The 45,407-nt window shown below is 71.1% G+C and carries 38 protein-coding genes, 1 tRNA gene and 1 pseudogene; 15 read left to right on the forward strand and 25 right to left on the reverse strand.

The window, feature by feature from the left end; genetic code table 11:
- Positions 1-216: 216 nt before the first annotated feature.
- The 3 genes from M4J07_RS18860 to M4J07_RS18870 are packed head-to-tail and all read right to left on the reverse strand — an operon-like array spanning position 217 to position 3,463.
- A complete protein-coding gene (locus M4J07_RS18860; RefSeq protein ID WP_255973392.1) occupies positions 217-1,116 on the reverse strand; it encodes a carbohydrate ABC transporter permease in 900 nt (299 codons plus the stop codon).
- Positions 1,113-2,138: a carbohydrate ABC transporter permease gene (locus M4J07_RS18865; RefSeq protein ID WP_255973393.1), complete on the reverse strand. Its 1,026-nt coding sequence runs from the start codon at positions 2,136-2,138 to the stop codon at positions 1,113-1,115. The genes M4J07_RS18860 and M4J07_RS18865 overlap by 4 nt, the downstream gene beginning before the upstream one ends.
- Positions 2,135-3,463, reverse strand: coding sequence for an ABC transporter substrate-binding protein (locus tag M4J07_RS18870; RefSeq protein WP_255973395.1), 1,329 nt, complete (start codon positions 3,461-3,463; stop codon positions 2,135-2,137). Before M4J07_RS18870 ends, M4J07_RS18865 begins: the two co-directional genes overlap by 4 nt.
- A 254-nt stretch (positions 3,464-3,717) precedes the next feature.
- Here M4J07_RS18870 and M4J07_RS18875 point away from each other — a divergent pair, with 254 nt between their 5' ends.
- A complete protein-coding gene (locus M4J07_RS18875) occupies positions 3,718-4,773 on the forward strand; it encodes a LacI family DNA-binding transcriptional regulator (RefSeq protein ID WP_255973396.1) in 1,056 nt (351 codons plus the stop codon).
- Positions 4,774-4,832: 59 nt separating this feature from the next.
- On the opposite strand, the gene M4J07_RS18880 is transcribed toward M4J07_RS18875, so the two are convergent.
- From M4J07_RS18880 to M4J07_RS18895, 4 genes are all read right to left on the reverse strand, one after another.
- Positions 4,833-4,905 (reverse strand) — tRNA-His (locus M4J07_RS18880).
- A gap of 122 nt (positions 4,906-5,027) precedes the next feature.
- Positions 5,028-5,639 (reverse strand): oligoribonuclease, encoded by a 612-nt coding sequence (orn, locus tag M4J07_RS18885; protein ID WP_255973398.1) that lies wholly within the window; start codon positions 5,637-5,639, stop codon positions 5,028-5,030.
- A 202-nt stretch (positions 5,640-5,841) separates the two neighbouring features.
- On the reverse strand, positions 5,842-7,122 hold the full coding sequence (locus tag M4J07_RS18890; protein ID WP_255973399.1) for a helix-turn-helix domain-containing protein: 1,281 nt from the start codon (positions 7,120-7,122) through the stop codon (positions 5,842-5,844).
- A gap of 399 nt (positions 7,123-7,521) precedes the next feature.
- A complete protein-coding gene (locus M4J07_RS18895; protein ID WP_255973452.1) occupies positions 7,522-7,809 on the reverse strand; it encodes a hypothetical protein in 288 nt (95 codons plus the stop codon).
- 456 nt (positions 7,810-8,265) lie between these two features.
- Between M4J07_RS18895 and M4J07_RS18900 the strand changes: the two genes are divergently transcribed.
- Positions 8,266-8,790: a universal stress protein gene (locus M4J07_RS18900; protein WP_255973401.1), complete on the forward strand. Its 525-nt coding sequence runs from the start codon at positions 8,266-8,268 to the stop codon at positions 8,788-8,790.
- 141 nt (positions 8,791-8,931) lie between these two features.
- Entirely contained in the window at positions 8,932-9,504 is a 573-nt protein-coding gene (locus M4J07_RS18905; protein ID WP_255973402.1) for a GPR1/FUN34/YaaH family transporter, read from the forward strand.
- A gap of 166 nt (positions 9,505-9,670) precedes the next feature.
- On the opposite strand, the gene glmS is transcribed toward M4J07_RS18905, so the two are convergent.
- Both glmS and M4J07_RS18915 read right to left on the reverse strand, forming a co-directional pair.
- Positions 9,671-11,488, reverse strand: coding sequence for a glutamine--fructose-6-phosphate transaminase (isomerizing) (gene glmS, locus M4J07_RS18910; protein ID WP_255973404.1), 1,818 nt, complete (start codon positions 11,486-11,488; stop codon positions 9,671-9,673).
- A gap of 32 nt (positions 11,489-11,520) precedes the next feature.
- Positions 11,521-11,778 (reverse strand): hypothetical protein, encoded by a 258-nt coding sequence (locus M4J07_RS18915; protein WP_255973405.1) that lies wholly within the window; start codon positions 11,776-11,778, stop codon positions 11,521-11,523.
- A gap of 196 nt (positions 11,779-11,974) precedes the next feature.
- Between M4J07_RS18915 and M4J07_RS18920 the strand changes: the two genes are divergently transcribed.
- Complete coding sequence (locus M4J07_RS18920) at positions 11,975-13,558, forward strand: purple acid phosphatase family protein (RefSeq protein WP_255973407.1); 1,584 nt, start codon at positions 11,975-11,977, stop codon at positions 13,556-13,558.
- Between the two features lie 279 nt (positions 13,559-13,837).
- Here M4J07_RS18920 and M4J07_RS18925 read toward each other — a convergent pair whose 3' ends face one another.
- The gene (locus tag M4J07_RS18925; protein WP_255973409.1) at positions 13,838-14,737 is read right to left on the reverse strand and encodes a DUF4429 domain-containing protein; all 900 of its coding nucleotides are present in this window, start codon (positions 14,735-14,737) and stop codon (positions 13,838-13,840) included.
- A gap of 179 nt (positions 14,738-14,916) precedes the next feature.
- On the opposite strand from M4J07_RS18925, the gene M4J07_RS18930 reads away from it, so the two are divergent.
- Positions 14,917-16,497: a beta-N-acetylhexosaminidase gene (locus tag M4J07_RS18930; RefSeq protein ID WP_255973411.1), complete on the forward strand. Its 1,581-nt coding sequence runs from the start codon at positions 14,917-14,919 to the stop codon at positions 16,495-16,497.
- A gap of 95 nt (positions 16,498-16,592) precedes the next feature.
- Here the strand turns inward: M4J07_RS18930 and M4J07_RS18935 are convergent, their stop codons facing one another.
- The 10 genes from M4J07_RS18935 to M4J07_RS18980 form a co-directional block, all read right to left on the reverse strand.
- The gene (locus M4J07_RS18935; protein WP_255973413.1) at positions 16,593-18,371 is read right to left on the reverse strand and encodes an IucA/IucC family protein; all 1,779 of its coding nucleotides are present in this window, start codon (positions 18,369-18,371) and stop codon (positions 16,593-16,595) included.
- Complete coding sequence (locus M4J07_RS18940) at positions 18,368-18,928, reverse strand: GNAT family N-acetyltransferase (RefSeq protein WP_255973415.1); 561 nt, start codon at positions 18,926-18,928, stop codon at positions 18,368-18,370. The genes M4J07_RS18935 and M4J07_RS18940 overlap by 4 nt, the downstream gene beginning before the upstream one ends.
- A complete protein-coding gene (locus tag M4J07_RS18945) occupies positions 18,925-20,205 on the reverse strand; it encodes a lysine N(6)-hydroxylase/L-ornithine N(5)-oxygenase family protein (protein WP_255973417.1) in 1,281 nt (426 codons plus the stop codon). The genes M4J07_RS18940 and M4J07_RS18945 overlap by 4 nt, the downstream gene beginning before the upstream one ends.
- Complete coding sequence (gene desA / locus M4J07_RS18950) at positions 20,189-21,631, reverse strand: lysine decarboxylase DesA (RefSeq protein ID WP_255973419.1); 1,443 nt, start codon at positions 21,629-21,631, stop codon at positions 20,189-20,191. The genes M4J07_RS18945 and desA overlap by 17 nt, the downstream gene beginning before the upstream one ends.
- A 175-nt stretch (positions 21,632-21,806) precedes the next feature.
- Positions 21,807-22,685, reverse strand: a complete 879-nt coding sequence (locus M4J07_RS18955) for a siderophore-interacting protein (protein ID WP_255973421.1) — start codon at positions 22,683-22,685, stop codon at positions 21,807-21,809.
- Positions 22,686-22,689: 4 nt separating this feature from the next.
- On the reverse strand, positions 22,690-23,736 hold the full coding sequence (locus M4J07_RS18960) for an ABC transporter substrate-binding protein (protein ID WP_255973423.1): 1,047 nt from the start codon (positions 23,734-23,736) through the stop codon (positions 22,690-22,692).
- A 190-nt stretch (positions 23,737-23,926) separates the two neighbouring features.
- On the reverse strand, positions 23,927-25,087 hold the full coding sequence (locus M4J07_RS18965; RefSeq protein WP_255973425.1) for an acyl-CoA dehydrogenase family protein: 1,161 nt from the start codon (positions 25,085-25,087) through the stop codon (positions 23,927-23,929).
- A gap of 5 nt (positions 25,088-25,092) precedes the next feature.
- Positions 25,093-26,049: a hydroxymethylglutaryl-CoA lyase gene (locus M4J07_RS18970; RefSeq protein ID WP_255973427.1), complete on the reverse strand. Its 957-nt coding sequence runs from the start codon at positions 26,047-26,049 to the stop codon at positions 25,093-25,095.
- Positions 26,046-28,061, reverse strand: coding sequence for an acetyl/propionyl/methylcrotonyl-CoA carboxylase subunit alpha (locus M4J07_RS18975; protein ID WP_255973454.1), 2,016 nt, complete (start codon positions 28,059-28,061; stop codon positions 26,046-26,048). Before M4J07_RS18975 ends, M4J07_RS18970 begins: the two co-directional genes overlap by 4 nt.
- Positions 28,062-28,084: 23 nt before the next feature.
- Complete coding sequence (locus M4J07_RS18980; RefSeq protein ID WP_255973428.1) at positions 28,085-29,707, reverse strand: carboxyl transferase domain-containing protein; 1,623 nt, start codon at positions 29,705-29,707, stop codon at positions 28,085-28,087.
- Between the two features lie 109 nt (positions 29,708-29,816).
- Here M4J07_RS18980 and M4J07_RS18985 point away from each other — a divergent pair, with 109 nt between their 5' ends.
- From M4J07_RS18985 to M4J07_RS19000, 4 genes are all read left to right on the forward strand, one after another.
- On the forward strand, positions 29,817-30,407 hold the full coding sequence (locus tag M4J07_RS18985) for an SACE_7040 family transcriptional regulator (protein WP_255973430.1): 591 nt from the start codon (positions 29,817-29,819) through the stop codon (positions 30,405-30,407).
- A 105-nt stretch (positions 30,408-30,512) separates the two neighbouring features.
- A complete protein-coding gene (locus M4J07_RS18990) occupies positions 30,513-31,670 on the forward strand; it encodes an acyl-CoA dehydrogenase family protein (protein WP_255973431.1) in 1,158 nt (385 codons plus the stop codon).
- A gap of 35 nt (positions 31,671-31,705) precedes the next feature.
- Complete coding sequence (locus tag M4J07_RS18995; RefSeq protein ID WP_255973433.1) at positions 31,706-32,587, forward strand: acyl-CoA thioesterase; 882 nt, start codon at positions 31,706-31,708, stop codon at positions 32,585-32,587.
- Positions 32,588-32,607: 20 nt separating this feature from the next.
- Positions 32,608-33,597 (forward strand): cation diffusion facilitator family transporter, encoded by a 990-nt coding sequence (locus M4J07_RS19000; RefSeq protein WP_255973435.1) that lies wholly within the window; start codon positions 32,608-32,610, stop codon positions 33,595-33,597.
- A 168-nt stretch (positions 33,598-33,765) separates the two neighbouring features.
- Here M4J07_RS19000 and M4J07_RS19005 read toward each other — a convergent pair whose 3' ends face one another.
- Both M4J07_RS19005 and M4J07_RS19010 read right to left on the reverse strand, forming a co-directional pair.
- The gene (locus tag M4J07_RS19005; protein ID WP_255973436.1) at positions 33,766-34,569 is read right to left on the reverse strand and encodes a phosphatase; all 804 of its coding nucleotides are present in this window, start codon (positions 34,567-34,569) and stop codon (positions 33,766-33,768) included.
- A 63-nt stretch (positions 34,570-34,632) separates the two neighbouring features.
- Complete coding sequence (locus M4J07_RS19010) at positions 34,633-36,054, reverse strand: PucR family transcriptional regulator (protein WP_255973456.1); 1,422 nt, start codon at positions 36,052-36,054, stop codon at positions 34,633-34,635.
- A gap of 208 nt (positions 36,055-36,262) precedes the next feature.
- Between M4J07_RS19010 and M4J07_RS19015 the strand changes: the two genes are divergently transcribed.
- The 4 genes from M4J07_RS19015 to M4J07_RS19030 all read left to right on the forward strand — a co-directional run bounded on the left by M4J07_RS19015 (position 36,263) and on the right by M4J07_RS19030 (position 41,433).
- On the forward strand, positions 36,263-37,735 hold the full coding sequence (locus M4J07_RS19015) for a sodium:solute symporter (protein WP_255973438.1): 1,473 nt from the start codon (positions 36,263-36,265) through the stop codon (positions 37,733-37,735).
- 27 nt (positions 37,736-37,762) lie between these two features.
- Positions 37,763-38,758 carry an agmatinase gene (gene speB / locus M4J07_RS19020; RefSeq protein ID WP_255973458.1) on the forward strand — a complete coding sequence of 332 codons (996 nt, stop codon included), beginning with the start codon at positions 37,763-37,765 and terminating at the stop codon, positions 38,756-38,758.
- A gap of 157 nt (positions 38,759-38,915) precedes the next feature.
- Positions 38,916-40,589 (forward strand): thiamine pyrophosphate-binding protein, encoded by a 1,674-nt coding sequence (locus M4J07_RS19025; protein ID WP_255973440.1) that lies wholly within the window; start codon positions 38,916-38,918, stop codon positions 40,587-40,589.
- A gap of 13 nt (positions 40,590-40,602) precedes the next feature.
- Positions 40,603-41,433, forward strand: coding sequence for a nitrilase-related carbon-nitrogen hydrolase (locus tag M4J07_RS19030; protein ID WP_255973442.1), 831 nt, complete (start codon positions 40,603-40,605; stop codon positions 41,431-41,433).
- 58 nt (positions 41,434-41,491) lie between these two features.
- Here the strand turns inward: M4J07_RS19030 and M4J07_RS19035 are convergent, their stop codons facing one another.
- Both M4J07_RS19035 and M4J07_RS19040 read right to left on the reverse strand, forming a co-directional pair.
- Positions 41,492-42,286 (reverse strand): endonuclease I family protein, encoded by a 795-nt coding sequence (locus M4J07_RS19035; RefSeq protein WP_255973444.1) that lies wholly within the window; start codon positions 42,284-42,286, stop codon positions 41,492-41,494.
- Between the two features lie 206 nt (positions 42,287-42,492).
- The gene (locus M4J07_RS19040; RefSeq protein WP_255973446.1) at positions 42,493-42,912 is read right to left on the reverse strand and encodes a peptidoglycan-binding domain-containing protein; all 420 of its coding nucleotides are present in this window, start codon (positions 42,910-42,912) and stop codon (positions 42,493-42,495) included.
- 236 nt (positions 42,913-43,148) lie between these two features.
- Between M4J07_RS19040 and M4J07_RS19045 the strand changes: the two genes are divergently transcribed.
- On the forward strand, positions 43,149-43,928 hold the full coding sequence (locus tag M4J07_RS19045; protein ID WP_255973448.1) for a helix-turn-helix domain-containing protein: 780 nt from the start codon (positions 43,149-43,151) through the stop codon (positions 43,926-43,928).
- Positions 43,925-44,740 carry a helix-turn-helix domain-containing protein gene (locus tag M4J07_RS19050; protein ID WP_255973450.1) on the forward strand — a complete coding sequence of 272 codons (816 nt, stop codon included), beginning with the start codon at positions 43,925-43,927 and terminating at the stop codon, positions 44,738-44,740. The genes M4J07_RS19045 and M4J07_RS19050 overlap by 4 nt, the downstream gene beginning before the upstream one ends.
- Here the strand turns inward: M4J07_RS19050 and M4J07_RS19055 are convergent.
- A pseudogene (locus M4J07_RS19055) lies at positions 44,733-45,407 on the reverse strand (hypothetical protein); the annotation flags it as partial. The gene M4J07_RS19050 and the pseudogene M4J07_RS19055 overlap by 8 nt on opposite strands.

Raw genomic sequence — 45,407 nt, forward strand, 5'->3', positions numbered from 1 at the left:
TCTCCCCGGCGGGGGAAGGCTGCGCGTCAGCGCATGCCTTCAGGGGCGCGGGGCTGTGTCATCGGCGGCTCCGCCGCGGGGCGCGACCAGCCCCACCGGAGCCGCACCCGGCAGCGAGATCAGAACCCCCACGGCGGGATGCCGGGCGCGCGCCCCCCGTTGCACGCGCGCCCGGCAGCGGCCCGGCCGGGGCCGGGGCAGACCCGAACCGGACCGTCAGCCCTTCACGGCGCCCTGCATGATCCCGCCCACGATCTGCTTGCCGAACAGCAGGAACGCGATGAGCAGCGGCAGCGTGCCCAGCAGCGCGCCGGCCATGATGACGGAGTCGTCGGGGATGTAGCCGGTGCCCAGCTGGTTCAGGGCGACCTGGACCGTCGGGTTCTCACCGTTGAGCGCGATGATCGGCCACAGGAAGTCGTTCCAGGCCATGACGAACGTCAGCAGCCCGAGCACGGCCATCGCGGGACGCGCGGCCGGGAAGACGACGTGCCACACCACGCGCAGACTGCTCGCGCCGTCGACGCGGGCGGCCTCGATCAGTTCGGTCGGCAGCGCGCCCACCAGGTACTGCCGCATGAAGAACGTGCCGAAGGCGCTGACCAGGGTCGGCAGGATGACCGTCTGCAGCTGGTTGGCCCAGCCCAGGTCGGACATCCACAGGTACAGCGGGACGACCGCGAGCTGCGGCGGGACCATCATCGTGCCGATGGTGAGCAGGAGCAGCAGGCTGGAGAACCGGAACTTCAGCTTGGCGAAGGCGAACCCGGCGAGCGTCGAGAACAGTACGGTGCCGACCGTGATCGCGGAGGCCACGAGGATCGTGTTGAGCATGGCGGTCCCCATGCCCGCCTCGTTCCACGCCCGTTCGAGGTTCTTGAACAGGTTGCCGCCGATCCAGAACGGCGGCGGGGTCTGGGCGAGCCGGGCGTTGGTCCGCGAGGCCGCGACCACCGTCCACAGCAGTGGAGCGAGCGAGATCACGGCGAACAGGGCCAGGACGACGTAGGTGACAGGCCCGGCGTGCAGGTGCTTGCCCGCGCCCATCACCCGCCGCCGGCCACCCGGCGCGTCCGGCGCGGCCACCTGAGGCAGGGTCACATCAGTGGTGGTCATTGGGACTTCCTCAGCCGTCGGGTGATCAGCAGGTTGACCGCGGCGATGATCAGGAGGATCAGGAACATCGACCAGGCGATGGCGGACGCCTTGCCGAGGTTGCCGATCATCCAGCCCTGGTCGTACATGTACAGGCCGAGCGTCTGGTACTGGTGCTCGGACCCGCCCTTGGAGCCGCTGACGCCGCCGAACAGCAGCGGTTCACCGAACAGCTGGGTCGCGCCGATGGTGGAGACGACCACGGTGAACAGGATGGTCGGACGCAGCATCGGGATGGTCACGTGCCGGAACTGCTGCCAGCGGCTCGCTCCGTCCAGCGCCGCCGACTCGTACAGGTCGGCGGGGATGGCCTGCATGGCGGCGAGGTAGATCAGCGCGTTGTAGCCGGTCCACCGCCAGATCACGATCGAGGAGACCGCGAACTGCGAACCCCAGTCGGACTCGCGCCAGTTGACCGGGTCGATCCCGATCAGGTCGAGCAGCCAGTTGATCATGCCGTTCTCGGGGGCGAACAGCAGCGTGAACACCAGCGTCGCCGCCGCCACCGAGGTGGCGTACGGGGTGAGCATCACGACGCGCCACACGGTCGAGCCGCGCAGCCGGTAGTTCAGCATGTGCGCCAGCCAGATCGCGGCCGCCAGCTGCGGCACGGTCGACAGGACGCCGATGCTGAACGTGTTCTTCAGGGCGTTCCAGAAGAAGTCCGAGGAGAACAGGTTGGTGTAGTTGTCGAGACCCGCCCAGGTCTGGGTGTCCAGCGAGGACAGCTGCACGTGGTGCAGCGAGTACCAGGCGGTGTAGAGCAGCGGCACCAGCGAGAAGGCACCGAAGATGATGAAGAAGGGGGAGATGAACGCGTACGGGGACGCCTTCATGTCCCAGCGGTACAGCCGGCTGCGCCACGAGTCAGGAGCCTTGGCCGTACCGCGACCGTGAGTACCGCGGGCCGCGCCCTCCTTGTCGGAGGGCGCGGCATCGGCACTCGACGCGGACTGCGCGAGAGCCTCTTTGGACACGGTCACTGGCCGAGCACGTCCTTGACTTCCTTGGACGCCGCGTCCCAGCCCTGCTCGGGCGACTTGCCCTTCTGCTCGACCTGGAGGATGCCGACGTCAGTGATCGCGGTGTTGATCGGCTGGTCCTTGATGCCGAAGTACTGCGACGGGATGGTCTTCGCCGAGTCGGAGAAGATCTGGGTGAGCGGGGCGCCCGAGAAGTACGCGGACGTCTCGGCCTTCGGCTTCAGCGTGCTGTACGCCGACGGGGTGGACGGGAAGCTGGCCTGCTTCGCGAAGACCTTCGCCTGCTGCTCGGGAGCGGTCAGCCACTTCGCCAGGGCGATGGCCTCCTTCTGGTGCTTGCTCGCCGTCGGCACGCCGAGGAAGGAGCCGCCCCAGTTCGCCGCGGTCGGCGCGGCGGCCACGTCCCACTTGCCGGAGCCGGCGGTGCCGGACTTCTCCTGGATGTAACCGATCATCCAGGCCGGGCAGGCGACGCTGGCGAACGTGCCGTTCGCGTAGCCCTGGTCCCACGACTTGTCGAACTGCTTCAGCTTCGCCGACATGTTGCTGGTCGCCACCTCCATGGCGACGTCCCAGGACTTCTTCACGCCCTCGGACTTGTCCCAGCTGACGGTCTCGGGGTCCTTGTAGTAACGCTCGGCCTCGCCGCCGAGCGCCGCGTTGTAGACCGAGGAGGCCGAGTCCACGAACTTGGTGCCGCTGGGTGCCTTCTTCATGTACTGCTTGCCGACGGCGACGTACTTGCTCCAGTCGCCCTTCCACTGCTCGGCGAGCTTGGTGCGGTCCGTCTCCAGACCGGCCTTCTTGAACAGGTCCTTGCGGTAACAGATCGCCATCGGACCGATGTCCGTGCCGAGCCCTATGGTCTTGCCGTCCGCGGTGGTGGCCTGCTTCAGCTTCCAGTCCAGCCACTGCGACTTGTCGACCTCCTTGCCCAGGTCGACGAACTTGCTGCCCTGCGTCTGCACGGCGTCGGTGATGTTGCCGATCTCGATGGCCTGCACGTCGTCGGTGCCCGAACCGGCCTGCAGCCGGGTGACCGTCTTGGGCCAGTAGACGTCGGTGCGGGTGGTGACGTTCTCCTTGACGTTGATGTCCGGGTGGAGCTTCATGTATTCGTCGTAGAGACCGGCCTGCTTGTAGCCGAAGGTTCCGAAGGTGCCGATGGTGATGGTGGTCTTGCCGTTGCCTCCGGCACCCCCGGAACCGCCGTCGGATCCACCGTCGTCGTCATCGCTCGCGCATCCGGCGAGCAGCCCGGTGGCGAGAGTGGCGACGACCGCGAAGGTCATCGCGCGTCGGGACGTACGGGCAGTCGTGCGCATTGCGTCCTCCAAGTGCTCAATTGCTGATCTGTACTGATCCCGGCCAACTGCCTTGCTGTGCCCGTTCGTTCACTCTGCGGCTCGGTCGGGGAACGTGCGGCTTCTGTATGCGTCCAGTAGGGTGGGAGCGCTCCCATCGGTGATGAGTTGAAGGGTCGTCGCTCGGCCGATGGGTGTCAAGACACTCGGCAGCGGCAAGTCGCAGCGGTTATCGGGCTGTTAGATTCCGCTGGAGACTTGGGGAGGTAGGAGTCATGGCGGCTCGCGGCACTCACGGCAGGCGTCCGACCCTTGAGGAGGTCGCGGCCCGGGCGGGCGTCGGCCGGGGCACGGTCTCCCGGGTGATCAACGGATCACCGAGGGTCAGCGACCGCACGCGCGCCGCGGTCGAGGAGGCGGTCGCCGAGCTCGGCTACGTTCCGAACACGGCGGCCCGCGCCCTCGCGGCCAACCGCACGGACTCCATAGCCGTGGTCGTTCCGGAGGCCGAGTCCCGGTTCTTCTCGGAGCCGTACTTCTCCGGCATGGTCGGCGGCGTCGGCATGGCCCTCGCCGAGTCCAACCTCCAGCTGCTGCTCACCTTCGCCCGTGGCGAGCGCGAACAGGACCGCCTCGCGGCCTACCTCGCCGCCCACCGCGTCGACGGCGTCCTGCTGGTCTCCGTGCACGCCGACGACCCGCTCGCGGACCGCCTCCTCCAGATGGACATCCCGACCGTGATCAGCGGCCCCCGCTCGGCGGACGAGCCGCTGCCCTCGGTCGACACCGACAACTACGCCGGGGCCCGCTCCGCCGTCGACCACCTGCTCTCCCGTGGCCGCCGCTCCGTCGCGATCATCGCGGGCCCCCTCGACGTGTACGGAGCCCAGCGCCGTCTCGCCGGCTACGAGGACGAGCTGGCCGCGAGCGGACTCTCGTACGACGAGAAGCTGGTGGCCTACGGAGACTTCACGGAGGAGGGCGGCCGCCGCTGCATGACCGAGCTCCTGGAGCGCAGCCCCGGCCTGGACGCCGTCTTCGCCTGCTCCGACCTGATGGCCTCCGGCGCCCGCCAGGTGCTGCGCGAGGCCGGCCGCCGCATCCCGGACGACGTCGCCCTGGTCGGCTTCGACGACTCGGTGATCGCCCGCCACATGGAGCCCGGCCTGACCAGCGTGCGCCAGCCCACCCGCGACATGGGCCGGGCGATGACGGGACTGCTCCTGGACGAGATCGCGCTGGCTGCCGAGGGCAAGCGCTCCTCGGCCCGCCGGGGCGCCGAGCGCCACCTGGTCCTGCCGACGGAGCTGGTCGTCCGCGGCTCCTCGTGAGGGGCGCGGGGAACGACGAAGGCCCCGGTTCTTCCGAACCGGGGCCTTCGACCCTTCAGGGTGAGTGACGGGACTTGAACCCGCGGCCACCTGGACCACAACCAGGTGCTCTACCAACTGAGCTACACCCACCATGTCCGGTCGTTTGTCGTTCTTCCGACCGGCCGAGAAAAAGTGTACAGGGTCCGAAGGGGTGCTCGCGCCCACCTTTTTCCGTGGGCGTCCGGACCCCGTACACAGGGGCTTACGAGGGGTTATTCAGCGGGTTCCGCAGGCAGGACGTGCTTCGCCGCGATCGACTTCGCGGTCTCCGAGTCCGGTCCGGGCTGCGGGACGAAGATCGCCTCGCGGTAGTAGCGCAGCTCGGCGATGGACTCGCGGATGTCCGCGAGCGCCCGGTGGTTGCCGTTCTTCTCCGGACTGTTGAAGTACGCCCTCGGGTACCAGCGCCGGGCCAGTTCCTTGACCGAGGACACATCGACGATCCGGTAGTGGAGGTACTCCTCCAGTGTCGGCATGTCACGCAGCAGGAAACCGCGGTCGGTGCCGACCGAGTTCCCGCACAGCGGGGCCTTGCCCGCATCCTTGACGTGCTCACGTACATAGGAGAGAACCTGTTCCTCGGCGTCGGCGAGGGTCGTGCCGCCCGCCAGCTCGTCGAGGAGACCCGAGGCCGTGTGCATGGTGCGCACCACCTCGGGCATCGTCTCCAGGGCCTCGTCCGGCGGGCGGATCACGATGTCCACTCCGTCGCCGAGTACGTTCAGCTCCGAGTCGGTGACCAGTGCGGCCACCTCGATGAGCGCGTCGTTCGCCAGCGAGAGTCCGGTCATCTCGCAGTCGATCCACACCATGCGATCGTTCATGCGGTCAACCCTACGGGCAGGACCTTCGCGCTGGCAGACGGCGTGCGCCGACTCCTGCCCCGGCGGGCCGGGGCGGGCGCCGACGCGGCCGCCGCCGCGAGGCCCGGAGCGCACATCTGCTGCACGGCAGCTGCACGCGCCGGACCTCGCTGACCAGCACCGATCGGCTACGGCCCGGCCGGGGGACGCCCCGGCGGGACCGCTAAGGAGCCGTGCGCGGGCCCGGCAGGCTCGCCCGGCCCTGCGCGAACGCGTCGGAGTGTGTGAAGCCCTCCGCGTGGCCCGCCGGACCGGCCGGCATGGACGCCGCGGAGGCACCGACCCCGGACGAGGCGGCCGCGGCCGCCGTGCGCCGGGACTGTGCCGGTACCGGGCCCGGAGTCTCGGGGCCCTGGGCCGGCGCCATCTCCACCGGCTTGTCGGGTTTGCCGCCGTGCCCGTTGGCCCCCGGGTTGTCGCCCGGCTGCGGCCTGCGGGCCCGGTACGCGGCCCGGTACGCCGCCGGGGACGATCCCAGCTGCCGCCGGAAGTGTCCGCGCAGCGCGACGGGGGAGCGGAACCCGCAGCGCCCGGCCACCTCGTCGACCGAGTAGTCGGAGGTCTCCAGGAGCCGCTGGGCCTGCAGCACCCGCTGCGTGATCAGCCACTGGAGCGGGGCGGACCCCGTCAGCGACCGGAAGCGGCGGTCGAACGTACGGCGGCTCATGTACGCGCGGGCCGCCAGCGTCTCCACGTCGAACTGCTCGTGGAGGTGCTCCAGGGCCCAGGCGACGACCTCGGCCAGCGGGTCCGCGCCGATCTCCTCAGGTAAAGACCTGTCGAGATAGCGCTCCTGGCCGCCGCTGCGGCGCGGCGGGACCACCAGGCGGCGGGCGAGCGCGCCGGCCGCCTCGTTGCCGTGGTCCGTGCGCACGATGTGGAGGCACAGGTCGATGCCGGCCGCGGTGCCGGCGCTCGTCAGCACGTCGCCGTCGTCCACGAAGAGCTCCCGCGGGTCCACATGGACCGACGGATAGCGCTTGGCGAGCGTCGGCGCGTACATCCAGTGCGTGGTGGCCGGGCGGCCGTCCAGCAGCCCGGCCGCGGCGAGTACGAACGCGCCGGTGCACAGCCCGACGATGCGGGCGCCCTCCTCGTGCGCGCGACGCAGCGCGTCCAGTGCCTCCTCAGGAGGCGGTGAAGTGATCGAACGCCAGGCCGGCACGACGACCGTGCCTGCCCGGGAGATCGCCTCCAGACCATGTGGCGCGGTGAGTTCGAGTCCGCCCGTGGTGCGCAAAGGTCCCTCTTCACCGGCGCACACAAGCAACCGGTACCGGGGAACTCCCGCATCCTGACGGTCGATTCCGAACACGGAGAGCGGAATGGAACTTTCGAAGATGGGTCCGCCGCTGAACAGCAGCACCGCGACGATCTCGCGTCGCCGGCGCCCTGACAGCTTGCGAGCCGCCGCCTCCGGAGCAGTGGTGGAGTCGTGGCTCATCCTGCTAAGCCCCCCTCGGTGATCGCGGCTCCCTCAATACTTTGACGGGCTGTTCGCTCCTGCACGTTTCCCCTCGGTCCTGCACGAAGTCCCCCGCCGCCTACAGATCAGACAGTCATGATCGAATCTACTGTGTCCCGTGGTGCCGTCGTGACCAGTTAAAGACCTGGCACATTGTCGACATGGCAACTTGGCGTGAAGCATTCGATCACGAAGCGTTGCACTCACGGGCGTTGCTGGGAAGTACGCCTCAACTCAGTGGCCGGTCCCCGTAGGGTGCAGGCGGGGTTTGCGGTCCTTTCAGCCCTGGTGGAACGGGGGTTGGGGGAGGGGGATGACAAGGAACGGGCCCTCACCCGAAGTTGGCTGAAAATCTATGGGGTCGCGCCCGGAATCCGGTCAGTCGACCGGCGTACTCCCACCCGCTCGCCGACCGCCCCCGCGCGCCCCCGGACCGGTCCTGCCGTGCCGGCCGCGACGAGTACAGCATTGTTCGCTGTGCAACTTCGCGGCACCGCGTTCGGACTGGCGCAGAAGCACCCGGCACGCCGCGGTGACCGCGGCGAGCCCCAGGGCGGCTCCGGCGGCACCCGCCGCGGAGATTCCGTACCCGACGAGAACGAGCGGCACCAGGACACAGCTGAACGCCGCCCAGCGGACCACGTCGCTCGCCCCGTCGCCACCCACGGGTGGCGCGTCATGGGCGTGAGGGGTCGCGCGAGTGTGCGACTCGGGGGCGCGGGCCGGTGCCGGGACGCGCCGGGGCGCGGTCCGGTGCGTGGCCGCGGAATGGTGCGCGGTGGTCGGTCCGGGCACGGAGTGCTCCCTGTGTCTGGGGTTCGGGAGTTCAACGCGTGGCACCGGCCCCGGTCACTTGATCCACCCCCGACAGGGCCACAAGGTGCGCAAACCGCCTGTACGGGGCAGCAACCATTGCCATACGGGCGGGGCCTCGTGCATGCTCCCCTGAACGCCGCGGAGCGCAGATACGTACAGGTCCCACAGCGGGCCGGAGTCTGGGCAGAGGAGGAGTGTCGCCGTACCCTTGGGGGTATGGGGTTGGGAAGATGATTCCCGGACACAGCTCCGCCGATCAGTTGCCGTCCCCTCTACAGGGCCCACGAGGTACACGCCGAGACACTCATGGCCGGTCACGAATTCCCCGAACCCGCGGACCGCAAGCGGCAGGTCGCCGATCCCACGACGACCCCCGAAGCGGCACAAGAGACACGTCACGCCTGTGATCCCGCTTTCAAGCACGGTGTCGTCGTCGGCTTCGACGGCTCGACGTCGAGCGAGCGGGCCCTCGCCTACGCGATCGGCATGGCCCATCGCTCGGGCTCCGGCCTGATCATCGTGCACGTCGCCAACCGGCTGCCGACGACCGTGTGGGCGGGCTGCGAGCCGCCGGTCTTCGTCGACGTCCCCGACCACCGGACCGAGGTCCTCGGGCTCGAACTCGCCTGCGCGGAGTATCTCTCCGAGGTGCCCTGGATCCTCGTCGAGCGCGGTGGCGACATCTGTCACGAGCTGGAGGAGGTCGGGCGCGAGTACTCCGCCGACGCCATCGTCGTGGGTTCGACCCACGGGCTGGTCGGGCGGATCTTCGGCTCGGTCGCCGGCCGGCTCGCGCGGCGCGCCAAGCGGCCCGTCGTCGTCATTCCGTAACTCGCCCTGCTCCCGGGCGAGATGGGCCGGACGGGCGGATAAATCTACTCGTGCGTAGAGGTGGTTTGTGCCCTTGTGAAGGGTACATACCGGTCGCTGGACAACAGCACAGCACCCGCACTTGCACGAAGGGAGCCCGCTGTGGACAACGACGTCTCCGCGGGAAGTGCCTCTACTGTCTCGACTCTCGGTCAACTCGCCCTCGGGGTCACCCTGTTGGCGTTCGGGCTCGGTCACACCCAGGTGATCGACGGCGTGACGGCGGCCGACGCCGTCTCGATCGCGACGTATGTGGGCGGGATCGCCCTCTTCGTCGCCGGTCTGCTCGCGCTGCGCGCGGACGGCTTCACCGGTACGGCCTTCGCCGGACTCGGTGCCTTCTGGTTCACCTGGGGCGTCGGGGCGGACGACGCCGTCTCCGCGAACGCCGCGGGTCTCTTCCTGCTCCTGTTCGCCCTGCTCGCGCTGAGCCTGACGCTGGGTTCGGCCGGCGCGGGCACGTTCGCGCGGGGTACCTACGGGGCGCTGTTCGTGGCGCTCGTACTGCTCGCCGTCGCCTCGTTCGGTGACACGGAAGGGCTCGCGAAGGTCGGCGGCTGGTTCGCCGCGGCGGGCGGGCTTCTTGCCTGGTACGGGGCCACGGCCTCGATGGCGGGGCTGCCGACGGCACTGCCCGGACGTGCTGCCGGCCGGGGGGTGACGGCCGCCGGCTGACAGCCAGATGGGGCCGGAGCAATGGGCGGCTCCGGCCCTTCGGGAACGGGTCCCTCGTGCGTAATGGTGGCGCGCACGTGGGGCCCGTTCGTTGTGGCGCGGGCCGGGTCCGGGTGCGCGAGAAGCCTCACCGGACCCGTAGACGAAGACCGGTGAGGCGGGACCGCTACTCCACCGTGACGGACTTCGCCAGGTTGCGCGGCTTGTCGATGTCGCGGCCGAGGGCCAGCGCCGTGTGGTACGCGAGGAGCTGGAGCGGGATGCCCATCAGGATCGGGTCCAGCTCGTCCTCGTTCTTCGGGACGACGATCGTCCGGTCGGCCTTCTCCTGCTCCTGGTGCGCCACGGCGAGGATGCGGCCGGAGCGGGCCTTGATCTCCTCCATCGCGGCGCGGTTCTTCTCCAGCAGGTCGTCGTCGGGGACGATCGCCACCGTGGGGAGCGCCGGCTCGATGAGGGCAAGCGGGCCGTGCTTCAACTCCGAGGCGGGGTAGGCCTCGGCGTGGATGTACGAGACCTCCTTGAGCTTCAGGGACGCCTCGCGGGCGACCGGGTAGCCCCGGACGCGGCCGATGAACATCATCGAGCGGGCGTCCGCGTACTCCTCGGCGATCTTCTTGATCTCCGCCTCCTGGGCGAGGATCTCCTCGATCTGCGACGGCAGCTTGCGCAGGCCGTCGATGATGCGCTTGCCGTCGGCGACGGACAGGTCGCGGATGCGGCCCAGGTGCAGGGCGAGCAGCGCGAAGGCGACCGTGGTGTTCGTGAAGCACTTCGTCGAGACGACGCAGACCTCCGGGCCCGCGTGGACGTAGACGCCGGCGTCGGACTCGCGGGCGATGGCCGAGCCGACCACGTTCACCACGCCGAAGACGCGGGCGCCCTTGCGCTTGAGCTCCTGGACCGCCGCGAGGACGTCGTACGTCTCGCCGGACTGGGACACCGCGATGTAGAGCGTGTCGGGGTCGACGACCGGGTTGCGGTAGCGGAACTCGGAGGCCGGCTCGGCGTCCGCGGGGATGCGGGCCAGCTCCTCGATCATCTGGGCGCCGATCAGACCCGCGTGGTACGACGTGCCGCAGCCGAGGATCTTCACGCGGCGGACCGAACGGGCCTCGCGGGCGTCGAGGTTGAGGCCGCCGAGGTGCACGGTGGAGAAGCGGTCGTCGATGCGGCCGCGCAGCGCGCGGTCGACGGCGTCGGCCTGCTCGGAGATCTCCTTGTGCATGTACGTGTCGTGGCCGCCCATGTCGTACGAGGCGGCCTCCCACTCGACGGTCGTGGGCGACGCCGTCGTACGGGTGCCCTCCGTCGTGTACGTGCGGAAGTCGTCGGCCTTGAGGGTGGCCATCTCGCCGTCGTCGAGGGTGACGATCTGGCGGGTGTGGGAGACGAGGGCGGCGATGTCCGAGGCGACGAACATCTCCTTGTCGCCGATGCCGAGGACGACCGGTGAACCGTTGCGGGCCACCACGATGCGGTCCGGGAAGTCGGCGTGCAGGACGGCGATGCCGTACGTGCCCTCGATGAGGCGCAGCGCGTCGCGGACCTTGTCCTCCAGGTCCGACTGCTGGGAGCGGGCGATGAGGTGGGTGAGGACCTCGGTGTCCGTCTCGGAGAGGAAGACCACGCCCTCGGCGACGAGCTTGGCGCGCAGGTCGGAGGCGTTGTCGATGATGCCGTTGTGGACGACGGCGACCTTGTTGTCGTCCGACATGTGCGGGTGCGCGTTCTCGTCGGAGGGGGCGCCGTGCGTGGCCCAGCGGGTGTGGGCGATGCCGGTGGTGCCCTTGAAGCGGGCCGGGACCTTGGCCTCCAGGTCGCGGACGCGGCCCTTGGCCTTGACCATCTTCAGACCGGTGGCCTTCGGGCTGGTGATCACGACGCCCGCGGAGTCGTACCCCCGGTACTCCAGGCGCTGCAGGCCCTCAAGGAGCAGCGGTGCCACGTCACGCTTGCCGATGTAACCGACAATTCCGCACATAAGTCTTGAAAATCCCCTCTGATCGGCTTGCGTCAGCCGTAGACCATGCGGCGCAGCTGCCGGAGCGAGAGCTCCGGCGGCGCGACCGCCCGGTACCGCAGGTCCGCCAGGATCTGTTCGAAGATCGCCGCGTTCACCAGGCCCTGACCCTGGAGCTCGCGGTGGCGGCGGCGGACGTAGTCCTCCGTCGATTCGTCGAAGTAGGCGAGCACGTCCTGGATCACCCGCAGCGCCTCGCCCCGGCTCAGGGGCGTGCTGCGCGTCAGATGATCGACAAGTTCCTCGTGCACCCGGTAGATCCTGGGGGAGACCCCGGGCTTTCGCAAGAAATCTGCCCGATATCGGGCAAGGATCACAGGGGCGGGGTGGATTCCCCCGGTCTTGGGGTGGAAGTGGGGAAGCCTTGAAGGGCGCCATGCCGGTTGTTCGGACCGTGTTCACCCGTCGTATCCGACCGAGATGGGTGCCCCAAGCACCTTTCCGGCCATGGACATTCCTCGTATGGGCGTACCCGACGAACTCGCCGACAGAAGCCTCGCCGAGCAGCACGAGTACCTGCGCGGCCGCTTCTCCCGCCGCACGATGATCCGCGGCGGCGCCGTCACCCTCGGCGCGGTCGCCGGCGGCGTCTTCGTGCCGGGCGCCGCCCAGGCCGCCGCGCCCGCGGCCACCTCGACCGCCCCGGCCGCCGAGCACGTCGACGGCGCCCTCGTCGCGCCCTTCGGCCGGCACCTCTCCTACGGCGACGACGCGCGCACCGAGATGACCGTCTCCTGGCAGGTCCCGGTCGCCGTCAAGAACCCGTTCATCCGGATCGGCGCGCACGCCGGCGACCTGTCGCGGAAGATCCCGGCCGAGATCCGCGCCCTGTACACCCCGGCGGGCGTCGGCACGAGCGCCGACCACACCCAGTACTACGTGCACGCCAAGCTGACCCACCTCAAGCCCGGCAAGACGTACTACTACGGCGTCGGCCACCAGGGCTTCGACCCGGCGTCGCCGAAGTTCGCGGGCACCATCGGCACCTTCACCACCGCGCCGTCCCGCTCCGAGCGGTTCACCTTCACCGCCTTCGGCGACCAGGGCGTCAGCTACCACGCGCTCGCCAACGACAGCCTGATCCTCGCCCAGGGCCCCGCCTTCCACCTGCACGCCGGTGACATCGCGTACGCGGACCCGTCCGGGCAGGGCCAGACCAAGGACACCTTCGACGCCCGCACCTGGGACCAGTTCCTCGCCCAGACCGAGTCCGTCGCCAAGTCCGTGCCGTGGATGGTCAGTTACGGCAACCACGACATGGAAGCCTGGTACTCGCCGAACGGCTACGGCAGCCAGGAGGCCCGCTTCGCGCCCCCGTCGAACGGCCCCGACCCCAAGAACCTGCCGGGCGTCTACTCCTTCGTGCACGGCAACACCGCCGTCATCTCGCTCGACGCGAACGACGTCTCGTACGAGATCCCGGCGAACCTGGGGATCTCCGGCGGCACCCAGACCACCTGGTTCGAGAGCCAGCTGAAGAAGTTCCGGGCGCACGGCTCCGGGATCGACTTCGTCGTCGTCTTCTTCCACCACTGCGCCTACTGCACCGCCACCGCGCACGCCTCGGAGGGGGGCGTGCGCAAGGAGTGGGTGCCGCTGTTCGAGAAGTACACCGTGGACCTCGTCATCAACGGGCACAACCACGTGTACGAGCGCTCCGACGTGCTCAAGGGCGAGAAGGTAACCAAGGAGCTGCCGATCGGCGGCACCGCCTACCCCGAGACCGACGGCGTCGTGTACGTCACCGCGGGCGCGGCGGGCAAGAGCCTCTACGCGTTCCCGGTCGCCGACACGTACCAGGGACACGAACAGAAGACCGATCCGTTCCAGTCGTTCGTCGTCCAGCCCGACGGCAGCCACCAGGCGGTGACCGTGGACTGGTCCCGGGTGCGCTACACCAACTACTCGTTCCTGCGGGTGGACGTCGACCCGGCGCCGGTCGGGCGGACGGCGACGCTGACCGTACGGGGGCTCGCGGAGACCGGCGAGGAGATCGACCGGTTCGTCGTCGCCCGCAAGGTGAAGCACTGAGCGTCCCGCGCTCCGGACAGCCGTCCGCGGAATGATGCACGGCGGCTCGCCGGGGGCGCGCCGCTCCTGCCGAGCGCCGTCCACTGGGCCCCGATCACTCTCGCGGGCCCAGGGTGATGGCCGGGATCGAGCCACTTCGCGCCACGACCTGCGCGCCGGGGGCGGACGCGGTCGCGCCCGGGTGCGCCGCACCGCCGGGCGTGGCCGAAGTACGGTGGTCGGCGCCGCCCGGCGGAGTCCGGCCGGACACGGTGCTCCCGGGCGGCGCCGGGCGCGCGGTCAGAGCCGCTTGAGCACGGCCTGCTTCGCAGCTGCGAACTCTTCGTCGGTCAGTATCCCGGCGCCGTGCAGCTCGCCCAGCTCCCGCAGCCGGCGCAGCAGAGCGTCGTGGTCGTCCTCGGTGGCGGCCGCGGCCGGTGCGGGCTCGGGGGCCGGGGCGGGCGGCGCCTGCGCGGTGAGCTCCTTCGGGGCGGGCCCGGCCCCCGGATGCGGAAGGCGGGCCTGGACCGCCGCCGCGACGAGCGCCATCAGCGGGTCCTTCTTGAAGCCCCACAGCTCGATCGAGTTCGGGTCGTACTTCGGCGGCGCCTTGGTGGGGGAGGAGCGGACCACGAAGCGCAGACAGCCGTTCTCCAGGCCGAGGGCCGGCTGCCACTCCACCGCCGTGATGTCCGCGAGGGCGAGCAGCCGGGTCCCGGCCGACGCCTTGGCGTCCTCCGTCTTCCAGTTCCACTCGAGCCGGACGTGCTCCCCGTCGAAGCTCGCCGTGCCGTCCCCCGCCGAGACGGACAGCGGCACCGACGGACCGGACAGCACGTACGCGGTGCAGGCCGAGGACGGGACCTGCTCCAGGAGCAGCGCGTTGCGGACCTCGTCCACGAAGTACTCGGCGACGCCGTAGCGGTCCGACTCGACGGTCAGCTGGTACGGGTCCGTGCCCTCGGTCAGCTTGCCGCCCGTCGCCTGGAGCAGCGGGTCCGCGCCGTCCCGCAGCCGCAGTCTCAGCCGCCCCGACTTGCGGCCCTGCTCGAAGGAGACACCCGCCAACGCCCGCAGCGGGACGGTCAGTTCACCCAGTGCCTTGCGGAGCACGCTCACGCCTTTGTCGCGCCCCGGCACCAGCCGCAGCGTCTCCCCGTCGAACGTCCACGTGCCGTCCCGCTGGATGATTTCCGCCATGGGGCAATTCTGGCATCAGGCTCCGCCATAAGTGGTCTACACCTTGACCGGCCGAGGGGCGGACGGTACGCATGGTGACCGATCGGTTGCTCAGCCCGTAGGACGAACTCCGCCAACGACCGCCGTCGAAGGGACCGTTCGTGAGGAAGCACCCCAGATCGTCGCAGAGACCGAAATCCATGGGCGCGCTCGTGGGCGCGGCCCTGCTCGTCGCCGCCGGCATCGGCGCGCTCGGGACCGCCCCGGCCACCGCCGCTCCGGACGGGGCCACCCCGCTGGGCCGGATCGTCCCGGCACCCGCGAAGGTGACCCCGGGCGGATCCGCGTACGAGATCACGGCCAGGACCCGGATCCGCGTGGACGACGCCTCGAAGGACGCCCGCCGCATCGGCGGCTACCTCGCCGACGTGCTGCGCCCCTCCACCGGCTACAAGCTGCCCGTCACCGACGACGACGCGGGCGACGGCATCCGCCTCGAACTCAGCGCGAAGGACAAGGCATTCGGCGCCGAGGGCTACCGGCTCACCAGCACCGGCCGGTCCGTCACCATCGTCGCCCACGCGCCGGCCGGACTCTTCCACGGCGTCCAGACGCTGCGCCAGCAGCTGCCGGCGAAGGCCGAGAGCGACAGCAGGCAGAGCGGTCCGTGGCTCGTCGCGGGCGGCACCGTCGAGGACAGCCCCCGCTACGGCTACCGCAGCGCCATGCTCGACGTGTCCCGGCACTTCTTCTCGGTCGACAAGGTCAAGCGCTACATCGACCAGCTCGCGCTCTACAAGATCAACAAACTGCACCTGCACCTGAGCGACGACCAGGGCTGGCGCATCGCCATCGACTCCTGGCCCCGACTCGCCACCTACGGCGGGTCGACCCAGGTCGGCGGCGGCGCGGGCGGCCACTACACCAAGGCCCAGTACCAGGACATCGTCCGGTACGCCGCCTCCCGCTACCTGGAGGTCGTGCCCGAGATCGACATGCCGAGCCACACCAACGCGGCCCTCGCCTCCTACGCCGAACTGAACTGCGACGGCGTCGCGCCGCCCCTCTACACCGGCACGGAGGTCGGCTTCAGCTCGCTGTGCGTGAACAAGCAGGTCACGTACGACTTCGTGGACGACGTGGTGCGCGAGCTCGCCGCCCTCACGCCCGGCAAGTACCTGCACATCGGCGGTGACGAGGCGCACTCCACCAGTCACGAGGACTACGTCACCTTCATGAACCGGGTGCAGCCGATCGTCGCCAAGTACGGGAAGACCGTGGTGGGCTGGCACCAGCTGACCGAGGCCACGCCCATCAAGGGTGCCCTCGCGCAGTACTGGGGCCTGGACGGCACGAGCGCCGCGGAGAAGGCGCAGGTCGCCGAGGCCGCGAAGAACGGGACCGGGCTCGTCATCTCGCCCGCCGACCGGACCTACCTCGACATGAAGTACACCAAGGACACCCCGCTCGGGCTCTCCTGGGCGGGCTACGTCGAGGTGCAGCGGTCGTACGACTGGGACCCGGGCGCCTACCTGCCGGGCGCGCCCGCCGCGGCCGTGAAGGGCGTCGAGGCGCCGATGTGGTCGGAGACCCTGTCGGAGTCCGCGCAGGTCGAGTACATGGCCTTCCCGCGGCTGCCGGGGGTCGCCGAACTCGGCTGGTCGCCCGCGGCCACGCACGACTGGAACACGTACAAGGTGCGGCTCGCCGAGCAGGCGCCGCGCTGGGACGCCCTCGGTATCGCCTACTACAAGTCGCCGCAGGTGCCCTGGAACGGCTGACGGACCGGCAGGGCCGAGAAGAAGTGGACCGCAAGTGAAGGGGGCTCGGGAGGACCGTCTCCCGAGCCCCCTTCGGTCATGGGGTCCGCGGCCGCCTAGGCGATCGGGTTCTCCAGGTCACCGACCAGCTGGAGCGCGCCCGACGGGTCCGCCAGGTCCACCATCTGCTCGTTGTTGCGCAGCTGGAGCCGGTTCAGGGCGGACAGCGCGAAGCTCGGGGCGAACATGTCGAACTGGCCGAATTTGTCCGCCAGTTGGGGCGTGACTACCTGGTACTCGCGCACGCAGTCCGCGACCGCCGCCCAGAACGTGTCCTCGTCGAGCACGCCGTCCTCGACCAGGTTCGCCGCGAGGAAGCGGAAGAAGCAGTCGAAGACGTCGGTGAAGATCGACAGGAGTTTCATGTCGTCGGGGACGTCCGCGCGGATCCGGTCCACCTTCGGCGGCAGCACCGCCTCGGTGTCCATCACCGCGATCTCCTCGGCGATGTCCTTGAAGACCGCCCGCGTCACGACGCCGCGCTCGTCCAGGACCAGGATGACGTTCTCGCCGTGCGGCATGAACACCAGGTCGTAGGCGTAGAAGCTGTGCAGCAGCGGCGTCAGGTACGCCTTCAGGTACGGCTTCAGCCACTGGGCGGGGGTCAGTCCCGAGCGCTCGATCAGGGCGCCCGCGAAGGAGCGGCCCGCGCGGTCCACGTGCAGCAGCGACGCCATGGTCGCCAGGCGTTCGCCCGGCGCGAGCGACGGCACCGGCGACTCGCGCCACAGCGCGGCCAGCATCTTGCGGTACGGCGAGTAGCGGTCGGTGGCGGCCTCGTACTCCAGGTGCCGGTAGCCGACGGCCGCCCGCTCCCGGATGATCGTGAGCCCGGTGCCCTTCAGCACCTCGTCGCCCTCGATGAGCCCGGCGAGCCAGTCGTTGATCGCCGGGGTCGCCTCCATGTACGCCGCCGAGAGGCCGCGCATGAAGCCCATGTTGATGACCGACAGCGCCGTCTTCACGTAGTGCTTCGACGGGGACGTCGCGTTGAAGAACGTCCGGATCGACTGCTGGGCCAGGTACTCGTCGTCGCCCTCGCCCAGGCAGACGAGGTGCTGCTGGGCGATCTCGGCCGCGAACGTGACGGACAGCTTGTTCCACCACTGCCACGGGTGGACCGGGATCAGCAGGTAGTCCGCCGGGTCGAGGCCCTGGTCGCGCAGCGTCGCGCCGAAGCGCTCCAGCGTCTGTTCGCCCAGCTCGGCGCGGAGCAGCGACTCGTAGTCCAGGCCGACGCCGCAGGTGAACGCGGCCCGCTCACGCGTCGCCGCCAGCCACACCAGCCGCACCGGGCTGGCGGTCTCGGGGGCGTACGAGAGGTACTCGTGGATGCCGAAGCCGAGCCGCCCGTTGTTCGCGACGAAGCACGGGTGGCCCTCGGTCATCCCGGTCTCGATGTCCTGGAAGGACCCGGACGCGGCGAGTTCGGCGGACGACACGTCCGGCTTGGTCAGTTTGAAGCAGGTGCCGGAGAGCGTGGAGGAGATCTCCTCCAGGTAGACCGGCAGGATCGCGTCGGACAGGCCGAGCGCGTCCTTCATCTCGATGAAGAACTGCTGGGCGTTGAGCGGCAGTTCGGTGCCGTCGCGGTGCCGGCTGATGGACGCGGCGTCCACCTGCCAGTGGTCCAGGCGCAGTCGGCGGGCGGAGAACCGGTAGCGGGTGAGGCCGTCGTCGCTGCGGACCACGTACCGGTCGTCGGCGCCCTCGGTCGGCTCCGGCGTCAGGAGCCGCTCGTGGCTGAACTCGGCGATGGCCTTGCGGACGAGGAGGCGGTTGGCCTCGGCCCACAGCTCGGGGGTCAGGTGGGAGACGGCGTCGGCGAGGGTCATGCGGCACCCCCGGTCGTCGTGCCGGTCGCCGCTTCGAACTGGGCGCGGGTGCAGAAGCTCAGCAGCGCGGTCTTCTCCGGCTTGGCGATCTCCCGGTCGGGGACGAAGCCGACGGCCTCGTTCAGGGCGTGCACGGCCTTGTTGCCCACGTCGGGCTCGACGACGACGCGCGCGACGGCCGGGTCGGCGAAGAGGAAGTCCATGACCGCGGTGATCACGGCCCGGGTGAAGCCGGGTATCCGTATCTCGGACGGCGCGGTCAGGAAGTGCATGCCGACGTCGCCGGGCTCGGGCTCGTACAGGCCGACGAGCTCGACGTACCGCGGGTCGTAGCGCTCCATCAGGAAGGCCGGCTCCCCGTCGTGCAGTCCGAGGTACGCGTCGTGGTGCTCGGCCGCCGCGATCGCCATGTACTCGCGCTCGACGTCCTGCAGTTTCGCGTCCTGCATCAGCCAGAACGCGGCCTTGGGGTCGGTGACCCAGGTGTGCAGCAGCTCGCTGTCGCTCTGCGGGTCGAGCGGGCGGAAGGTCAGTCGGCCGACGGTGGTGGTGCTCATACTGCGAACTCCTGGAAGGCGATGGTCTTCTCGACGGGGTAGTACTCGGTGCCGAGCAGCTCGCCGATGATGTAGCTGTTGCGGTAGGCGCCCATGCCCAGGTCGGGGCTGGTGATCGAGTGGGTGTGCACGCCCGCGTTCTGCAGGAAGATGCCGCGCCCGGTCGTGTCGATCGAGTAGTTGCGGGCGACGTCGAAGCGGCCCCGGCCGTCCAGGCGGATGCGGTCCTTGACCGGCTCCAGGAAGGCGGGCGTCGCGTACTTGTAGCCGGTGGCCAGGACCAGTCCTTCGGTCTTGATCTCGTAGGCCTTGTCCTGCTCCTCCTGGTGCAGGCCGAGGGTGTACGTGCCGTTCTCGTAACTCGCGCTTCTCAGAGCCGAGTTGGTGAGCAGCCGGGTGGGCACGGGACCGTCGAGGCCCTTCTGGTAGAGCAGGTCGAAGATGGCGTCGATCAGCTCGCCGTCGATCCCCTTGAACAGGCCCTTCTGCTTCTCCTCCAGGGAGTACCGGGTGGTCTCGGGCAGCGCGTGGAAGTAGTCGATGTAGTCCGGGGACGTCATCTCCAGCGTCAGCTTGGTGTATTCGAGCGGGAAGAAGCGCGGCGAGCGCGTCACCCAGTTCAGCCGGTAGCCGTGGACGTCGATCTCGCTGAGCAGGTCGTAGTAGATCTCGGCGGCGGACTGGCCGCTGCCGACCAGCGTGATCGAGTCCTTCTTCTGGAGCTCCTGCTTGTGCTGCATGTAGCGGGAGTTGTGCAGGTGGTCGCCGTCCAGGCCCTGGACCGCCTCGGGGATGTGCGGCGGGGTGCCGGTGCCCAGGACGAGGTGCGGGGCGCGGTAGGTCTCGCCGGTCTCCGTGGTCGCCGTGTACAGGCCGGTGCCCTCGTCGTACGTCACCTCGGCGACGGTCGTCGAGAAGCGGACGGAGGAGAGCTTCGACGCGGCCCAGCGGCAGTAGTCGTTGTACTCGACGCGCAGCGGGTAGAAGTTCTCGCGGATGTAGAAGGCGTACAACCGCCCCGATTCCTTCAGGTAGTTGAGGAAGGAGTACGGGGACGTCGGGTCGGCCAGGGTGACCAGGTCCGACATGAACGGGGTCTGCAGGTGGGCGCCGTCGAGGAACATGCCCGAGTGCCACTCGAAGTCCGGCTTGGACTCCAGGAAGACGCCGTTCAGCTCGGCTATCGGCTCGGTCAGGCAGGCGAGGCCGAGGTTGAACGGGCCGAGTCCGATCCCGATGAAGTCGTGACGGTCATGGGATTCAGGAAGCGCGGTCAAGGGATTCTCCCAGGTACTGCTCGGCGTGGCCGGCGATGAGGTCGAGGACGGCCGAGATGTCGGCGAGGGTCGTCTCGGGGTTGAGCAGAGTGAACTTCAGGTACTGGCGCTCACCGACCTTGGTGCCCGCGACGACGGCGTCGCCGGAGGCGAACAGGGCCTTGCGGGCGTACAGGTTGGCGCGGTCGATCTCCGCCGGGTCGGTGACCGCGGCGGGGATGTAGCGGTAGACGAGCGTGGACAGGCTCGGCTCGACGACGACGTCGAAGCGCGGGTCGGCGGCGAGCAGTTCCCAGCCCTCGCGGGCCAGGTCGCAGACCTCGTCGAAGAGGTTGCCGATGCCGTCGGCGCCCATCACGCGCAGCGTCATCCACAGCTTGAGCGCGTCGAAGCGGCGGGTGGTCTGCAGGGACTTGTCGACCTGGTTGGGGATGCGCTCGGCGACCGTACGGCGCGGGTTGAGGTACTCCGCGTGGTACGTGGCGTGCCGCAGCGTGGCGCCGTCACGGACCAGCACGGCGCTCGAACTCACCGGCTGGAAGAAGGACTTGTGGTAGTCGACGGTGACGGAGTCGGCGCGCTCGATGCCGGTGAGCCGGTCGCGGTTCTTCGGTGACACGAGCAGTCCGCAGCCGTACGCGGCGTCGACGTGCATCCAGGTGGAGTACTGGGCGCACAGCTCGGCGATCTCCGGCAGCGGGTCGATGGACCCGAAGTCGGTGGTGCCGGCGGTGGCGACGACGGCCATGGGGACGAGGCCGTCCTCGCGGCAGCGCTCCAGCTCGGCGGCGAGCACGACCGTCTGCATGCGCTTGTCCTTGTCGACCGGGACGGAGACGACCGCCTTCGCGTCGAGGCCGAGCAGCGTCGCGGACTTCTTGACGCTGAAGTGGCTGACCTCGGAGGCGAAGATGCGCAGTTTCGCGAGGTCCTCCGTCTTGGCCTCCTGGCGGGCCAGCAGCAGCGCCTGCAGGTTGGACTGCGAGCCGCCGGAGGTGAACACGCCGTCGGCGGCGGGGCCGAGGCCGATCCGGCCGGCCGTCCAGTCGATGAGCTTGCGCTCGATGAGGGTGCCGCCCGCGGACTGGTCCCAGGTGTCCAGGGACGAGTTGACCGCGGAGAGGATCGCCTCGCCGAGCACCGCCGGGATGACGACGGGGCAGTTGAGGTGGGCCAGGTACCGGGGGTGGTGGAAGTAGACGGCGTCGCGGAGGTAGACGTCCTCCAGCTCGTCCAGCACGGCGATGGTGTCGTGCAGCGGCCGGTCGAGGTCGACGGCGTCGATGGTGGGGGCCAGGGCGTCCGGGGTGACGCCGGTGAACGGCCGTGTCGTGGTGGCGAGTTTGGCCGCCACCCGCTCGACTCCCTCGGACACGGAGCTGCGATAGAGCTCCGCGGTCGTGTCATTGAGCAGGTGCGAGCGCATGAACGGTTCCTCCGGGTGGGGATGAGGGTGTTCCCGGGTGGGGCAGGAAAGGGGAGCGGGGCCGAAAAAAGGGCGAGGTCGCGAACCCAGTGCTTAGGTTAGCCTAACCTAAGTTGAGCTTGCGACCCCGCCCCTCATGTGTGGCCGGAGTCAGTCCTGTGTGGCCGAATCGCCCTTATGCGGCGGCGGGTTGCTCCCGCAGCGCGTCCTCGCTCAGACCGCGCCGCCAGTACCCGACGAACGTCACCGCCCGCTTGTCGTAGCCGCGCTCGCGCACGAGATGGCGGCGCAACTCCTTCAGCGTCCCGGACTCGCCCGCGAGCCAGGCGTACGGGCTGGTGGCAGCGGGGAGTTCGGCCGCGCGCACGGAGTCGAGCACGCTCGGCGCGCCCTCGGCCCGCACCAGCCAGGTCACGGTGACGTCGGCCGCCGTCAGCACCGGCTGGACGTCCTCACGGTGCGGGACCTCCAGCCAGACGTGCGCGGAGACGGTGGCGGGCAGCCAGGAGAGCACCCCGAGGGCGGCGGGCAGCGCCGTCTCGTCGCCCCACATCAGGATGTGGTCGAAGTTCTCCTGGGGGCGGCAGCGCACCGCGGTGTTGTCGACGGCCGCCGGGCCGAGCACGGCGACCCGGGCACCGGGCCGCGCGGCCTCCGCCCAGCGGCAGGCGGGTCCGGCCGACGCCGGATCGTCGTTGTGCAGCACGAAGTCGATGTCGACTTCCTCCGCGGGCTCGCGGCGCTGGCCGCTGAGCGTGTACGAGCGCATCACCGCTCGCTCGTGGTCCGGGATCGCCCGGTACGCCGCGTGCCAGGCGCGGCCGTCGTCGCCCGGCTCGACCGGCGGCAGGACGGGAGCGTCCTGGCCGGGGTGCGGCAGGAAGAGGGAGAGCGACTGGTCCCGGCCGCCGCCGTGGAAACCGGCGAGGGCGGGGCCGGTGAAGGTGACCCGGAGCAGCGACGGACCGAGCCGCCGCGTGCGGACCACTTCCAGATCGAAGAAATCGAACATCTTGTAAGGGGCTGCCGCGGGGGCTTCGGCCGTCTGCGTCATCGGGTCAGGACACCTTCTTCGCCGTCTCGATCGCCTTCGCGAGGTTCTCCAGGAGAGGGGCGCACTTGTCGTAGGAGAGGATCGGCTCGGGGGAGCGGGCGATGACCTGGCCGGCCTTGACCGCGGGCAGCTTCTTCCAGGTCGGCTCGTCGATGTCGGCGGGCTGGATGGCCTGCGCGCGGTCGTCCATCATGATGATGTCGGCCGGGTGCTTGTCGACGTTCTCCCAGCTCAGGTTCTCGAACCAGCCGCCGGACGCCTTCTTCGCGGCCTCGGTGGGCTCCACGAAGTTCACGCCGAGGGACTTGAAGTACTCCAGGTCGATGGAGAGGTCCGTGCCGGACACGTAGAAGATGTCCGGGCTCGCGGAACCGGCCATGACCTTGATGTCGGGGTGCGCCTTGGCGGCCTTGCGCAGCCGGGCCGCGGCGGCCTCGAAGCGGGCCTTCGCCTTGACGACCTTGTCGGCCTTCAGGTCCGCACCGAGCGACTCGGCCAGCGCGTACATGCGCTGCAGAGGCTCGTCCAGCTTGCGGTCGAAGACCGAGATGCCGACGCTCGGGGCGAGCTTGGCGACCTTCTTCGCGGACTCCTCCGGGACGTACCAGAGGGTGCCGGCGTCGTCGAACATCGTGGTGATCAGCACGTCGGGGGCGAGGCCCACGTACTTCTCGATGTTGAACTGGCCCCACTCGTTGCCGATGACGGTGACCTTGGAGACGTCCATGTCGCCGGCCTGGACGTCGGCCTTGCCGCCCTTGGTGGTGGTCGGGCCGAAGACGCCCTTGACCTGCACGCCGTAGTCGAAGAGCGCGGCGCCGACACCGGTGAAGGCGACGATGTTCGCCGGGACCTTGTCCAGCTTCACGGTCGTGCCGCGGTCGTCCTTGAAGGACCAGGGGCCGGACTTCTTCGCGGCCTGCGTCGAGTCCGAACCGCTGTCTTTCGCGCTGTCGTCGCCGCAGGCGGCAAGCACGGCGCCGAGGCCGAGGGCGCCGCCGGCGGCGAGGATGCCGCGGCGGGAGGGGCGGGACAGTCGGGCGTTGGGCATGACGGGCTGCTTTCGGACGTGCCGGATCGACGGCCGGACTGGGTCGTGGAACTGAGGGTAGGTTAACCTAAGTTCCTGGCATGTCCAGGGGGCGGGTGAACTGCACGCCCCCACACGGCGAACCCGTACGCGCACGACGGCGGCCCCCGCGGCGCCGAGGCGCATCACGGGGGCCGCGTCGCAGCACTGCCTAGGACGTGAGCCCCAGTTCGCGGGCGATCAGCATCCGCTGGACCTCGCTCGTGCCCTCCCCGATCTCCAGGATCTTGGAGTCCCGCCACATCCGGGCCACCGGATACTCGTTCATGAAGCCGTACCCGCCGTGGATCTGCGTCGCCTCGCGCGCGTTGTCCACGGCGACCGTCGACGAGTACAGCTTCGCGAGCGCCGCCTCCTTCTTGAACGGCTCCCCGGACACCAGCCGCGACGCCGCGTCCCGCCAGGCGAGCCGCGCCGTGTGCGCCTTCATCTCCATGTCGGCGATCTTGAACTGGATCGCCTGGTAGCCGCCGATGCTGCGCCCGAACGCATGGCGCTCCTTGGCGTACTTCACCGACTCGTCGACACAGCCCTGGGCGAGACCGGTGGCCAGCGCGGAGATCGCGATCCGGCCCTCGTCGAGGATCCGCAGGAACTGCGCGAAGCCGCGCCCCTCCTCGCCCACCAGGTTCGCCGCCGGCACCCGCACGTCGGCGAAGTGGAGCTCGCGGGTGTCCGACGCGTTCCACCCCACCTTCGAGTACGGCGCCGCGACCGTGAACCCCGGCGTCCCGGACGGCACGATGATCGACGAGATCAGCGGCTTGCCGTCCGCCGTGCGGCCCGTCACGGCCGTGACCGTCACCAGCCCCGTGATGTCCGTACCGGAGTTGGTGATGAAGCACTTCGTGCCGTTGATGACCCAGTCGCCGGTGGACTCGTCCCGCACGGCCGTCGTGCGGGTGCCGCCCGCGTCCGATCCGGCCTCCGGCTCGGTCAGCCCGAACGCGCCCAGCATCTCCCCGGCGCACAGCCGCGGCAGCCACTCGCGCTTCTGCTCCTCGGTGCCGAACAGGTGCAGCGGCATCGCGCCGAGCGACACCCCGGCCTCCAGGGTGATCGCCACGGACGAGTCGACCCGGGCCAGCTCCTCCAGCGCGATGCCGAGCGCCAGGTAGTCGCCGCCCATGCCGCCGTACTCCTCGGGGAACGGCAGCCCGAACAGGCCCATGCGGCCCATCTCGCGCACGATCTCGTACGGGAACTCGTGCCGCTCGTAGAAGTCGCCGATCTTCGGCGCGACGACGTCGTGCGCGAACTCCTCCACGGTGCGCCGGAGTTCCTCGTGCTCGGGGGAGAGGTGGTGGTCCATCTGTCTCACTGCTCCTGCGGGGACTGTGCCTCGGGTACGAGGGCGCGAACGGTGCGGGACGGGCTGGGTCGGCCCAGATGCCGGGCCATCCACGCGCTGGTGGCGGTGAGACGGCCGAGGTCCACCCCGGTCTCGATGCCGAGTCCTTGGAGCATCCAGACGAGGTCTTCGGTGGCGAGGTTGCCGGTGGCGCTCTTCGCGTACGGGCAGCCGCCGAGGCCGCCCGCGGACGCGTCGACCGTGGTGACGCCGTGCTGCAGCGCGGCCAGCGTGTTGGCGAGGGCCTGGCCGTACGTGTCGTGGAAGTGCACGCCGATCGTGTTCGTCGGCACGCCCTCCTCGTTCAGCTCCGCGAGCAGCGCCTGGACGTGGCCGGGGGTGGCCACGCCGATCGTGTCGCCCAGGCTCAGCTCGTCGCAGCCCATGTCCAGCAGGGACTTGGCGACCGAGACGACCTGGTGGACGGGGACCGCGCCCTCCCACGGGTCGCCGAAGCACATGGAGAGGTAGCCGCGGACGTGTGCCCGCTCCGCCTTGGCCCGCGCCACGACCGGCTCGAACACGGCGAGGGACTCGGCCACCGTGCGGTTCAGATTGGCCTTCGCGAAGGACTCGGTGGCACTGGCGAACACGGCGATGCGGTGCGCGCCGAGCGCGAGGGCCCGGTCCAGGCCCCGCCCGTTCGGTACGAGTACGGGGAGGTGCACGCCGTCGCCGGCGAGGTCCTGGACGAGGGGGAACAGGGCCTCCGCGTCCGCCAGTTGGGGCACCCACTTGGGGTGCACGAAGCTGGTCGTCTCGACCGTGGTGAGGCCCGCGGCGGCCAGGCGGTGGACGAACTCCGCCTTGACCTCCGTGGGAACCGTCGACTTCTCGTTCTGCAGGCCGTCCCGCGGGCCCACCTCGTGGATGCGGATCCTGGGCGGGAGGCCCTGGGCGGGGACGGTCATCGGGAGCGTCATCGGGTGGCCTCCTTCAGCGGATCCTCGCCGTCGGCGCTTGCGGCTGCTTCCGGGTGATCCGCCGTCGTGGTTGCTCGCGCCGTTCCCCGCGCCCCTGAAGGGGCGCTCTCGGTGCTCTCCTCGGCCACGACCGCGAGCACCTGGTCCATCGCCACCGTCGTGCCCGGGGTGACGTCCAGCTCGGTGACGGTGCCCGCGTGGGGGGCCGCGATGACGTGCTCCATCTTCATCGCCTCCACCACCAACAGGCTCTGGCCCTCGGTCACCCGGTCGCCGACCGCGACCTTCACCACGGTCACGGTGCCGGGCATCGGTGCCGTCAGGGAACCGGCGCCGCCGGAGCCCGCGCCGGTCAGGCTCGCCGCGACCGGGTCGTGGTCCTGGACGTGCCAGGCGTCCCCGTCGCGGGCCAGCCAGTCGCCGGCGGCGGCCGTGAGGCGGGCGGGGGTGGCCGGGACGCCGTCCACCAGGACCTCCGTGCCGCGCACCCGGACCTCGACCGGGTCGTGGCCGGTGGCCTTCACGTGGTGCACGGTCCAGGCCGGCTCACCGCCGAGGCGCCAGCCGGTCGGGCGGGAGAACGGGTCGGCCCAGCCGTCGGCCGCCGGTGGGGCGAGCCGCCGCTGGCGCAGGGCGCCCGCCGCCGCGTAGATCTCCGCGGGGACGCCGGGATCGGCCAGGGCGTCCGCCTCGCGCTCCACGAGGCCGGTGTCCAGCTCGCCCGCCACGACCGCCGGATGGGCCAGCAGCCGGCGCAGGAACCCGGCGTTCGTCGGCACGCCGAGCGTCACCGTGCGGGCCAGCGCGGCCCGCAGTCTGCGCAGCGCCGTGTCCCGGTCGGGGCCGTACGCGATGACCTTCGCGAGCATCGGGTCGTACAGGGACGAGACCTCGGTGCCCTCGGTGAGGCCGGAGTCCGTGCGCACGCCGTCGCCCTCGGGCTCGTGCAGGGCGAGGACCGTGCCGCCGGAGGGCAGGAACCCGCGCGCCGGGTCCTCGGCGCACAGGCGGGCCTCGACCGCGTGGCCGGTGAGGGTGATGTCCTGCTGGGCGAACGGGAGCCGCTCGCCCGCCGCGACCCGCAGCTGCCACTCCACCAGGTCGATGCCGGTGATCAGCTCGGTCACCGGGTGCTCGACCTGGAGGCGGGTGTTCATCTCCATGAAGTAGTACGAGGACGGGTCCTCGCCCGGCACGATGAACTCCACCGTGCCCGCGCCGCGGTAGCCGCAGCTGCGGGCCGCCTCCACGGCCGCCGCGCCCATCGCCGCGCGCGTGGCCTCGTCGAGCAGGACGCTCGGCGCCTCCTCGACGATCTTCTGGTGGCGGCGCTGGAGGGAGCACTCGCGCTCGCCGAGGTGCACCACGTTGCCATGGGCGTCGGCGAGGACCTGGATCTCGATGTGCCGGGGGCGGTCGATCCAGCGCTCCACGAGGAGCGTGTCGTCGCCGAAGGAGGCGCGGGCCTCGCGGCGGGCCGCCGCGATCTCCTCCTCCAGGGCGGTCAGGTCGCGGACGAGCCGCATGCCCTTGCCGCCGCCGCCCGCGGACGGCTTGAGCAGGACGGGTGCGCCCAGCTCGCGGGCCGCCTGCGCCAGCTCGGGATCGCGGCCGCCCGGGACGACCGGGACCCCGGCCGCGTCCACGGTCTCCTTGGCGCGGATCTTGTCGCCCATCAGGGCGATGGCGTCGGCGGACGGGCCGATGAAGACCAGGCCCGCCTCCTCGCAGGCCCGCGCGAACGCGGCGTTCTCCGCCAGGAAGCCGTAGCCGGGGTGCACCGCCTGGGCGCCCGTCCCGGCGGCCGCCGCCAGGAGGGCCTCCACGGACAGATAGCTCTCGCCGGCCGGGGGCGGCCCGATCCGCACGGCCTCGTCGGCCTCACGTACGTGCCGGGCGTCCGCGTCGGCGTCGCTGTACACGGCGACCGAGCGGATCCCGAGCTCCCGCAGCGTGCGGATGACGCGGACGGCGATCTCGCCGCGGTTGGCCACGAGTACGGTCTCGAACATGCTCATCGTCTGAAGTCCTCCCCTCACATCCGGAAGACGCCGAACCCGCCGGACTTCTCCGGCAGCGGCGCGTTGGCACACGCGGTCAGGGCCAGGCCGAGGACCTGGCGGGTCTCCATCGGGTCGATCACGCCGTCGTCCCAGAGGCGGGCCGTCGCGTAGTAGGCACTGCCCTGCGTCTCGTACTGGGCGCGGATCGGCGCCTTGAACGACTCCTCGTCCTCGGCCGGCCAGTCCTCGCCGCGCGCCTCCAACTGGTCGCGCTTGACCGTCGCGAGGACCGAGGCGGCCTGCTCGCCGCCCATCACCGAGATCTTGGCGCCGGGCCACATCCACAGGAAGCGGGGGGAGTACGCCCGGCCGCACATCGAGTAGTTGCCCGCGCCGTACGAACCGCCGATCACGACCGTCAGCTTCGGCACGCGCGTGCACGCCACCGCCGTGACCATCTTGGCGCCGTGTTTGGCGATGCCGCCCGCCTCGTAGTCCCGGCCGACCATGAAGCCCGAGATGTTCTGCAGGAACAGCAGCGGGATGCCGCGCTGGTCGCACAGCTCGATGAAGTGGGCGCCCTTCTGGGCGGATTCGGCGAACAGGATGCCGTTGTTCGCGACGATGCCGACCTGGTGGCCGTGGATCCGGGCGAAGCCGGTGACGAGCGTCTGGCCGAACTCGGACTTGAACTCGGCGAACCGCGAGCCGTCGACGACGCGCGCGATGACCTCGCGGACGTCGTACGGGGTGCGCGAGTCGACCGGCACCGCCCCGTACAGCCCCGCCGGGTCCACCTTCGGCTCGGTCGCCGTCCGCACGGACCACGGCAGCGGGCCGCGCTCCGGCAGCGTGGAGACGATGGTCCGCACGATGCGCAGCGCGTGCGCGTCGTCCTCCGCGAGGTGGTCCGTCACTCCGGAGACCCGCGAGTGGACCTCGCCGCCGCCCAGCTCCTCGGCCGTCACCACCTCGCCGGTGGCCGCCTTCACCAGCGGCGGGCCGCCCAGGAAGATCGTGCCCTGATTGCGGACGATCACGGCCTCGTCGCTCATCGCCGGGACGTACGCGCCGCCCGCCGTGCACGAACCGAGCACCGCCGCGATCTGCGGGATGCCCGCGCCGGACATCCGCGCCTGGTTGTAGAAGATCCGCCCGAAGTGCTCGCGGTCCGGGAAGACGTCGTCCTGCATCGGCAGGAAGGCGCCGCCGGAGTCCACCAGATAGACGCACGGCAGCCGGTTCTCCAGCGCGACCTCCTGGGCGCGCAGGTGCTTCTTCACCGTCATCGGGTAGTACGTGCCGCCCTTGACCGTCGCGTCATTGGCGACGACCACGCACTCGCGGCCGCTCACCCGCCCGATCCCGGCGATCACCCCGGCGGCCGGGGCCTGTCCCTCGTACATCCCGTCCGCCGCCAGTGGCGCCAGCTCCAGGAACGGCGAGCCCGGGTCGAGCAGCGTGTCCACGCGGTCGCGCGGCAGCAGCTTGCCGCGTGCGGTGTGCCGCGCCCTGGCCCGCTCGCCGCCGCCCAGCCGGGCCGCGGCGAGCTTCGCGCGCAGCTCGTCGCCGAGCGCCCGGTGCGCCGCCTCATTGGCCCGCCAGGCCTCCGACGCGGGATCTGCCGCGCTCGTCAGCTCCGGTGCCTCGTGCATCCTGCGGTCCCCTCACCGAGTCATGAAGCGATGTAGGAAAAAGTTAATGACCGTTAACCGATTTCCTCCAGGTTAACGGTCGCTAACCTCCCTGTCTAGAATTGCTTCCATGGCCACCAGAACCGACGCACCCACCCGTCGCGAGCAGATCCTCCGAGAGGCCGCCCGGCTCTTCGCCGAGCGTGGCTTCCACGGGGTCGGGGTCGATGAGATAGGAGCCGCGGTCGGCATCAGCGGACCCGGGCTCTACCGCCACTTCGCGGGCAAGGACGCGATGCTCGCCGAGCTGCTCGTCGGCATCAGCGGGCAGCTGATGACCGGCGCCAAGCGGCGGGTCGCCGAGGCGGAGCAGGGGCCCGACGCCCTGCTCGACTCGCTCATCGAGGGACACATCGACTTCGCGCTCGACGACCGCGACCTGATCACGCTGCACGACCGCGAGCTGGACCGGCTGCGGGACAGCGACCGCAAGCTGGTGCGGCAGCTCCAGCGCCAGTACGTGGAGCTGTGGGTGGAGTCCGTGCGGAAGGTCTATCCGGAGCTCGCGGAGCCGCACGCGCGCGTGGCCGTGCACGCGGTCTTCGGGCTGCTGAACTCCACGCCGCACCTGAGCCGCCCCGGTTCGCTGCCCGGCCGGGCGGCGACGGCGCAGATGCTGCACAAGTTGGCGCGCGGGGCCTTCGCGGCTGCCGCAGAGTGATGTGTATCTCTGGACGCTCCGGTGACTGGCCGGTAACGTTCCTCTGAGCAAGCGCTTAGTCGTTTGATCGCTGTCTGCACACTCGTCGTCAAGGGAGAGTTCTCCGTGCGCCGTACCGTTTTCAATGAGGACCACGAGGCGTTCCGGGAGACCCTGCGCGCCTTCATCGAGGCCGAGGTCGTCCCCCACTACGACGAGTGGTTCCAGCAGGGCATCGTGCCGCGCGAGTTCTACGCGAAGATGGCCGAGCTCGGCCTGTTCGGCATCAACGTGCCCGAGGAGTTCGACGGCGCCGGCCTGGACACCCACAAGTTCGAGGCCATCCAGTACGAGGAGACCGCCCGCGCGGGCGTCTCCTTCGGCGGCTCCGGCGTGCACGTGCTGCTCGCCCTTCCCTACATCAAGATGCTCGCCACCGACGAGCAGAAGAAGCGCTACCTGCCCAAGTTCGTCGCGGGCGAGGAGATGTGGGCGCTCGCCATGACCGAGCCGGGCACCGGCTCCGACGTCGCGGGCATGAAGACCACCGCCAAGCTCTCCGAGGACGGCACGCACTACGTCCTCAACGGCGCCAAGACCTTCATCACCGGCGGCGTGCACGCCGACCGCGTCATCGTCTGCGCGCGCACCTCCGCGCCGAGCGCCGAGGACCGCCGCTTCGGCATCTCCCTCTTCGCCGTCGACACCAAGTCCGAGGGCTACTCCATCGGCCGCAAGCTCGACAAGCTCGGCCTGCGCACGTCCGACACCGCCGAGCTGGCGTTCGTCGACGTGAAGGTGCCCGTCGAGGACCTCCTCGGTGAGGAGAACAAGGGCTTCGGCTACCTCGGCACGAACCTCGCCTCCGAGCGCTGGGGCATCGCCTACGGCGCGTACGCGCAGGCCAAGGCCGCCGTCCGGTTCGCCAAGGAGTACGTCCAGGAGCGCACCGTCTTCGGCAAGCCGGTCGCGTCCTTCCAGAACACCAAGTTCGAGCTGGCCGCCTGCCAGGCCGAGGTGGACGCCGCCGAGGCCGTCGCCGACCGCGCCCTGGAGGCCCTCGACGCCGGTGAGCTGACCGCCGCCGAGGCCGCGTCCGCGAAGCTGTTCTGCACCGAGGTCGCGCACCGCGTCATCGACCGCTGCCTCCAGCTGCACGGCGGCTACGGCTTCATGAACGAGTACCCGATCGCCCGCCTGTACGCGGACAACCGCGTCAACCGCATCTACGGCGGCACCAGCGAGGTCATGAAGATGATCATCGCGAAGAACATGGGCCTGTAACCCGCCGAGAACGACCGCTGGGTACAACTGACCCCATGCATCAGGCACTTGAGTCCCTGCTCGATCTGCTCGACCTGGAGCAGATCGAGCAGGACATCTTCCGCGGCCAGTCCCGGTCCGCCGTCGTCCCGCGCGTCTTCGGCGGGCAGGTGGCGGCCCAGGCGCTGGTCGCCGCCGGGCGCACCGTCCCGGCCGACCGGCACGCCCACTCCCTGCACGCGTACTTCCTCGTCGCGGGCGACCCGGGCGCGCCCATCGTCTACACCGTCGACCGGATCCGCGACGGCCGCTCCTTCACCACGCGCCGCGTCGTCGCCGTCCAGCACGGGCAGCCGATCTTCCACCTCTCCGCGTCCTTCCAGACGTACGAGGAAGGTCTGGAGCACCAGGCGGACATGCCGCCCGCGCCCGACCCCGAGACGCTGCCCACCGCCGCGGAGATCCTGCCGCGCTACGCCGACGCCTTCGTCGGGCCCGGCGTCGTGCAGCGGCTGCTGGAAGCGCGCGAGGCCGTCGACCTGCGGTACGTGGACGCGCCGCCGTTCGCCTTCGTGGGCGAGCCGCAGCCGCCGCGCTCCCAGGTCTGGTTCCGGACCAACGGCAAACTCGACGGCGCCATCGACGCGCACCTCCTCCACGTCTGCCTCGCCACCTACGTCTCCGACATGACGCTGCTCGACTCCGTGCTGCTCGCGCACGGGCGCGGCGGCTGGGCCGTCGGCGACGTCGTGGGGGCGTCCCTCGACCACGCCATGTGGTTCCACCGGCCCTTCCGTGCCGACGAATGGCTGCTCTACGACCAGGAGTCGCCGTCCGCGTCCGGCGGGCGCGGACTCGGGCAGGCCCGGATCTACACCCGGGAAGGACAGCTCGCGATCACCGTGATCCAGGAAGGCGTGGTTCGCGTTCCGCGCTGATCGGACATACCGTCCCGTACATGGATGCAAGGGCGGACGGCGCGGTGACGGTGGACGAGAAGGGCACGGGCGGGGAGAGCGTCGGCACGGTCGTCGTGGCCGCGCTGGCCAACCTCGGCATCGCCCTCGCGAAGGCCGTCGCCGGCGTCATCAGCGGATCCAGCGCGATGCTCTCCGAGGCGGCTCACTCGTTCGCCGACACCGTCACCGAGCTGATGCTGCTCACCTCCCTCAAGCGCAGCGAGAAGCCCGCCGACGAGGACCATCCGCTGGGGTACGGGGGCGAGCGCTACGTCTGGGCGCTGCTCGCCGCCGTCGCCACATTCGTGGGCGGCGCGGTCTTCTCCCTGTACGACGGGATCCACACGCTCGTCGCGGGCGAGGACCTCGGGAATCCCCTGGTGTCGTACATCGTGCTCGCGATCGCCTTCGTCCTGGAGGGCTTCTCCCTGCGCACCGCCGTCAAGCAGGCCCGGGGCGAGGCGGCGCGCTGGCGGGCGCCCATCGGCACGTACCTGAAGCACACGCCCGACACCGCCGTGAAGGCCGTCGTCCTGGAGGACAGTGCCGCGCTCGCCGGACTCGTCATCGCGGCCGGCGGTCTGCTGGGCGGGCAGCTCACCGGGTCCGGGGTCTGGGACGGGATCGCCTCGCTGTGCATCGGCCTGCTGCTGCTCTGGGTGGCGTGGGTGCTGGGCCGGTCCAACGCGCAGCTGCTGGTCGGGCGGCCCCTGCCGGAGCGGGTGCGGGCGGAGATGCGGGAGCTGTTGCTCGGGGTGGAGCACGTCGAGGCCGTGCTGGAGCTGACCACGTTGGTGCAGGGGCCGCAGGAGGCGCTCGTCGCGGCGAAGGTCGACTTCCGGGACGCGTCCACCGCCGCGCAGATCGAGTGGGCCTGTGAGGATGCGGCGCGGCGCCTTCGGGAGCGGTTCCCCTTGGTGCGGCGCGTCTACCTGGACCCGACCCCGGGTTTCGCCCAGCGCCGTACGGAGGGCCTCAACCCGTGGTGAGCATCGCGTCTGCCGGGTGGCGGCTGGTTCTTCGGCTGCGGGCCGGTGGGGCTTCTCGCGCAGTTCCCCGCGCCCCTGAAGCGAGCTCCGCTCGCTCAGGGGAAGGCTGCGCGCAGCGCATGCCTTCAGGGGCGCGGGGAACTGCGCGACCAGCCCCCACCCTGCCGGCTAGTCCAGAAGGCCCGCTGCGGAGAGCAGGTACGCCGTCATCGGGTCGTAGTGGCGCGGGCTCGTGACGTGGTCGTCCAGGGGGACCGTCACCTGCATCGTGCCCTCGGCCTCCCCGACGAACAGCGCCGGGTCGTTGCAGTCCGCGTAACCGACGGAGTCGAGGCCGCGCTGGGCCGCGCACCCTGCCCAGCCGTGGTCGGCGACGACCAGGTCGGGCAGCGGGCGGCCCTCGCGGGCCAGCCCGTCGAGGATCGCCGACATCGGGTCGGGCGAGTGCGTGTGCCACAGCGTCGCGCCGCGCTCCAGCATCGCCACGTCGGCGAACTGGAAGACCATGCCCTCCTCCGTGGCCAGCCCCTCGGGGATCACCACGACCTCGGCGCCCGCCGCCCGCAGCGCCGCCGCCGTCGCACGGTGCACGTCCAGGAGGCCGCCGGGATGGCCCGTCGCGAACAGGACGCGCTGGCGGTCCTCGGCCGCCTTGCGCAGCCGCGCCGCCATCCGCTCCAGCGCGTCGACCGTCAGCTCCGGGTCGATGGTGTCCTGGCCGTAACGGAACTCCGGGTCGTCGATCACCCCGCAGCGCTCGGCCATCACCGCGAGCACGTCCTGCTCGTCGGTCCAGCGGTCACCGAGCTCAAGTCCCAGCCAGAAGTTCCGGTCGCCGTTCGCGAGCTTCCGGTAGTGGGAGAGGTTGTTCTCGCGGGGCGTGGCCACGTCGCCCGCGATGCGGGTGCGGACGAGGTGGTCGATCAGGGCGGCGCGGGTCGGCGTATCGCTGGGAATCCCGGGTATCGGCATGGGTCCATTGTGCCGGTGGTCGCTGTGCGGCGTTGATCGGTTCCGCACAGTGGGACCCACCGCTCAGGGCGTGTGCCGCAGCGCGAACCACAGCTCCATCCGGACGTCCGGGTCGTCCAGGTCCGTGTCCAGGAGGGACGCGCAGCGGGCGATGCGCTGGCGCACCGTGTTGCGGTGCACGCCGAGGGCGAGCGCCGCGCTCTCCCAGCTGCCGTGCAGGGCGAGCCAGGTCCGCAGGGTCTCCAGGAGCGCCGGCTGACCGGCGAGCGCGGCCGGGGTCGGCGCGGGCGTGCCGTCGGGGCGGTGCCGCACCAGCGGCGTCCGGGTCGCGCGCGCCCGGGCGAGGGCGTGGGCCGCCTGGGCGTCCGCGAGCGGCAGGTCGGCCGGGCGGACGGGCGCGCTGACGCCGAGCGCGCAGCCCTCGTACGGGGGGATCTCCTGGTCGGCGGGGAACAGGGCGAGGGTCACCGTGCCGTCGGCGGACGTCCCGGCCAGCGGGGTGCCGAGCGCGGGCGCCGGGACCGCCGCCGTGTTCGGGCGGGCGTGCACGACCTTCCACAGGCCGGGGCCGAGCAGCGCCGACGCCGCCTCCGCCCGGTCCGCGCCGAGCAGCAGGTCCACCAGCGCCGCCGCGCGCTGGGTGTCGTCCGCCGAGCGGTGCGCCCCGGCCAGCAGCGAGAGCAGCACCACCGCCGCGCCCGCGATCGTGTGGTCGCCCGCCGACCGCCCCTGGGTGGCGAGCCCGAGCGCGCCGCCCGTGCTCAGCGCGTACGCCGACAGATGCGTGTCGGCGACCGTGTCCGCGGCCGACGCCGGCGTGGGCAGCAGCCGGCTGGTGTGCGGGCGCACCACCTGCGTCAGCGCGGTCAGGGCCGCGTGGACGGGGCCCGCGGGCCGCGGCCCCGCCTCGTGCGGCTCCGCCCCGTCCGCCGCCACGAGGAGCGCGAACCCGCCCGTGCGCTGGGCGAGTTGACGCAGCACCGCGCGCACCGGGTCGGGCCGCGCCGCCGCCGAAGCGAGGGCCTGCTGCGCCTCCGTGACCCGGCGCAGCTCGGCGTGCCTGGCCTGCGCCATCAGATCCCACACGGCGCGCGCGATCCCGCTGAACGTGGTCCGCGGGGGCACCTCGACGAGCGGCAGCCCGTGCCGGTCGCAGGCCGCCACGAGGCCCGGCGGCACCGTGTCGTGCACGGGAGCGAGACCGAAGCCCAGAGCGGTGGCGCCGCCCTCGGCGACCCGCTCCACGTACGTGTCGAAGGGCGTCTGCGGGTCGAAGGAGACGCCGGTGGTCTGCACGCCCGCCGTCAGCAGCAGCTCCCCGCCGAGCAGGTACGGGCGCGGGTCGGGCAGCTCCGAGGTGTGCGCCCCGTGCACCGTGACGTCGGCTCCGTCCGGGCCCGCGATCCGGCGCAGGCCCAGGTCGGCGCGGGCCAGCAGCGCGGCGAGCGGGACGCCCGGCGTGGGGGGTGCGGAGGGGACGGGCACCGGCACGGTGGATGGTTCCTCTACTGAAGGAGTGTGGGGTGGAGGAAACGTACACTTCAGTGTTGCTTTTCGGCCACCTAGATTCGTCTGGACCGGTGGGCGCGGGTACGGGCGGATGTCCCCGACGCCGATGGCCCCTCCCGGGGGACCTCGCAGCCGGACATTCCGTGCACGACACGCCACTGAGGTGTGCAAAGGAGGGCGTCCCATGGCCGTCGACTACATCGTGATCGTCGTCTACCTGGCCGGCATGCTGGCGATGGGCTGGTGGGGCATGCGCCGCGCCAAGTCCAAGAGCGACTTCCTGGTCGCCGGGCGGCGCCTGGGCCCGGCCATGTACTCCGGCACCATGGCCGCCGTCGTGCTCGGCGGCGCCTCCACCATCGGCGGCGTCGGCCTCGGCTACCAGTACGGCCTGTCCGGCGCCTGGCTGGTGTTCTCCATCGGCTTCGGCCTGCTCGCCCTGTCGGTGTTCTTCTCGGCGCGCATCGCCCGACTGAAGGTCTACACCGTCTCGGAGATGCTCGACCTGCGCTACGGCGGCAGCGCCGGGATGATCTCCGGCATCGTGATGTGGGCGTACACACTGATGCTCGTGGTGACGTCCACCATCGCGTACGCCACGATCTTCGACGTCCTCTTCGACGTGCCGCGCTGGCTGGCCATCGTCATCGGCGGCGCCATCGTCGTCGCCTACTCGACGCTCGGCGGCATGTGGTCCATCACCATCACCGACATGGTGCAGTTCGTCGTCAAGACGATCGGCGTGCTGCTGATCCTGCTGCCGGTGGCCGTCGTCAAGGCGGGCGGCTTCAGCGAGATGAAGGCGTCCCTGCCGACCTCGTACTTCGACCCGCTGGGCATCGGCGGCGAGACGATCTTCACGTACGTGCTGATCTACACGTTCGGCATGCTCATCGGCCAGGACATCTGGCAGCGCGTGTTCACCGCCCGCACCGACAAGGTGGCCCGCTGGGGCGGCACGATCTCCGGCGTCTACTGCCTGGTCTACGCGATCGGCGGCGCGGTCATCGGCACCGCCGCCAAGGTGCTCTACCCGAACGGGCTCGGCGCCGCCGACGAGGCGTTCGCCCGCATCGTCAAGGACGAACTCCCGGTCGGCATCCGCGGCCTGGTCCTCGCCGCCGCCCTGGCCGCCGTCATGTCGACGTCGTCCGGCGCCCTGATCGCCTGCGCCACCGTCGCCAACAACGACATCTGGAAGCGGCTGCGCGGCATCAAGCCGGACGCGACCCCCGAGGGCGAGCACGACGAGGTGAAGGGCAACCGGATCTTCATCCTCGTCCTGGGCATCGTCGCGATCGTCACCTCGATCATCCTCAACAACGTCGTCGAGGCCCTGACCGTCGCCTACAACCTCCTCGTCGCCGGACTCCTCGTGCCGATCCTCGGCGGCCTGGTCTGGAAGCGCGGCACCGGCACCGGCGCCCTCACCTCCGTCGTCGTCGGCGGCCTCTCCGTCATCGGCCTGATGTGGCACTACGGCATCCTCGCCAACGAGCCCGTCTACTACGGCCTGACCGCCTCCCTCGTCGTCTACGTCGTGGTGTCCCTGGCCACCCGGCCCACCGACGCCGCCGTCCTCGCCAACTGGCGGGAGCGGCTCGCCGGGCGCGGCGCCCCCGAGCCCGACGCGGCTCCCGTCGCCGTACCGCAGTAACCCCGTAAGAAAGAAGGCATGCGCGCAATGAACAGCTTCGAGACGCCCCGCGTTCCCGCCGGTCCCACCGGTGCTGTCGGTCCGGTCGACTCCTCCCGCATCCCGCGGTACGCGGGGCCTGCGACCTTCGCGCGCCTGCCCCGCCTCGACGAGGTCGGCGCCGCCGACGTCGCCGTCGTGGGCGTCCCCTTCGACACCGGTGTCTCCTACCGGCCCGGCGCCCGCTTCGGCGGCAACGCGATCCGTGAGGCGTCGCGCCTCCTTCGCCCGTACAACCCGGCGCAGGACGCGTCGCCGTTCTCCCTCGCGCAGGTCGCGGACGCCGGTGACGTCGCCGCCAACCCGTTCAACATCAACGAGGCCGTCGAGACCATCGAGGCCGCCGCCGACGAGCTGCTCGGCTCCGGCGCCCGCATGATGACGCTCGGCGGCGACCACACCATCGCGCTGCCGCTGCTGCGCTCCGTCGCGAAGAAGCACGGCCCGGTCGCGCTGCTCCACTTCGACGCGCACCTGGACACCTGGGACACGTACTTCGGCGCCGAGTACACCCACGGCACGCCGTTCCGCCGCGCCGTCGAGGAGGGCATCCTCGACACGTCGGCGCTGTCCCACGTGGGCACCCGCGGCCCGCTGTACGGCAAGCAGGACCTGACCGACGACGAGAAGCTCGGCTTCGGCATCGTCACCTCCGCCGACGTCTACCGGCGCGGCGCCGACGAGGTCGCCGACCAGCTCCGCCAGCGGATCGGCGACCGCCCGCTGTACATCTCCATCGACATCGACTGCCTCGACCCGGCGCACGCCCCCGGCACCGGCACCCCGGAGGCGGGCGGCATGACCTCCCGCGAGCTCCTGGAGATCCTCCGCGGCCTCGCCTCGTGCAACCTGGTGTCGGCGGACGTCGTCGAGGTGGCGCCCGCGTACGACCACGCCGAGATCACCGCCGTCGCCGCGTCGCACACCGCGTACGAGCTGACGACGATCATGTCCCGGCAGATCGCGTCGGCCCGGGCCGAGTGACAATTGACCGGCCGGCCCCTTCGCCGTAGGGGGTCCGCTTCGGTGGCGGCCGCGGCTTTCGTCGCGACCAGCCCACGACAACCGGTGGCCGCCGACATGACCGAGCCCCCTACGGCGAGCAGGCGCAGACCCGAACCACCGCGGAGGCGGAAACCGCATGACCCACGACCACGACCTGGAGCTGCGGCCCACGGCAGCGCAGACCGAGGCCGCCCTGAACCCGCCGCCCGGGCGCAACGGCGGCGACCTCGTCGTCGAGACGCTGCACGGGCTCGGCGCGTCCACCGTGTTCGGCCTGCCGGGCCAGCACGCGCTCGGCATGTTCGACGCGCTGCGCCGCTCCGACCTGCGCTACGTCGGACTGCGCATCGAGAACAACGCGGGCTTCGCCGCGGACGCGTACGGCCGGGTGACCGGCGAGGTCGCGCCGCTGCTGCTGTCCACCGGGCCCGGCTCGCTGATGTCGCTCGCCGCGCTCCAGGAGGCGGCCGCCGCGTCCGCGCCGGTGCTCGCCATCGGCAGCCAGATCCCGGTCGCCGGGCTCGGCGGCGGACGCCACGGCTATCTGCACGAGCTGCGCGACCAGCAGGCCTCGTTCCGGGACGTGGTCAAGTCCGTCCACACCGTCCGCACGCAGTCGCAGATCCCGTCGGCCATCGCCGCCGCCTGGGAGTCCGCGCTGAGCGCCCCGCACGGCCCGGTGTGGGTGGAGATCCCGCAGGACGTGCTCCTCGCGGAGACGACGCTGCCCGTCGTCACCGCCATGGACGCGACGCCGCGCGAGCTCGTCCCGCGGCCCGAGCTGACCGCCGTCGCCGCCGACCTGCTCGCCGGGGCGGAGCGGCCGGCCATCATCGCGGGCGGCGGTGTCGTCCGGGCGGACGCCGCGGGCAAGCTGCTCGCACTCGCCGAGCGGGTCAACGCGCCGGTCGTGTCGACCTTCGGCGGCAAGGGCGCCTTCCCGTGGGAGCACCCGCTGTCGCTGCAGTCCTGGCTGGAGGACCGGCACACCACCGACTTCCTGGAGGACGCCGACGTCCTGCTCGTCGTCGGCTCGGGACTCGGTGAGCTCTCCTCGAACTACCACACGTTCAAGCCGCGCGGCCGGGTCGTCCACATCGAGGCGGACGCCGGCAAGCTGGAGTCCAACCACCCGGCCCTCGGCATCCACGCCGACGCCAGGCTCGCCCTCCAGGCGCTGGTCGAGACGGTCGACGAGCGGCCCGACGCCGACGCCCCGGCGCGCGTCGCCGCGGTCCTCAAGGCCGTCCGCGAGCGCATCGACGCCCAGGAACTCACCCTGGAGCAGCAGGTCCTGGCGTCCGTGCGCGAGGCGCTCCCGGCCGGCTCCCCGTCGTTCTGGGACATGACGATCCTCGCCTACTGGGCGTGGTCGGCCTGGCCCGGCGCGATGCACTCGGCGCAGGGCGCGGGCGGCCTCGGCTACGGCTTCCCGGCGGCGCTCGGCGCGGCCGCCGCCGACCCCACCAGGCCCGTCCTCGCGGTCTCCGGCGACGGCGGCGCCCTGTACTCCATCGCGGAGCTCGCCACCGCCCGCCAGCACGACCTGGACGTCACCTGGCTCATCGTCGACGACGGCGGCTACGGCATCCTGCGCGAGTACATGACGGACGCCTTCGGCCAGGCCACGGCGACCGAACTGACCCGCCCCGACTACGTGGCCCTCGCCGAGTCCTTCGGCGTCCCGGGCGTCAGGACCAGCCCGGAGTCGCTCCGCGCCGACCTGGCGAAGGCGCTGGCCGAGCCCGGCCCGCACGTGGTGGTGCTCCCCGCGCTGCTGCGCATGTTCGCCCCCACCCACCTGGGATGACGGAGGAAGTGGCATGACGACGACCGTGGCCTGTGCCCAGCTCGCCCTCGGCGTGGGCGACGTGGCGGCCAACCTGGCCGCCGCCGAGGAGGCGATCGAGGCGGCGGCGGGCGCCGGCGCCCGTGTCGTCGTCCTGCCCGAACTCGCCAACAGCGGCTACGTGTTCGCGTCCGCCGCCGAGGCGCGGGCGCTCGCCGAACCGGTCGAAGGGCCGACGGTCACCGCCTGGTCGGCGGCGGCCCGCCGGCACGGCGTGACGCTCGTGGCGGGCCTGGCGGAGCTGGACGCGGACGACCGGGTCCGCAACTCGGCGGTCCTGATCGACCCCACCGGCACCGTCCGCGCCGTCTACCGCAAGACCCATCTCTTCGGCACGGAGAAGGACTTCTTCGTGCCGGGCGACGAACGGCCGCCCGTCGTCGACGTCGAGGGCGTCGGCCGGATCGGCGTCATGGTCTGCTACGACCTCGAGTTCCCCGAGTGGGTCCGGCTCGCCGCCCTGGCCGGCACCGAACTGCTCTGCGCGCCCGTCAACTGGCCGCTGTTCCCGCGCCCCGAGGGCGAGCGTCCCGCCGAGGCCGTCCGCGTCCAGGCCGACGCCGCCGTGAACCGGATGTACGTCGCGGCCTGCGACCGCGCGGGGGAGGAGCGCGGGGTGCGCTGGACCGGGGGTTCGGTGATCGCCGACCCGGACGGCTTCCCGCTCGCCGGCCACGCCCCGACCGAGGGCCCGGCCCTGCTGCTGGCCGCCTGCGACCTGGAGCAGGCCCGCGACAAGCGGCTCGGCGAGCACAACGACGTGTTCGGGGACCGGCGGCCCGAACTGTACGGGCCGAACGCCTGAGCCGCTGAGCCGCTGGGCCCAGGCGTTCGGCGGCACGGCGGAGCGCCGCGCGGACCGGCTACCAGATCGCGTCGACCCACTCCGGGTGGTCGATGAACGGGTTGCGGTTGTGCTGGTACGTGTCGTAGATGACCTGGTTGCGCTTCTCCTCGAAGGCGCTCGGCGGGTCCTCGTCGCTCCACTGCTTGAGGACGGCGAGCTTGCCCATGTAGGGGTTGCTCCCGTTGTTCACCGACTCGTTGGGCTCCAGGTCGGCGAAGCCGTCGCCGCCGTCGTAGCGCACCGCCATGTAGAGGATCATGCGGGCGACGTCGCCCTTGTCCGCGTCGCGCGGCTCGAAGGAGTCGGAGTCGGTGAGGCTGCCGCCGCCGTTGCTGACGGCGCTGCCGCCGTTGTCGAAGTCCTTGTTGCCGCGGATGCTGTTGACCTGGACGTCCGCGGGGCGCAGGTGGTGCAGGTCGGTGCCCGGGCCCGTCACCTCGCCGAAGTCGCCGTGGGACTTGGCCCAGGTGTGCTCGCGGTTCCAGTCGCCGACGTCGCCGCCGTTCAGGGACTTGGCGCGGGAGACGCCGCTGTACAGCAGGATCACGTTGCTGCTGTTGTTCGGGTCCTGGTCGGTGACCTTCAGGGCGTCCCAGACCGCGGAGTAGGAGATCTTGCTCTGGCTGCTGATGATCGTGTGCAGGGCCGACTTGAGGCTCGGGCCCGTCTTGCCGATCGCGTTCTTGTAGTACGTCGAGTCGTACGCGGTCGTGGTCGCGGAGGCGGGGCTCGCGGTGGCCGCGGGGAGGGCGACGGCGGCGAGCAGCGCGGCTGTCGTGAGGGCGGCGGTGCGTATGGGGATGCGGGGCATGTGGGGTGTCCGTCCGTTCTACGCGTGTCGACTGGGGACGGACGGAGCGTGACATGGACACGTACGCAAAGGGGTGAACGTTCGGCGACGATTGTGTGTCGGAACGCGGCAACTTCCTTTTTCCGGGAACCAGTTGGCGCGCGACGCGGCCCGCACCCTCCCCCGGGGAGCGCGGGCCGGCCGTGCCATGTCGTGGGCGCCGGGGCCTACTTCAGCCGCAGCTCCTTCCAGGTCTTCGGGCCGACGATCCCGTCGTACGGCTTGACGTGGTACTTCTTCTGGAACCAGAGCACGGCGGCCTTGGTCCGCGACCCGAACCGGCCGTCGACCTTGAGGGTGCCGGGCGCGGAGGTCGTCTGGTTGAGCAGTGCCTGGACCTCCTTGACGGCCCTGCCGTTGTTGCCGCTGCCGATCGTCGCGCTGCCGTTGTAGTAGCCGCAGCGGAAGCCGACGCCGTTGTAGTAGGTGCACACCTTGTCGGCTGCCGCGTGCACGGTGCCGCGGGCGGCGGCCGGCGCGGCGGTGTCCGCGGTGGCGACCCCGGCCGCCGCGCCGCCGAGCAGCGTGAGCGAGGCGAGGCCGACGCCGAGCAGCCGGCGCGGAGTGGTGGCGATGGTCCTGGTCATGGGCAACTCCCCGTGATGAGTGGTCGGTTGTCGAACACCACCGACGGTGCCGGGAGCGGCCGGGGCACGGCCAGAGATGTCGCGATTCTGCTGCAGGCGCGGGACGTCCCAACCGCTGACCTGCACGGACGCCCGGCGGGACGGGACAGCGGCGGGACGCCGTACGCGGCCGGGGAACTGAAGTACCGGTGCGCGGCATCTTTACCGGGTGTGACGAACAGACATGGAGGGGGAACATGTCTCGTTGGAAGCAGCTGCCCGCCTCGATGGAACCGAGGCAGCGTCAACTCACCGTCCAGCTCCGCCGGTTCAAGGACCGCAGCGGACTCACCCTGCGCGCGGTCGCGGCCCGCACCGGATACAGCCGCTCGTCCTGGGACCGCTATCTCAACGGCAGGGCGCTGCCGCCCCGCCAGGCCGTCGAGGCGTTCGCCCGCGCCTGCGACGGCGATCCCGTACGGCTGCTCGCGCTGCACGAAGTGGCGGCGGAGCGGGGCGGGGGCGCCGGTGCGCTTCCCGAGGCGCCGACCGATGCGCTTCCCGGGGCCGGCCCTGACGCGGCCCCCGAGGCGGCGGACGCCGGGCCGGTCCGGGGGCTTCGCCGCCCGGGCCTCGTCGTCGGGGCGGCGGTCATCGCGGCCGTCGTCGTGGCCGCTCTCGCGCTCGCCCTCGTCCTCGTGCGCCCCTGGGGCGACGGCGGCGAAAGGGCCGCGGCACCGAAGGAGTTCGTGTTCAAGGCAGGGGTCGACCACCCCTGCAAGGTGCACCGCGCCGGCGACGGACTCCTCTACGCGGGATACAGCAGGACCCGCACCGGCCTGATCGGCCCGCAGTCCGCGCAGTGGCCCGTCGTCGAGGCCCAGTGCCTGCTCCGCCACCGCGGCCTCGCGCCCGGCATCGCCGACGGCTTCTTCGGGCCCCGCACCGGACGCGCCGTGCAACGGCTCCAGAAGCGGGCCCACCTCGTCGTCGACGGGATCGTGGGCGAGGACACCTGGAAGGCGCTGCGCACATGACGGCGGTGGAGTGCGACCGGCTGGTGGAGACGCTGCGCGCGGCCCGCAGCAGGTCGGGCCTCAGCCTCGCCGCCCTGGCCGCCAAGACCCCGTACAGCAAGTCGTCCTGGGAGCGCTATCTCAACGGCAAGGCCCTGCCGCCGCGGCAGGCCGTCGAGGAGCTCTGCGCACTCGCCGGTCAGCGGCCCGAACGGGCGCTCGCGCTCTGGGAGTTGGCGGACGGCGCGTGGAGCGGGCGGGCCGCGGCGGCGGAGCCGGTGGCGGTACCGGTCGCGGAGCCGGTGCCGGTGGTCGTGGACGTGGCGGGGCCGGGGCGGTGGGGGAGGCGGCCGGTGATCGGCTTCGGGGTCCTCGCCGGCGTCCTCGTGCTCGCGGCGGTGGCCGCCGCCCTGCTGGTCACCGGCGACGACCACCCCCGCGGACCGGCCGCCGCCTCCGTCACCACCGCGGCCAAGGGCTGCCACGGCGCCGACTGCACCGGCAAGGACCCGGAGGCGTACGGCTGCGGGGTCGACCCGGTGCCGACGACGCTGCGGCGCAGGGCCTTTCCCGGCGGCACCGTCGTCAAGCTCCGGCACGGCCCGGACTGCGCCGCCGTGTGGGCGCGGATCGATCTGGGGGAGGTGGGCGACCGGATCGAGGTCCGCGTCCCGGGGCGCCGGGCCCAACAGGCCTCCGTGGACGACGAGTTCGACGCGCGCGGCGCCCTGTCCACCCCCATGGCCGCCGTCACCCGGAGCGAACTCGACCGGGTGACGGCGTGCCTGGTGCGAGGCGGGAAGCGGTGGTGCTTCGGCGCGCCGGTCAGCTGACGTCGGACGGGTCCAGGCGGTACAGCGAGGACGACGATGACGACGAGGACGACGAGGACGACGAGGAGCTGTCGTCGCTCTTGTTCGTGCTCTTGCTGTACTCGCTCTCCTTCACCGCCGTGCCGTGCTTCTTCACCCACGCGGTGACCGCGGAGCTGACGTCGTTGCCGCCGCCCATGCCGCCGCCCATGCCGCTCTCGCCGACCTGGATGTAGTGCAGCCGGCCGCTCTTCACCAGCTTCTTGAGCTTCGCGACCGTCATGCCCTGGTCGGAGCCGGTGAAGCCGTACATGGAGATGACGGGCTTCTTCGTGCTCAGGATGATCTGCGCGGCGGACTGCGAATTGGAGACCGCGAGCAGCCACTCGGCGCCGTCCTGGTGCTTCTCCAGGTACGCGATCAGGTCGCTGCTGACGTTGCCGCCCATGCCGCCGCCCATGCCGCCGCCACCGGGACCGCCGCCCGAGCCGCCGGGCATGCCGCCGCCGCTCTCCTGCGAGCCGCCCTGTTCGGAGCCGCCGGGCATCTCGCCACCGCCGGGCATCTGGCCGCCGGGCATCTCACCACCGCCGGGCATCTGGCCGCCGCCGGGGAAGCCACCCTCCCCGTTGCCGCCGGGCATCTCACCGCCACCAGGGAAGCCGCCTCCGCCCCCGTCACCGTTGCC

Source organism: Streptomyces longispororuber (assembly GCF_024448165.1).
Lineage (GTDB): Bacteria > Actinomycetota > Actinomycetes > Streptomycetales > Streptomycetaceae > Streptomyces > Streptomyces longispororuber_A.

Excerpts from the sequence above, each read along its gene's own strand:
- M4J07_RS18860 (WP_255973392.1), bottom strand. The coding sequence starts at position 1,116 with ATGACCACCACTGATGTGACCCTGCCTCAGGTGGCCGCGCCGGACGCG.
- M4J07_RS18870 (WP_255973395.1), bottom strand. The coding sequence starts at position 3,463 with ATGCGCACGACTGCCCGTACGTCCCGACGCGCGATGACCTTCGCGGTC.
- M4J07_RS18875 (WP_255973396.1), top strand. The coding sequence starts at position 3,718 with ATGGCGGCTCGCGGCACTCACGGCAGGCGTCCGACCCTTGAGGAGGTC.
- orn (WP_255973398.1), bottom strand. The coding sequence starts at position 5,639 with ATGAACGATCGCATGGTGTGGATCGACTGCGAGATGACCGGACTCTCG.
- M4J07_RS18890 (WP_255973399.1), bottom strand. The coding sequence starts at position 7,122 with ATGAGCCACGACTCCACCACTGCTCCGGAGGCGGCGGCTCGCAAGCTG.
- M4J07_RS18900 (WP_255973401.1), top strand. The coding sequence starts at position 8,266 with ATGGCCGGTCACGAATTCCCCGAACCCGCGGACCGCAAGCGGCAGGTC.
- glmS (WP_255973404.1), bottom strand. The coding sequence starts at position 11,488 with ATGTGCGGAATTGTCGGTTACATCGGCAAGCGTGACGTGGCACCGCTG.
- M4J07_RS18920 (WP_255973407.1), top strand. The coding sequence starts at position 11,975 with ATGGACATTCCTCGTATGGGCGTACCCGACGAACTCGCCGACAGAAGC.
- M4J07_RS18925 (WP_255973409.1), bottom strand. The coding sequence starts at position 14,737 with ATGGCGGAAATCATCCAGCGGGACGGCACGTGGACGTTCGACGGGGAG.
- M4J07_RS18930 (WP_255973411.1), top strand. The coding sequence starts at position 14,917 with ATGGGCGCGCTCGTGGGCGCGGCCCTGCTCGTCGCCGCCGGCATCGGC.
- M4J07_RS18935 (WP_255973413.1), bottom strand. The coding sequence starts at position 18,371 with ATGACCCTCGCCGACGCCGTCTCCCACCTGACCCCCGAGCTGTGGGCC.
- M4J07_RS18940 (WP_255973415.1), bottom strand. The coding sequence starts at position 18,928 with ATGAGCACCACCACCGTCGGCCGACTGACCTTCCGCCCGCTCGACCCG.
- desA (WP_255973419.1), bottom strand. The coding sequence starts at position 21,631 with ATGCGCTCGCACCTGCTCAATGACACGACCGCGGAGCTCTATCGCAGC.
- M4J07_RS18955 (WP_255973421.1), bottom strand. The coding sequence starts at position 22,685 with ATGACGCAGACGGCCGAAGCCCCCGCGGCAGCCCCTTACAAGATGTTC.
- M4J07_RS18960 (WP_255973423.1), bottom strand. The coding sequence starts at position 23,736 with ATGCCCAACGCCCGACTGTCCCGCCCCTCCCGCCGCGGCATCCTCGCC.
- M4J07_RS18965 (WP_255973425.1), bottom strand. The coding sequence starts at position 25,087 with ATGGACCACCACCTCTCCCCCGAGCACGAGGAACTCCGGCGCACCGTG.
- M4J07_RS18970 (WP_255973427.1), bottom strand. The coding sequence starts at position 26,049 with ATGACGCTCCCGATGACCGTCCCCGCCCAGGGCCTCCCGCCCAGGATC.
- M4J07_RS18975 (WP_255973454.1), bottom strand. The coding sequence starts at position 28,061 with ATGTTCGAGACCGTACTCGTGGCCAACCGCGGCGAGATCGCCGTCCGC.
- M4J07_RS18980 (WP_255973428.1), bottom strand. The coding sequence starts at position 29,707 with ATGCACGAGGCACCGGAGCTGACGAGCGCGGCAGATCCCGCGTCGGAG.
- M4J07_RS18985 (WP_255973430.1), top strand. The coding sequence starts at position 29,817 with ATGGCCACCAGAACCGACGCACCCACCCGTCGCGAGCAGATCCTCCGA.
- M4J07_RS18995 (WP_255973433.1), top strand. The coding sequence starts at position 31,706 with ATGCATCAGGCACTTGAGTCCCTGCTCGATCTGCTCGACCTGGAGCAG.
- M4J07_RS19000 (WP_255973435.1), top strand. The coding sequence starts at position 32,608 with ATGGATGCAAGGGCGGACGGCGCGGTGACGGTGGACGAGAAGGGCACG.
- M4J07_RS19005 (WP_255973436.1), bottom strand. The coding sequence starts at position 34,569 with ATGCCGATACCCGGGATTCCCAGCGATACGCCGACCCGCGCCGCCCTG.
- M4J07_RS19015 (WP_255973438.1), top strand. The coding sequence starts at position 36,263 with ATGGCCGTCGACTACATCGTGATCGTCGTCTACCTGGCCGGCATGCTG.
- speB (WP_255973458.1), top strand. The coding sequence starts at position 37,763 with ATGAACAGCTTCGAGACGCCCCGCGTTCCCGCCGGTCCCACCGGTGCT.
- M4J07_RS19025 (WP_255973440.1), top strand. The coding sequence starts at position 38,916 with ATGACCCACGACCACGACCTGGAGCTGCGGCCCACGGCAGCGCAGACC.
- M4J07_RS19030 (WP_255973442.1), top strand. The coding sequence starts at position 40,603 with ATGACGACGACCGTGGCCTGTGCCCAGCTCGCCCTCGGCGTGGGCGAC.
- M4J07_RS19035 (WP_255973444.1), bottom strand. The coding sequence starts at position 42,286 with ATGCCCCGCATCCCCATACGCACCGCCGCCCTCACGACAGCCGCGCTG.
- M4J07_RS19040 (WP_255973446.1), bottom strand. The coding sequence starts at position 42,912 with ATGACCAGGACCATCGCCACCACTCCGCGCCGGCTGCTCGGCGTCGGC.
- M4J07_RS19045 (WP_255973448.1), top strand. The coding sequence starts at position 43,149 with ATGTCTCGTTGGAAGCAGCTGCCCGCCTCGATGGAACCGAGGCAGCGT.
- M4J07_RS19050 (WP_255973450.1), top strand. The coding sequence starts at position 43,925 with ATGACGGCGGTGGAGTGCGACCGGCTGGTGGAGACGCTGCGCGCGGCC.